This is a genomic window from Pedobacter sp. Leaf216 (assembly GCF_001421515.1).
Taxonomy (GTDB): Bacteria; Bacteroidota; Bacteroidia; order Sphingobacteriales; family Sphingobacteriaceae; genus Pedobacter.
In genome coordinates this window covers 57,672-99,308 of the sequence record NZ_LMKM01000013.1, presented here as the reverse complement: position 1 = coordinate 99,308, position 41,637 = coordinate 57,672, and the positions used below count along the sequence as shown (strand labels likewise).

At 41.8% G+C, this 41,637-nt stretch carries 43 protein-coding genes and 1 pseudogene; 27 read left to right on the top strand and 17 right to left on the bottom strand.

The annotated features are described in order from the left end of the window. On the bottom strand, positions 1–236 hold a 236-nt coding region (locus tag ASE74_RS25155), incomplete at its 3' end, for a hypothetical protein (RefSeq protein WP_055909790.1). A gap of 143 nt (positions 237–379) precedes the next feature. Next, on the bottom strand, positions 380–1,846 hold the full coding sequence (locus tag ASE74_RS13120; RefSeq protein WP_055909789.1) for a recombinase family protein: 1,467 nt from the start codon (positions 1,844–1,846) through the stop codon (positions 380–382). Between the two features lie 155 nt (positions 1,847–2,001). On the opposite strand from ASE74_RS13120, the gene ASE74_RS13115 reads away from it, so the two are divergent. The 6 genes from ASE74_RS13115 to ASE74_RS13090 all read left to right on the top strand — a co-directional run bounded on the left by ASE74_RS13115 (position 2,002) and on the right by ASE74_RS13090 (position 7,457). Beyond that, positions 2,002–2,553, top strand: coding sequence for a hypothetical protein (locus tag ASE74_RS13115; RefSeq protein ID WP_055909786.1), 552 nt, complete (start codon positions 2,002–2,004; stop codon positions 2,551–2,553). A 140-nt stretch (positions 2,554–2,693) separates the two neighbouring features. Continuing rightward, complete coding sequence (locus tag ASE74_RS13110) at positions 2,694–3,707, top strand: type IV toxin-antitoxin system AbiEi family antitoxin (RefSeq protein ID WP_162235813.1); 1,014 nt, start codon at positions 2,694–2,696, stop codon at positions 3,705–3,707. Further along, the gene (locus ASE74_RS13105) at positions 3,697–4,473 is read left to right on the top strand and encodes a nucleotidyl transferase AbiEii/AbiGii toxin family protein (protein ID WP_055909780.1); all 777 of its coding nucleotides are present in this window, start codon (positions 3,697–3,699) and stop codon (positions 4,471–4,473) included. The genes ASE74_RS13110 and ASE74_RS13105 overlap by 11 nt, the downstream gene beginning before the upstream one ends. 81 nt (positions 4,474–4,554) lie before the next feature. Then, positions 4,555–5,580: a BT4734/BF3469 family protein gene (locus ASE74_RS13100; RefSeq protein ID WP_055909777.1), complete on the top strand. Its 1,026-nt coding sequence runs from the start codon at positions 4,555–4,557 to the stop codon at positions 5,578–5,580. Positions 5,581–5,688: 108 nt separating this feature from the next. Continuing rightward, complete coding sequence (locus ASE74_RS13095; RefSeq protein WP_082458769.1) at positions 5,689–7,146, top strand: reverse transcriptase domain-containing protein; 1,458 nt, start codon at positions 5,689–5,691, stop codon at positions 7,144–7,146. Between the two features lie 44 nt (positions 7,147–7,190). Then, positions 7,191–7,457: a hypothetical protein gene (locus ASE74_RS13090; protein WP_157255422.1), complete on the top strand. Its 267-nt coding sequence runs from the start codon at positions 7,191–7,193 to the stop codon at positions 7,455–7,457. Between the two features lie 519 nt (positions 7,458–7,976). On the opposite strand, the gene ASE74_RS13085 is transcribed toward ASE74_RS13090, so the two are convergent. The 7 genes from ASE74_RS13085 to ASE74_RS13055 form a co-directional block, all read right to left on the bottom strand. Next, positions 7,977–8,165: a hypothetical protein gene (locus tag ASE74_RS13085; RefSeq protein ID WP_157255421.1), complete on the bottom strand. Its 189-nt coding sequence runs from the start codon at positions 8,163–8,165 to the stop codon at positions 7,977–7,979. 710 nt (positions 8,166–8,875) lie between these two features. Continuing rightward, complete coding sequence (locus ASE74_RS13080) at positions 8,876–9,556, bottom strand: NADPH-dependent F420 reductase (protein WP_055909765.1); 681 nt, start codon at positions 9,554–9,556, stop codon at positions 8,876–8,878. A gap of 119 nt (positions 9,557–9,675) precedes the next feature. Next, positions 9,676–10,422, bottom strand: a complete 747-nt coding sequence (locus ASE74_RS13075; RefSeq protein ID WP_055909763.1) for an NADPH-dependent F420 reductase — start codon at positions 10,420–10,422, stop codon at positions 9,676–9,678. Between the two features lie 216 nt (positions 10,423–10,638). Beyond that, positions 10,639–11,529 (bottom strand): AraC family transcriptional regulator, encoded by an 891-nt coding sequence (locus tag ASE74_RS13070; RefSeq protein WP_055909760.1) that lies wholly within the window; start codon positions 11,527–11,529, stop codon positions 10,639–10,641. A gap of 498 nt (positions 11,530–12,027) precedes the next feature. After that, positions 12,028–12,783: an NADPH-dependent F420 reductase gene (locus ASE74_RS13065; RefSeq protein WP_055909757.1), complete on the bottom strand. Its 756-nt coding sequence runs from the start codon at positions 12,781–12,783 to the stop codon at positions 12,028–12,030. Then, positions 12,780–13,625 carry an NADPH-dependent F420 reductase gene (locus ASE74_RS13060; RefSeq protein WP_055909753.1) on the bottom strand — a complete coding sequence of 282 codons (846 nt, stop codon included), beginning with the start codon at positions 13,623–13,625 and terminating at the stop codon, positions 12,780–12,782. Before ASE74_RS13060 ends, ASE74_RS13065 begins: the two co-directional genes overlap by 4 nt. A 31-nt stretch (positions 13,626–13,656) precedes the next feature. Then, on the bottom strand, positions 13,657–14,403 hold the full coding sequence (locus tag ASE74_RS13055; protein WP_055909744.1) for a glucose 1-dehydrogenase: 747 nt from the start codon (positions 14,401–14,403) through the stop codon (positions 13,657–13,659). A gap of 141 nt (positions 14,404–14,544) precedes the next feature. Between ASE74_RS13055 and ASE74_RS13050 the strand changes: the two genes are divergently transcribed. From ASE74_RS13050 to ASE74_RS13030, 5 genes and pseudogenes are all read left to right on the top strand, one after another. Further along, positions 14,545–14,907: a helix-turn-helix domain-containing protein gene (locus tag ASE74_RS13050; protein WP_055909743.1), complete on the top strand. Its 363-nt coding sequence runs from the start codon at positions 14,545–14,547 to the stop codon at positions 14,905–14,907. A gap of 97 nt (positions 14,908–15,004) precedes the next feature. Next, positions 15,005–15,754 (top strand): NADPH-dependent F420 reductase, encoded by a 750-nt coding sequence (locus tag ASE74_RS13045; protein WP_055909740.1) that lies wholly within the window; start codon positions 15,005–15,007, stop codon positions 15,752–15,754. Positions 15,755–15,806: 52 nt separating this feature from the next. Further along, a pseudogene (locus tag ASE74_RS25150) lies at positions 15,807–17,126 on the top strand (NtaA/DmoA family FMN-dependent monooxygenase). 185 nt (positions 17,127–17,311) lie between these two features. Next, positions 17,312–18,130: an SDR family NAD(P)-dependent oxidoreductase gene (locus ASE74_RS13035; protein ID WP_055909737.1), complete on the top strand. Its 819-nt coding sequence runs from the start codon at positions 17,312–17,314 to the stop codon at positions 18,128–18,130. A gap of 59 nt (positions 18,131–18,189) precedes the next feature. Beyond that, entirely contained in the window at positions 18,190–19,086 is an 897-nt protein-coding gene (locus ASE74_RS13030; protein WP_055909734.1) for an AraC family transcriptional regulator, read from the top strand. Between the two features lie 1,094 nt (positions 19,087–20,180). On the opposite strand, the gene ASE74_RS24905 is transcribed toward ASE74_RS13030, so the two are convergent. The 7 genes from ASE74_RS24905 to ASE74_RS12990 all read right to left on the bottom strand — a co-directional run bounded on the left by ASE74_RS24905 (position 20,181) and on the right by ASE74_RS12990 (position 25,136). Further along, positions 20,181–21,245, bottom strand: coding sequence for a carboxymuconolactone decarboxylase family protein (locus tag ASE74_RS24905; protein ID WP_162235811.1), 1,065 nt, complete (start codon positions 21,243–21,245; stop codon positions 20,181–20,183). Between the two features lie 4 nt (positions 21,246–21,249). Continuing rightward, positions 21,250–21,651 (bottom strand): cupin domain-containing protein, encoded by a 402-nt coding sequence (locus ASE74_RS13015; RefSeq protein WP_055909729.1) that lies wholly within the window; start codon positions 21,649–21,651, stop codon positions 21,250–21,252. 37 nt (positions 21,652–21,688) lie between these two features. After that, positions 21,689–22,030, bottom strand: a complete 342-nt coding sequence (locus tag ASE74_RS13010) for a cyclophilin-like fold protein (protein ID WP_235526084.1) — start codon at positions 22,028–22,030, stop codon at positions 21,689–21,691. 142 nt (positions 22,031–22,172) lie between these two features. Then, entirely contained in the window at positions 22,173–22,919 is a 747-nt protein-coding gene (locus ASE74_RS13005) for an SDR family oxidoreductase (RefSeq protein ID WP_055909800.1), read from the bottom strand. An 83-nt stretch (positions 22,920–23,002) separates the two neighbouring features. Next, positions 23,003–23,482 carry a cupin domain-containing protein gene (locus tag ASE74_RS13000; protein ID WP_055909723.1) on the bottom strand — a complete coding sequence of 160 codons (480 nt, stop codon included), beginning with the start codon at positions 23,480–23,482 and terminating at the stop codon, positions 23,003–23,005. A gap of 21 nt (positions 23,483–23,503) precedes the next feature. Continuing rightward, complete coding sequence (locus tag ASE74_RS12995) at positions 23,504–24,574, bottom strand: alpha/beta hydrolase (RefSeq protein ID WP_055909720.1); 1,071 nt, start codon at positions 24,572–24,574, stop codon at positions 23,504–23,506. Between the two features lies 1 nt (position 24,575). Then, positions 24,576–25,136 (bottom strand): DapH/DapD/GlmU-related protein, encoded by a 561-nt coding sequence (locus tag ASE74_RS12990; protein ID WP_055909716.1) that lies wholly within the window; start codon positions 25,134–25,136, stop codon positions 24,576–24,578. 119 nt (positions 25,137–25,255) lie between these two features. Here ASE74_RS12990 and ASE74_RS12985 point away from each other — a divergent pair, with 119 nt between their 5' ends. The 14 genes from ASE74_RS12985 (at position 25,256) to ASE74_RS12925 (ending at position 37,139) form a co-directional block, all read left to right on the top strand. Beyond that, the gene (locus tag ASE74_RS12985) at positions 25,256–26,071 is read left to right on the top strand and encodes an AraC family transcriptional regulator (RefSeq protein WP_055909713.1); all 816 of its coding nucleotides are present in this window, start codon (positions 25,256–25,258) and stop codon (positions 26,069–26,071) included. A gap of 268 nt (positions 26,072–26,339) precedes the next feature. Further along, positions 26,340–27,236, top strand: coding sequence for an AraC family transcriptional regulator (locus ASE74_RS12980; RefSeq protein ID WP_055909797.1), 897 nt, complete (start codon positions 26,340–26,342; stop codon positions 27,234–27,236). A gap of 99 nt (positions 27,237–27,335) precedes the next feature. Further along, a complete protein-coding gene (locus tag ASE74_RS12975; protein WP_055909711.1) occupies positions 27,336–27,803 on the top strand; it encodes a (2Fe-2S)-binding protein in 468 nt (155 codons plus the stop codon). Continuing rightward, positions 27,803–28,435 carry a hypothetical protein gene (locus ASE74_RS12970; RefSeq protein ID WP_055909708.1) on the top strand — a complete coding sequence of 211 codons (633 nt, stop codon included), beginning with the start codon at positions 27,803–27,805 and terminating at the stop codon, positions 28,433–28,435. Before ASE74_RS12975 ends, ASE74_RS12970 begins: the two co-directional genes overlap by 1 nt. Before the next feature lie 24 nt (positions 28,436–28,459). Then, positions 28,460–30,616, top strand: a complete 2,157-nt coding sequence (locus ASE74_RS12965) for a molybdopterin cofactor-binding domain-containing protein (protein WP_055909705.1) — start codon at positions 28,460–28,462, stop codon at positions 30,614–30,616. A 58-nt stretch (positions 30,617–30,674) separates the two neighbouring features. Next, on the top strand, positions 30,675–31,787 hold the full coding sequence (locus ASE74_RS12960) for an XdhC family protein (RefSeq protein ID WP_055909702.1): 1,113 nt from the start codon (positions 30,675–30,677) through the stop codon (positions 31,785–31,787). Beyond that, entirely contained in the window at positions 31,784–32,098 is a 315-nt protein-coding gene (locus ASE74_RS25345) for an NTP transferase domain-containing protein (RefSeq protein ID WP_055909699.1), read from the top strand. Before ASE74_RS12960 ends, ASE74_RS25345 begins: the two co-directional genes overlap by 4 nt. Further along, positions 32,049–32,369 (top strand): NTP transferase domain-containing protein, encoded by a 321-nt coding sequence (locus tag ASE74_RS25340; RefSeq protein WP_082458768.1) that lies wholly within the window; start codon positions 32,049–32,051, stop codon positions 32,367–32,369. The genes ASE74_RS25345 and ASE74_RS25340 overlap by 50 nt, the downstream gene beginning before the upstream one ends. A gap of 1 nt (position 32,370) precedes the next feature. Then, positions 32,371–33,351, top strand: coding sequence for a GTP 3',8-cyclase MoaA (moaA, locus tag ASE74_RS12945; protein ID WP_055909693.1), 981 nt, complete (start codon positions 32,371–32,373; stop codon positions 33,349–33,351). A 5-nt stretch (positions 33,352–33,356) separates the two neighbouring features. Beyond that, positions 33,357–34,205 (top strand): molybdopterin molybdotransferase MoeA, encoded by an 849-nt coding sequence (locus ASE74_RS12940; protein ID WP_235526082.1) that lies wholly within the window; start codon positions 33,357–33,359, stop codon positions 34,203–34,205. Between the two features lie 84 nt (positions 34,206–34,289). After that, the gene (locus ASE74_RS25140) at positions 34,290–34,535 is read left to right on the top strand and encodes a hypothetical protein (protein WP_235526081.1); all 246 of its coding nucleotides are present in this window, start codon (positions 34,290–34,292) and stop codon (positions 34,533–34,535) included. A 3-nt stretch (positions 34,536–34,538) separates the two neighbouring features. Further along, entirely contained in the window at positions 34,539–35,279 is a 741-nt protein-coding gene (locus ASE74_RS12935; RefSeq protein ID WP_055909689.1) for a sulfite exporter TauE/SafE family protein, read from the top strand. Between the two features lies 1 nt (position 35,280). After that, complete coding sequence (locus tag ASE74_RS12930) at positions 35,281–35,709, top strand: molybdopterin-binding protein (RefSeq protein ID WP_157255420.1); 429 nt, start codon at positions 35,281–35,283, stop codon at positions 35,707–35,709. Next, complete coding sequence (locus ASE74_RS12925) at positions 35,691–37,139, top strand: ATP-binding protein (RefSeq protein ID WP_369800167.1); 1,449 nt, start codon at positions 35,691–35,693, stop codon at positions 37,137–37,139. The genes ASE74_RS12930 and ASE74_RS12925 overlap by 19 nt, the downstream gene beginning before the upstream one ends. A 187-nt stretch (positions 37,140–37,326) precedes the next feature. Here ASE74_RS12925 and ASE74_RS12920 read toward each other — a convergent pair whose 3' ends face one another. Further along, entirely contained in the window at positions 37,327–38,661 is a 1,335-nt protein-coding gene (locus tag ASE74_RS12920; RefSeq protein WP_055909681.1) for a putative sensor domain DACNV-containing protein, read from the bottom strand. Positions 38,662–39,026: 365 nt separating this feature from the next. Between ASE74_RS12920 and ASE74_RS12915 the strand changes: the two genes are divergently transcribed. Continuing rightward, entirely contained in the window at positions 39,027–40,676 is a 1,650-nt protein-coding gene (locus tag ASE74_RS12915; protein ID WP_055909678.1) for an ATP-binding protein, read from the top strand. Between the two features lie 189 nt (positions 40,677–40,865). Further along, complete coding sequence (locus ASE74_RS12910; protein WP_055909675.1) at positions 40,866–41,585, top strand: LytTR family DNA-binding domain-containing protein; 720 nt, start codon at positions 40,866–40,868, stop codon at positions 41,583–41,585. Positions 41,586–41,637 lie beyond the last annotated feature (52 nt).

Here is a 41,637-nt window from a genome sequence, read left to right as displayed (position 1 = left end):
CTCTTGATACGTAAGGCAACTTTTTGCCCACGAATAGGAAAATCCTGAATGGAAACTTCTGGAAGAAAGCCCTTTGATTCGAGCTCAGTTATCCCGTAGCCAGAGGGAGCTATATTCTTCTCTTCAAGAAAGATCTGAAGCTCTTTCGACTCTTTTGCGACTTTGAGTATTTCGAAATAATCMAGAATGCCTTCTGGTAATAAAAAACTGACAAGGGTTTGTTCGGCTGGATTCAAGGGAATTTGTAATTACTATTAACTACAAAAGAAACAAATTATTCGATTACCCCCAACTTTTCCGCTTGATCCNAAGGGTTTGTTCGGCTGGATTCAAGGGAATTTGTAATTACTATTAACTACAAAAGAAACAAATTATTCGATTACCCCCAACTTTTCCGCTTGATCCCTAGAACGCGGACAGCCTCATTCATTCGAACAGTTCGATGTTGTGTTCCGTCAAAAGTGAGTTTTTGGGGATAGATCGAACTAATTAATCGCCTTTTTCCTTCAGAATCTGCCTCTATATATGTTTCATGTAGGTTTTTGAGCAACCCAGTCGCTTTTCCGATTAGTTCACCAATATTCTCTTTTCCCCTGGATAAATCGATGAGTCTATTTTCAAGAACAAGGATATTTCTTTCACAGTCTGATTTTATTTTCCTGTACTCAAAATCAAGAATTACATCGTTGAGCATCTTGTCCCTAGCCTTCGAAATTCTATTATTAAACTCCTCCAACTGTTTTTTTACATTTGATAATTCATTATTATCTTCACTTGCAAAAGCTTGATAAACCTGCTTCAAAATCATAACATAGGCCTCATGCAACAGTGGATCTATAGTGTATTTTTTTAACTCCTCCACAAAAAGCTTATTGACTTTTTCAGCGTTATATCTCACCCCACACTTCGAAAAGCAATGGTAATAGTGATAGTGCTTGCTGTAACCTTTTGAAGCACTACCTGAAAGCATGTAGCCACACTTTGGACATATCAGAAAGCCACGCAAGGGAAGCACATCAGGAGAAGATATATTAGTCTTTTTTGGCTTGTTTCTGCCGTTCAAAACATCCATAGCTTCATAAAAGATGCTTTCCGAAACTATCGCTTTATGTTGCCCCATAACAGTATGGGCCTCCTCCTCCTTATATTTCGCAATAGGTATCCTACCGCAGTAAATAGGATTTCTAATTATCTGCCAAAAATTTTTTCTACCTGTCTTAAGCCCTTTATCCGATGCTGCCTTCCAGATCTGATCAATGAACCACTTACCCGTAGACAATTCGTCATATACCCATTTCATTATTGACGCTTGAGGCTCTACAGGACAGATATACTTTCGCCCATCTTCGGTTACCTTGTTAGTATAACCTATGGGCGCCGGCCCCATCCATCGCCCTTCTTTCCTTGCTCTTCTCATTCCGTGAAAAGTATTGAGCGCTCTTTTATCATTCTCAACTTCGGGAGCTGCGAGATAGAAAGCCAACATCATTTTGTTTTCAGGAATGGAGATATCAAGAGGCTGCTCAATGGCCTGCGGCTCTATACCGAGATCACCCAATATTTTTATCATCTGATAGGCATCCCCCGCATTTCTACTGAATCTGTCCCACTTGGTGAAAAGTACCAAATCCGTTTGTCCTCTTTTCTTTTTTAGATCAGCCAATAATTTTTGCCAGGCAGGGCGTATAAAGCTTTTGGCGGAATGATCCTCAAAAACAACTTTCCTCACTTTGATATCTCTGGCGAAACAATATTTCTGTAAAACCTCTTCTTGGTTGCGTTGAGAATATCCCTTATCAGCCTGTTCATCAGTACTTACTCTTATATATAAATCTGCTGTAATCATCTTTTTAAAACTTGCTCAAATCAAATGGACAAACCGGAATAGATTGACCCCGTCTCACCAGCAATAGATTTGTTGCAAGTTTTTGATTATCTTCATGTTTAGAAATTGGCGAGAAGGGATCAAATTTATTGGAATGTCCAGTAAGCAATTCACGTATGGAAATCCTGATTAATAATGGAATCATCCGATTATCTGAAGCCTGGCTTAAGGATATACGTGACAACTATTCGCAATTGGAAAATAAATTCCTGGCCAATAATATAGATGCCTATTTGGCTAAACCAGAGGATTATGTTTTAACTGCAGAAAATATGCTCTCTTTACTCTACAGTAACCAGCTTAAGTTTGGCCAAAAATTGCATGTTTCAAGACTGGTTGATTCCAGCATGGTTGAGGAAGAGCCGAGGCTGGCTAAAGAACTAGCAAACTTTCAGTCCAGTCAGGACTACCGGGAAATGGATTATGGGTTATTGACAACTATATTAACTTATGCTAAAGGAGAGACGAGTAATAAATTATTCCAAATCCAACTGTCTTCACTATCTGACGAACAAGTATTAGAATGCATATATCTACTTGAACCCGCTTATCAAGCACTTTTGGAAAAAGGTAAATACCCAAAGCTCGATGCAACAGAACTTAACTGGAAAATTGTTCACGCATTTGAGCATCGTGGTCATAATTATATAGGAGATGATGTTCTTTGAGAACATTGCGTTCATAAATGAGGTTATGTTCATGTATCATGAACATAACCTCATTTATGAACATAATAAGTGTTTAAGTTGTATTTAAGATTAATGTTCATTATATTCGTCTGTTCATGTTACATGAACACGTTAAAATTATGAACATTAAGCATGAACAGATATTACAGCCCGCATTGAGCAAACTTATGGAGCTGACGGGGATGGAAATAAAGGTGCTGAACAGACCAGACAAGGAAAGAAGAGCAGATGCGATCATAGAGTTGCAACATGGCCTCCAAAGCTTTTTGTTAGAAGTCGAGGTAAAAACGGAAATCCGAACCGCCGCACTAGCCAACCTATTGGAGAAACAAAAGACAATAAATGGGAACCTGTTGATGGTATCAAGATATATACCTGCTCCGATGAAAGATGAAATGAAGGCCAACGGGATCAGCTACCTGGAAAGTTCAGGCAATTGTTATATAGCAATCAAGGGCATGTACATCTATGTGAGCGACCAAAAGAACCAGCTTTTAGCAATAGAAGAAACCAAGTTATGGGCGCCATCAGGCATGAAGTTCATTTTTGCGGTGCTGATGGACGAAGAACTATTGAATGCTCCGTACCGCAGAATTGCCTATACCGCCGGTGTTGCACTGGGAAATGTCGGAAACTTTATTTATGAAATGAAACGTGAAGGCTTCATCATAGAAGGCTCAAGGAACAAACAGGAAATGCTCCTGATTGATAACAGGCAGATACTAATTGACAAATGGGCAGACATGTACAGAGTTACGCTCAGACCAAAGCAACTAGTCGGCAAGTTCCGGTTCAATAAGAAGGAGGACAGAGAAAATTGGCATAATCATGCGGCATCTGACCTTGGGATATATTGGGGAGGAGAAACTGCCGGCGCCATTTTAACAAAATACCTATCGCCTGAAGTCTATACCATCTACTCAGACCAGGACCGGTTTGATCTGATGAAAAAAATGAAAATCGTTCCCGACCACAATGGTGAGATAGAGCTGCTCAGGCCATTCTGGAACGACGAAATATTCAACGGTGGGGATACAGTTCCACCCCTATTGGCCTACGCAGAACTAATCAGCAGCTTCGACAGCAGAAACAGAGAAACCGCGGCACGCATAAAGGAAAAATATGTTAAATAGGTATATAATAGAACCGGTCATATCGGAAATGCTCGCCGTTCTTCAGGAAGTATTTTCAAAATTCGAAATTGACTTTTACCTGGTTGGGGCAGTCGCACGCGATATCAATCTTTCTGTGAATCAGGAACTCGCTTCTACCAGAATGACTAAGGACGTTGACCTAGCCATTACGATAAATGACCAGGGACAGTACGATAAGATAAAGTCGGAATTAGTCTCTACAGGCCTCTTCGAGGTCCATGAGTCGGAAGCCATAAAGCTTTTCTACAAAGGAGCGGTAGAACTTGACCTTTTGCCATTTGGTAAAATAGAAGGACCCGACGGCAATGTAAAGCTAACTGACCCGACATTTGTACTCCATATGCCCGGCTTCACTGAGATTTATCCGTTCGTGCAGGATGTTGAGCTGACGGACGGACAAAGGATAAAAGTGTGCTCCATGGAAGGAATCATTATGCTGAAACTGCTTGCAAACGATGACAGGCCGCAACGGACGAAGGACATCAGTGATATCGAGCACATCATTCAGAGTTATTTTGATCTTTATGACGGGGACATCTATGAACATCACTTCGATGTGATGGAGATGTATGACACCAATGAACGTGACTACATACAACTGGTTTGCGCCAGGGTGATCGGCCGCAAAATGCGCCTGATACTCAAGGATTCGCCAAAGCTTATGGAACGGATATCCGGAATATTAACAAAAAGACCAACACCGAGATGGTTGGCAATGCTTGATGGACTTAATGAAAACACCTAACCATTTTTACGCGATTCATTACTCTTGAACCAGGCAAGTTCCAAACTTATTTATATTTTATCCATGAATTAATCCACCATAATGACGCTCGAAGAAATACGTTCTCAACCGGTCGCTTTCCAGTATAATTCCTGGAGCGGTATCACCAGACACCTGACTGTAGGCCAGAGCCTGGATATGATCAAAAACGGCACCTACAAAAAACAGGTGGACAGGCTTCGCGGGTATCTTGCTGCGGGAGATAGAGATACTTATGACCAGGAAAAAAGAAAACTTCCCGCTGTTACCTTTGCTGCTGATTTTACTGAAAAAAGGAAGCGCCAATCGATAGCAGTTTACAATGGCCTGTGCGTACTCGATATAGATAAACTTACAGGGGAACAGTTAGAACAGGTAAAAAAGCAGTTTTCCGAAGACCCATATGTCTTCACCTTTTGGGAGTCGCCATCTATGGCTGGAGTGAAGGGGCTCGTCCACTTTGAATTTCCTGCAGATACCCTAGCTGCCCAAATCAACTTTCGCCATACCTATGGTTTTAGGAAAATATATGATTATTTTCTTGAGAAATACGGAATATCCCTCGATACCAGCGGAAGCGATGTGACCAGGTTATGCTTCTTCTCCCATGACCCTTTACTTTTCCTTCAGGATAAAATCCTTTCCTTTCCAATCGTTTATTCACCAGAAGAAATAACCCGTACTCGGGAATCGATAAAGTCTGCAGAATATACGTATTCGGCAGAGGCTACCATGGATCAGAAATTTAATCCCAAAGACAAAAACAGCCAGTCCAGCCGGACCAGAATCCAGGCAATCATCAGATTCCTTACCAAAAGAAACCTGTCGATTACCAGCAATTTCCAAAACTGGTATGAAATCGGATATGCCATGGCCAACACTTTTACCCACGAACTTGCTTTAAAATATTACCTTGCCCTGTCAAAGATGGATGGCAGAGCCTTCGATGAAACAGCATGTAAAAATATGTTGGAATATTGTTTTGCCAATTCGATGGGAAGGTTTAGCTTTGGAACCATAATATTTTACGCCAAGAAAGTTGGCTATGGAGAAGATGTAGGGGTACCTAAGGTGGCGGAGAAATCATGAAAATGGATTCACTGTCGCAAGTATTAACGGCCGTTCTGTGCACGACAAAGTTGGGAGGCGCTCAAATAGTTCAGTATTTTCTAGTCAGGAACCCCTATCTTTTCTTTTATGCGACCACTTAGAGACTATACTACTGACCGGGTAATCTTGGAAATGCTTTGCAAAATGCGGGTCAAGTTAGCCCACAGGCGTAACAAAGAGCATTTGATCCACATCCATACGGGAAATCCGGCCCACAACTACCATAACACTAAGCCTTCGAAAAATGAAGAAGTATTATGCAGTTTTTTCCCTCCCAGAAAAAAATGGAAGACTGTGCTCAAAAGAAAAAGAATTAAAGATGGCATTCCAGTTAGCAGCAGTGAAAAGACATTGATGTCATTAAATGCCACCCTAAGGTTTTACCGAGCATGCGAACCAGATGCTCCGTTTCTTAGTAAGCTCGATGCCTTCATCAAGGAGATTCAGAATGCCGTACATGGAGGAGATTATCAGATCGGATCGCCTAAGATCATTCCCCAGCTCAAGGAGGACAAAGCTGATCCAGTTAAGGTCAATATATGTCGTCCGATTGCTTCTTTTGGACTAAAGGACAAAATCATATTAAGCATTACCAATAGATATCTTACAGCAATTTTCGACCCACTATTCATTGATAGCTCCTATGCTTTCCGATCAAAAAGGTTGATTAAGGGCAAGATGATGTGCCCTACGCACCATGAGCCAGTAGTGGAGGTAATGGAATACAGGAAGCATTATGGGGATGGCGCACTTTATGTCGCAGAATGTGACATGAAAAAATTCTTCGACACCGTCAACCATTCGGTAATAAAAAAAGTATTTAACCAGTTTTTTAACAGAAAATTGATTAGGGAACAATCAGTCGATGACCTTGCCAATGCAAAAAAAATACTTTTCGATTACTTGAAGGTATACACCTTCAATAAAATGGTGTTGCTCTTAAACAATGACCAGTCCCATTTTAAGACATTCAAGATTCCGAACGGTGAATATGGTTGGGTAAAAAACGAGCTTCTTCAAAGTGGATACTATAAGCATCTTGGCAATGCGCGCATTGGGATACCTCAAGGCGGCGCCCTCTCCGGACTGATAGCCAATGCAGTACTGAATAACGTAGACCGAAAAATCATAAAGCACCAGGATGGCGATTTGTTATATGTGAGATTTTGCGACGATATGCTGATCATCCATCCGAAAAGAGAAAAATGCCTTTCAGCGTTCGAAGCTTACATGCATGGGATAAAAGATCGAAAACTTGCCATTCACATTCCAGTAGCAGCTCCATATAGCAGCCACGCTCACTTTTGGAAGGAAAAATCAAAATATTGTTACAAATGGGGAAGCGACCGGGCTGCCGGATCTCCATGGATTGGTTTTGTTGGATACGAAGTGCACTATCAGGGACATATAAGGGTGCGCAAAAGTTCTTTGATAAAAGAAATGAAGAAACAGTATAAGGTCGTTGGAGATCTAAAATTGATTTTAAAAGACCCATTATGCAGAAGTGAGAAGAACACAATTTATGATCTGTCGCCAGCAGGCTAATTGGTATGTCAGTCGGGAGGGTTGCACTTTGGAACTACAAAACCATGAAAAACGAAATGTGTTGGGTAAGCGGCTACAAACTTTTAACAGACAATAAATATTCGAGGATTCAGCTTAAAAGATTGGACAGTAGCAGAAACCGGTTGTTATTGAAACTTAGGAAAAAGATTGCAAAGATGAAGGCTGAAGAGCAGAAGCCCGACTCGGAGGAAAATGATTCAATTAAGCAAATTGAACAGACCTACCATGGAAATCCTTACAGCTACTTTTACCAGACGCTGAAAGCAAAAAATGATGAGGCAACAAAATAATTGGCTGCCCCTTTTATGATTACGTTGTGGAATTGCGATATTATATTAGAAATTTTTTTCCGTCAGATATTTTTTTGAGATGCATTAATTTAGATTCAAGTAATATGAGAATAGGTTTCATATTAATGGCAATTGTTAAGGCAGAAGATTTGAATCGATATTGATTATTTCGGTTGAGCATTTCTCTTTTTTCTATACTGCCCCTCAATCTTGTTATTGACCACTTTTTCAAAATTTACTATTGCCTCACAATGTTCATAAAAGTTCGATTTTCCGCCGATTGACTCTACTTAAACGGCAAAAAGCCTTGAAGTTCGAACCTTTTCTTTGAAAGGCGCTCAAATTCAAGGCTTTTTCTTTTTATGATGTTTTCCCAAGAAAAGAAAAAAAACATGGATAAATGCTTTATTACCTGAAAATGAGGCAATTATTAGTTCGATCCTGCTTGGGTTAACCCAACCGGCGAAAATTACTTTAAGCACTGGTTAACAAGCACTTATGGTTCGAACTGATAAATCGCTATGGTTTCTTTTCTTGATTTTCTTTCTTAAAATGATCTTGAACGATTATCTCTGAAAACCTTTTTAATGTTCGAATTACCTCTTGAGCTTCCGCATCAGAATAATGTTTGAACATAGGTAGATCCTTAACTTCCTTAATCGTTATCTCAGTTAAGCGACTGAAATCTAGGTCATCTAGATTTTCCATAACTAAATTTAGAATTGAGTCCATAGAGAAAAGCTTAATAAATAGACAATTGAATTGTGGTTGCGGTATCGATTCAATTACATCCTTCACAAATTATAAGCTCGCAGAAGACCTCCCACAATTAAGCCTCAATCGAACATGAAATAATAACCAAATATAGAGTTATTTCATCCAAGACAACTTAACTTGCATTTAGCCCTCATTTTCAACAATTTGAATTATCAAGAACTCATTATAAAAAACTAAAATTCTTATTTGAATAAAGGAATAAGAATATGAGAATAATACCCTGAAAAACCCATGTTTTAAAGGCTATATCCAAACGATTTAAACCTTGCTGAGTATAAAATAATGAGGGAATTATAATAATACCTTTATTCATATGTGTAGGTAAGGTTGAATTTTTGAAATTTATTCTAGATACTTTGGAAATAATTAATAAAGGAGAAGTATACCTGGTTATCATACTATTAGAATCTTTTGGAAAGGGAATAATGTTATCGATTTAAGTCTGCTTATCGTTTCTGCATAATACTTATCAGTGTCCAAAATTATTTGATACTGACTTATTACTTTAGTCGATAATTATTTTTCTTTTTTTGAATATTTCTGTTTGGCTCAGCGCCGGAAAAATAATTATACATACCCGTCTTATGCAATTCAGGTATGTATAATTAAAGGAATAGTTTTACATCAGCTATGCCAAAATTCTATAAAAACGGACGAATCGCTTCGTCTGCCATTTCAAGATATTGAGCACGCTTGCTTTCGTCAGCTTCTTGCAGCGCGGCTGCTAAACTTTCCTTGTCCAGGTCCTGACAATAGGCGGGCGTACCGGGCTGCTGTCTCCAGGATTTGGAAAGCAATCCACCATCGATAGCGTCAAAACCAATTTCGTTAATAAGCGCTTGAACGGTCTGTTTATGTTCTTCCTGATCACCTGCAACAGATATAGCGATACGCTCAGGGCTTCCTTCGGGTTTTGATTTTGAAGCCAAGCTTGTCGAAAGAATATTGTTGAAAGCTTTGATTACAGCATGGCCCAACACTTTTGCAGTCCATTCACTATCCGTCAATCCCCTTTCAAGATCAATATTCTCTCCATCACGGGATGGATAATAATTACCGGCATCTACAATAATTGCCTTTGTGGCGGCCAAGATAGCAACCGGAAGCTTTTCCAATGCAGTTGGAGGTACAGCGACAATGATGATGTCCTTCACTCCTGCCGCCTGTTCTACCGTCACCGCTGTTGCACCAGTTTTGTCGGCGATCTCTCCCAAAGATTCCGGTCCGCGTGAATTCGCAATTTTCACCTTATGCCCTAAGGCAGTTAAATGTCCGGCTAATGTACTTCCAACCATACCGGATCCGATTATTCCTATTTCCATTTTAATATATATTAGTTTAAATGTTACTTGTGCTTACTGTCTTCTCAATCCTAAGGATAAGCCATTGTCACTTTATCTGCCTTAATTCAATAAGTGAATCCTGAATTTATTTGGAGTAGCTATATCAAATTTCCTGACGATCCTGAGCGCATCAGGGCAACTGTTTCCTCATGAGAAGCCGGTGGATCAGCTTTTATTAATTGGTCTATAATAAAATCCCTTCTGGCAGGGCCTTTTCCTTTTTCAGCTTTGGGAAGTGCCAGTTCGAGTTCTTCTGCATTTAGTTCCGTACAAAAAGCTGGAGTTCCAGGTTCCTGCCTCCACGACAAGGCCAGACTTCCGCCATCTACAGTATCGAAGCCCATTTGATCAACCAGTTCAGCCGCTATTTTCTTATGCTCATCGTTATCGCCGGCTACCGATACAGCTATCCTGCCTTTTTCCCCGGCAGCTTTACCGTTATGCTTGAGCGTGTATCCCAGTAACATATTAAAAACTTTCACAACCGGCCTTCCCAATAACTCGGAAATATATTCACTTTCCGTTTTTCCTGCCAAGCCCTCAAGCTCGCCATCACGTAAAGGAGAATTATTAGAGGTATCCATAATGACAACCTCTTCGGGCACATCCTGAAACAAACTTTTCGGCAGGTCTTTATAGCCGCTGAAGGGAATGGATAAAATAATGGCCTCCACATCTTTAACCACGTCTTCAAGTGTTGCAGCCTTTGCTCCCAAACTTTCTGCAATTTTGCTGAGCTCAGCGAAATCCTGGGTGTTGGTTACCTTAACCTGATTCCCTGCTTGCGACAATTTTTCTACCAGTGTGCTACCCATAACACCTGTTCCAATAATTCCTATTTTCATAATTTAAGTATTTAACGTTTTTATTTTTTTTAATTTTAAGTTTTTTGTTCTGTACTGTTAGAATTTCCTTGGTCCAGTCACAAAATTTAGCAAGCCAGAGGCCTAGGCCTCTCCATCTGTTACCTAAAGATGGAGGCCTTTATTTTGGGAGTTGATCATCTTTGAAAAGGTGTTCGACCTGTTGATACGGTTGAGCTGAACCTAGACCAGGATGTCCTAATTCAATAAGTTATCCCTGAATTTGTTGGGAGTACTGCCTACCTCTTTTTTAAACAGACGCGAGAAGTAGGTAAGATTCTCAAAACCAAGCGCCAAGGAAATCTCTGATATGTTCATATCACCCGCCGTAAGCATATTCTTTGCCTCAGCAATTAAAAAAAGGTGGATAAGTTCCAAAGTGGTTTTACCCGTTTCTTCTTTGAGCAGGTCGGTTAAATAACGGGGCGAAATATGCATCTTTTCCGCCAGTGAAGCCACACTAGGCAGCCCGGTATGCTTCAATTTTCTTTCTTCGAGATCTGCTGCGAGCAAAGCGTTGAACCTGGTAACTGTTGCCCCACTTAATGCTGTCCGGTTAATAAACTGTCGTTTATAAAAACGCTGCGCATATTTCAGTATCGAATCAATATGACTGATGATGATCATTTTGCTATGTTCGTCCGTATTATTGTTATACTCCTTTTCTATCGCGAAATACAGGTTCCAGATGATACTTTCTTCGGTTGGTGAAAGATGCAGTGCCTCATTGACCTCGTAGTCGAAATAGCCGTACTTTTTAATCTCACTATAGAGCGAAGTTCCAGGTAAGTAGTCCTCGTGGATAATGATCATAAACCCCTTTTCCTTTAGTTCGGTATTTTTGAACAGTACTCTCTGTTGCGGCTTGATGAACGACATAGCGCCAAGGTCATGGTCATACTTGGTTTTTCCGTAGCGGATTATCCCTGATTTTAGCTTTTTGAATCCAATAATATAAAATGCCGAAGTAAATTCGAGGTCGCTGATGCCGGTGCAACTATCACCGTAAGCCACACTGAAAAGAGGGTCTTCAGGCGGCTTGAACCCAAGAACTTCATACAGTTCGCTTATTTTTTTGAAATGCTTCATATTGTTACAATTTAAATCTGGATTTGGTAAATCGAGGTTCCGCTGCTGTTGTTTTTTTTAACCATGTTCCGCCACAGCAACATCCTGCCAGGCTGAATAGTATAAGACAAATTTCCGTTAATAACCGACAGCTTTTATGATACAGAAGTAGACAATTTTGAAACATTTTAACGTCTGACCATTATTATAGGAAACCGTTGTTTGTAGTAACGAGACAAATTAGTTTCAGCACCGTCATCAATCACCTGTTGGCATTTTACCTTACATCTAAGTTCCTTTCCGGAACAAAATCAACTCGAATTAAACTAAATTAAGCAGTATAGTATGAATGCTTGCTATTTTGCGCAAAAATCCACCTTATCATGGGAGAGGCCTATACGAACGTGGTCACAGCTAGAAAAGAATAATCTCAATAGTGCAAGGTGACGGCTATTGAGATTAATTCGTATTTATATCTTTTGAAAGTTCTGTCTCTAGACAATGGAAGGACAGCGGTTGTTAACTTGTTTTTGGATTTTTAGGAAATAGCGAACGATTATATTCAACTATCTCCTCATGCGAGGGCTGACTGGTGCGTTCCGAAAATAATTTAATCACCGAGTCCCTGATCTGAGGCGCTACTGCCCTTATGCCGTCCTGGAGTGCCCGTTCAAGCTCCCCTGCATTTAATTCTGTGCAATAGGCCGGAGTTCCTGGCTGATGCCTCCATGAGTTTTCCAGATCACCGGCATCAACAACATCAAAGCCTGCTTCATTTACGAGCCTGGATATAATTGCTTTGTCCTTTACCTCATCGCCTGAAATCGCCATCGCAATACGATCTGGTGCGCCTTCCGGTCTTCCTTTCGCCACCAGGGTTTCTGCCAGCAGATTATTGAACGCCTTAACTACTGGACGGCCGATTTGTTCGGCAACCCATACGCTCTCTACCTTACCTTTCTTGATTTCATCAATGTCAGCATCCCGGAAGGGATAGTAGTTGGAAGTATCCACTACAATGGTATCTTTTGGCACCTGGTCAAACAAGTTTTTTGGCAGTCTCGGAATGGCTATGGTGGGTACCGATAATATGACTACATCCACATCCTTAACTAGATCACCTACTGTTGCAGCCGATGCTCCGAGTTCACTTGCCTTCTTTTCCAGTTCATCGAATTCGCCCGAATTGCTTACCGAAACCTGATGCCCTGCTGCCACCATCTTTTTTGCTATTGTGCCTCCAATGGCACCTGTTCCTATAATTCCTATTTTCATTTTTTGATATTTAAATGTGATTTTTCTTCAATTATACTATAGATCTTATTGTAGTTTTTTCTTGGCGGAAGCTGGTTGATTGCCCGGTTAATATCAACTGCGTGGTCTACAAAGCCATCAGGATAATTGCCCAGCACTACGTTATTGAAATAGCTGTCGTCAAGTTCCTTCATCTTTCCAAAGGCCCGTTCCTGCTTTTCTCTCAGCTCCTCTTTCTTTGCCTTTTTGCGTGCATCTATAAGTTCCGTTAAGGTCAGGTCTGTACAGTACGCAGGGCCACAAGCTTGCTGACGCCAGGAATCTTCGAGTTGTCCGGCATCCAGCGCATCAAACCCGGCTTCATCCACCAATCCCCTCACCACATCAACAGCCTGTTGAACGTCGCCCGAAACAGCCAGGGCGATCCTGCCGGCAGTTCCCGAGGCCTTGCCTTCTGTAGCCATGCTATAGGCAGCGATATTACTGAATGCCTTGATAACAGGTCTTCCAAACTGTTGCTGCACCCAGACACTGTTAACCATGCCTTTATCAATAGCCTCAATATTCCCATCCCGGTGTGGCCAGTAATTAGTGGTCTCCACTATGATTGTTGAGGAAGCTATTTTCCCTTTAAGGGTTTCAACAAGGTCTGGTATATTGACCAAGGGGATTGATACGATCAGGACATCAATATCCTGCACAACTTCGCCTACCTCTACGGCCTCTGCTCCTGCTGGATCGGCCACAGCCTGAATTGCTACTTTTCCTTTACGGTCGGCTAGCTCTAGCTGGTGCCCACAGGCACTAAACTTTTTGGCCAGTGTCTGGCCAATTAGGCCAGCACCGATTATTCCTATCTTCATTTCTTATCTTTTAACTTCTCATATAATCACATTACTTGGCCGTCATGCCACCATCTACCTTATATTCGGCAGCTGTCAGGTAAGATGCCTCATCCGATGCCAGAAACAATACCAGATGGGAAATTTCTACTGGCTCGGCAAACCGCCCCATCGGTGTGGGCTCAAGCAGCTTCGGATCATCAAAAACACTTATATCAGGAACAATATTTGTCCTTACCCCGCCAGGATGCACCGAGTTAACACGAATGTTTCTGGTTGCATATTCCAGTGCAGCCATTTTTGTAAGGCCTGTTACGGCAAACTTGCTACCCACATAAGCTGCATTGGGTGAGCCGGGCGCCACCTGCAGTCCTGAGACCGAAGAGATATTTACGATCGAGCCTTTCCCAGCTTTCAGCATGGAAGGGATTACGGTTTTCATGCCCAGGAATGTCCCATCTGCATTGATGGCCATAACTTTTTTATATTCCTGATAATCCAGTTCGGCAACATTGGCAAAGGCTCCCGTAATGCCGGCATTGTTCACAAGAACGGTTACCGGTCCAAATTTTTCCTCTGCAACCTTAAGTACTTCTTCCCACTGTTCCTGGTTGGTCACATCATGCTTTAGGAATATGACGTTCTCTCCAAGCTCATCAGCGAGCAGTTTTCCTTCTTGTTCCAGTACGTCGCTCAGTATCAGCTTGGCCCCTTCCTGGGCGAACAATCGTGCATGGGCCTCGCCCATTCCCCTTGCGGCACCTGTAATGATGGCCACCTTTCCTTCGAGTCTTTTCATATGATATTTTTTGGTAGTCAATAAATAGATCGCTTCACTAACAATAGCAATCAGCCAATTAAATAACTATTGCAAAGTTATCAGATATTGCTTTCCTTTGTATACTACTTTCCCAAAGGAAAGTGAAATAATACAAAGACAATGGCTAAAAAAAAGGAACACTGTGATTGTTTGAATACAATTAAACCAGTTAGGGATGCACTCGATGTGATCAGCGGTAAATGGAAACTTCCGATCATTATCTCGGTTGGTGTGGGCAACGACCGATTTACGGACATACAGCAAAGCATCCCCGGAATAACTCCAAAGGTGTTGGCCAAGGAACTCAGGGAACTCGAACAACATAGACTTTTAAAACGCTCTGTTGTGGGCGACTACCCTGTTAAGATTCTATATACTCTGGAAAGTTATGCCGATACCTTAACCCCAATCATATATTCACTGAAAGATTGGGGAGTAAACCACAGAACATTTGTTACCGATAAATGTGGGCTTAATTCCTAGAGGCATCAATTATCTTACTTTCCTTTGGGAAAGCACTATATAAAGTATAGCCATTCGCGACTAACTTTGCATCACGACTTTATTTAAATTTAAGTGTATGAAAATTGGAATAATAGGTACAGGATACATCGGGAAGACATTGGCGCTAAAGCTGGCAAAAGCCGGACATGAGGTGACGGTAGCAAATTCCAGGTCGCCGGAGAATATGGATAAAGAAGTCCTTGCCACCGGAGCTGTGGCAGTAACGGCGCAACAGGCAGCACAGGATAAGGATGTAATCATTTTGTCTACTCCCTTAGACCAGATCACTAAGGTTGCACCGCTATTTGCAGAGGTGCAGCAAAGTGTAACAGTAATCGATACCTCTAACTACATACCTGCACGCGACAGCAGAATTGAGCGTCTAGAAGCAGGTCAAGTTGAAAGTCTATGGGTTCAAGAACAGCTCGGACGTCCCATTGCCAAAGCATGGAATGCAGTCTTGGCATATTCTCTTGCCGCAAATGGCAGACCTGCCGGAGAACCAGGCCGTATTGCCATTCCCATAGCCGCCGACCGCGAAATTGATCGGGAGATTACCAAGCGGTTGGTAGAGGATACCGGATTCGATGCCTTTTACACAGGCTCCCTAGAAAATTCCTGGAGGCAGCAACCAGGAGCACCTGCATACTGTACCGATCTTACCATAGAGGAATTATCAAAAGTGATTGATACCGCAGAAAAAGAGCGTTTGCCCAAACGCAGGGATTTTTCGGTTCAGATCATCACAGAACGGATGAATGGCATCTCCAATAAAAATGCCGACTGGGATTTCATCCTTCGTATTAACCGTACGTTGTACATGTAAGGGTCAAACGCAACTTAGGTCCCCAAAAATAAAAAACAGATAAAATTTTAATATGGAAAGACAGATGCTGATTGGCCTGCACCTGGGAAACGGATATGGTTCCCAGCCCGGCGCATGGCGTATGCCTGGAGTTGACCCCAAAAGTTATACGAGTTTTGATGCAAGGGTAAAACAAGCCCAGGCGGCAGAGCGTGGAAAGTTCCAGTTTATATTCCTGCCGGATGGTCCGGGAGCGATCATGGCCGATATTGGTACCGAATCGCCCAACTTCAACCTCGATGTAATGATGACCCTGGCCGCAGTTGCGAGGGAAACGGAATATATTGGGCTGGTTGCCACTGGCTCGACCACCTTTAATGAACCTTTCAACTTAGCAAGGCAGTTTAAGGCGCTGGATATCATGAGCCACGGCAGGGCGGGTTGGAACGCAATCACTTCAAGTGGCGATGATGTTGCGGCTAATTACGGAAAAAGTATCCCATCGAGCGAGGAACGATACGGCCGTGCCCATGAGGTCATTCAGATCATCCAGGCACTTTGGGGCAGTTGGGGAAAAGAAGCTTGGGTGCACAACCAGGAAACAGGAATATTTGCACACAAAGACCAGATTGCGCCAATTAATCTACAGGGAAAGTTTGCAGGCTCAAGGGGCCCTCTTTATATCCCACCCTCATAGCAGGGACAGCCGATTATATTCCACGCCGGCGGCAGTCCAAATGCGCATGAACTGGCCGGGCGGTTTGCTAGCGCCGTGATTGGCTCCGCTTTTACAATTGAAGACGCGAAGGCACAACGCAATGCGTTCAGGGTTGCGGCAGAACGTTATGGACGCGATGCCGACGAGATCAAATACATTCCAGGCTTGATGACCACGATTGCCAAGGATAGGCGCACAGCACTCGATCGTCGTATTCAGATGACCGAACATCTGTTTCCACAAAGGATTGCCTACCTGCAACAAATGCTGGGAATACCTCTGGCTATTAATCATATAAATGAACCAATCCCAAAGGCGAAATTAGACCTTGCACGCCCTTCACGATACGACCCGCGATCATCACATGCGCTAAAAATTGCGAAAGAAGGCTGGAGTTTACGTGATATCCTTGCCCATGGCGTGATAGACTATCATCCTGTGATCGTAGGCCCAGGCGTTGAGGCATCAGACCACATGCAGCCATGGTTTGAGGCCGGGGCAGCTGATGGATTCTGGATCTCACCCGATGTTGATTCAGATGGAATAGACGCTTTTGTAAATGAAGTGGTCCCGATCCTGCAAAAACGGGGATTATTTCATCAGGAATATGAAGGCAAAACCCTCCGAGAACATCTTGGTGCACCTGACCAATATGGAACCGATCCGCGTGTTTAAAGCTTGCAGAGTATACTCCCAATGAATGGTTCCTAAAAGGAAATATTCCGTAGAATATGAGAATAAAAAGCCTTTCATAACGTAAAGGCAACGTAAAAACGTTCCATTATTGCCTACTTTTGTATCACTATAGCACTGAATGATTGACCGAACTTTGTCATTATCAATTACTAAAATATAACATAATGGCAAAGACAATTTTTATAACAGGCGCATCCCGCGGATTTGGCAGTATCTGGACAGAAGCGTTCCTAAAACGCGGAGACAACGTAGTTGCAGCTGTCCGTAATCCCTATGCACTGGAAGACCTTATAAAGGAATTTCCATCAAATCTATTGGTCCTGGAACTTGATGTAACCGATAAAGAGATGAGCTTTGAATCGATGCAAACTGCAAAGGCACACTTTGGCCGCATAGACGTACTGATAAATAACGCTGGCTTCGGACATGTAGGAGCTGTAGAAGAGTTGAGCGAGCAGGATGTCAGGAAACAATTTGAAACAAATGTACTGGGTTCGTTATGGACCATGCAGGCGGTCTTGCCGATCATGCGGGAGCAGAAATCGGGGCACATCATTCAGCTTTCGAGTGCGCTTGGCCTTAATACGGTATCCTTGATGGGCTTGTACAGTGCATCAAAGTTCGCAATCGAAGGCCTTACAGAAACGCTGGCTGGCGAAGTGGGCGGTTTTGGCATTAAGGTAACCATACTGGAACCGGGTGGTTTCTCAACGGATTTCTTCGGCACCAATTCCCTTGCATCAAGCGAGCCAACAGCTGCTTACGATGACATCAGGATGGACTTTTATAAGCATGCCACAGAACAGGACTCGGGCAAACCTACGGCAACCGTTGGAGCGATCCTAAAACTGGTGGATACGGATAATCCCCCGTTAAGGCTGTTATTGGGCAAAACAACATTACCTTGGGTAAAATATACTTACGAAGAGCGCTTAAAGACATGGGAATCATGGCAGGATGTTTCTGTCGCAGCCCATGGCTAACAGAAGTTTAACTTTGCAGGGTTTGGATTTACCGAATCCTGCTTTTATGAAAGCTAGATATGGATCATTTCAAAAAAATTAGCGAGCTGCACGAAGCGCTTGGCGTAAAACCTCCGGAACATCCACTTTTTAGCGTGGCCTACGGTGAGCGGGAAGCTTGTGATGGCAACAGTATAATCGAATTTTCCCCGGAATTTTACGTTATAGGGTTTAAAAAGCTAAGAGCTGGCAGTATGCAGTATGGAAAAACAAAATATGACCACGACCGTGGCTCGATGTCTTTTGTAAGGCCCCGCCAGAAAGTTTCCTTTAAAAATGTCGAATTGGAAGAGAAAGGCTTTCTGATCATGATCCACGAAGACTTCCTGCCCGGAACCAGCCTTTACCATGAAATTAAAAAATACGGCTATTTCGATTATGAGGTGAATGAGGCCTTGCACCTTTCACCCGCAGAGGAAGACATCATCTGGAACCTCTACTTCAGCATAGAAAAAGAATATAACAACAATACCGACGAGCTGAGCAAGGCCATCATTATCAGCCATCTTGACGCCATGCTCAAATATGCACAGCGTTTTTATAAAAGGCAATTTATAAATCGTTCGCAACTATCAGGGTCAACACTTACAAAGTTCCAAGAGCTGCTTACGGCTAATTTCCAGGAGCGGGAAACCAAGGAAACTGGCCTTCCCACTGTTGCGCTAATGGCAGAAAAACTGCATATATCTCCCCGTTACCTAACCGATCTGTTGAAGGGAGAAACAGGTAAAACGGCACTGGAACTGATCCATCTTTTTCTGATAGGAGAAGCGAAAAACCTATTGGCTGAAGGCGATCTGAATGTCTCGGAGATCTCGCATCTACTTGGTTTTGAGAACACCACTTATTTTTCTCGCCTGTTCAAAAAAGAAGTGGGTACTTCACCGAATCAATTCAAAGACCAATTTTTGAATTAAAAGCCGTCAACATTATTTAAAACAGTTTAAAATGTCAAACATTTGATAGACTTTAAATAAGCCTTCGGCTGTAATTAATCTCCTTTTGAAAAAAAGCTAATTTTTAACATAAAACGTTATAGATCAATAAAATTCGTTAATGTTTGCAACATGAAATTCGTGGTAAACATAGTGCCATTATTTTTATTCCGAGAACCCTTGCTTTTAGTAACGATTGTTTTGGTTAGGAGATGATTACCACAGATATTTTTCCATCAGTAGAGCTAGCGCAAAATATTTTATTCTAAAAAAACATTTTTCCCTATCAACCTTAATTAGGGGAAACAGATCCCAGTTACTAGAATATAAGTATTAATAACTGGGATCTTGAGTATGGTTTAAATTTTGCGTCTTTACTCGTTATATTGATTACCCGCAGTGTCAATCTACTTAAGTCGACTGCGCTCAGGATAACAATGCGAGCAAGGAAAATTGTTTAGGTATTATACGATAATCGTTTTGGACTTGACAGAAGAACAGAATCCCTTAGCTGACCATTTTTCCCTTAGTTTACTTGTAAGTTTTTTCATAACTTTTCTTTCTTCGATACTGCCCTTCAATCTTATTTTTTAAAGTTTTTTCAAAATTAACAACTGCTTCACAATGCTCGAAGAGGGTCGAACTTCCGCGGATTGACTCTACTAAAACGGCAAAAAGCCTTGAAGTTCGAACTCTTTCCTCGAAAGAAGCTCAAATTCAAGGCTTTTTCTTTTTATGATGGTTTCCCAAGAAAAGCAAAAAAAAAACGCATAAATGCATTATTGCCTGAAAATGAAGTAATTACTAGTTCGATCCTGCTTGGTTTAACCCAACAGCCGAAAGTTATTTTAAGCCCTGGCTTACAGATATTTATGGTTCGAACTAACAAATCGTTATGTGGGTAAACCGTGGTCAATTGACCCCGTCTCGCCAATAATAGATTTATTATAACACACTATTTTAAGAGCACTTTCAAATAATTAGAAGTTGTGGCAATGGGGTCAACTGAATTGGTTTGCTCACTATATGGCAACAACCTTATGTTTAACAATCCTTATTTTATAACCCTCGCACAATTAATTTAATTTTTTGAAAATTTCCTGCATAGTTTGCTTATCCATGCTAACCATATCCACCAGTTTTAATGTTTTGACCATTTTTAGCGTTGCAGTCTTGTAATGTAGGAAGTGCTGGGTATTAAGATGCGATTGATAAGCAGCTTTGTTAGCATAAATCTCAATTATTCTAATCTCGGTGACTGTTTCTTTTTGGAACATTGGAAAAATTGCAATCACACCGGGCTCTAGCTTTACAGAAGCTGACGCCTCTTCTTTTAAGATAGCGTTATATTCCTGCAGGTACTCCGGCAGGATTTCAATTTCAGAAATACGTACCATCATATCCTCATCGTCAATTGGCGTGGTAGTAATCGATAGGACATTTCTCAGTGAATTTGCCTGTGTTCTGCTAACATGCTTCTCTATCATTTTTGCAATTTCTGCCAACTGCGTTAGCGTAATCCCGGTATTCATTCCAAATTTTACGTGGGACTGTAATTGCGACTCCACACCCTGCATCGCGGCCAGGGCAGAAATAGTTACCAGTTCTCTTTGCTGATAGGTCAGCACATCACTCTGGAAAACATCGGCAAATAAATGTTCCTTCAAAAAGGCATCAATCCTTGGAGCGAATTCACCAAATCCTCGTGCCGGCTTAGCTTGGGGCATACTTGTTAGCGTTTCCAGAACCTTTCTTCCCCGTTCATAATTGTCCCCCGAACTGCGCTCTAAACTAATTTTCTTTCCCTCTTTATCACTGATGGCTCTGGATTTCCGTTCTTCGATTACCTTCATATAAACATTAATCGCATTCAGGCTTCTGGGAAACCCGCAATAGGCATAAAGTTGTACTAAAACTTCCTTGATTTCATTGACGGTAAGCCCTGCATCAAGTGCAGTGTTTAACTGTACCTTAAGGTTTGCCATATCGCCCGTCGCGGTAAGTGATGATATAGCCACCAGACTTTTTTGTGGCTGACTTAACGGACCACTAGTGCCAGTTTCAATTTGTGCGTTCATTGTTTTACTGCTTATGATTAAGGTCAGGCAAATCACCCATTTGATAATGCTATGCTTTTCCATAATGTTATTGATTTACCTCATAAAATTCCTCGTCTGTTACTGGATTGAGCCAGGTCACATTTTCATCCCCACTGTAATTGGTAATGGTGATGTGAACCATTTTGCCAAGAGCCGATGCCCCATGCCAGTGTATCACATTTTCTGGAATATTTACTACATCACCTTTTTTTATCGGCTGTGCAATTTTGCCTTGTTCCTGATAAAAACCGTTGCCTTCAATAACAATCAGTACCTGTCCTTTTGGATGGGTATGCCAATTGGTTCTTGCCCCTGGTTCAAAGGTCACGGTACCAGCGGAAAAACAATTATTGTTGTCCCTTGCAACTAGTGGATATAAATATGCTTTTCCTATAAACCAATGCTTAGATAACGGTTCGCCCAATGGGAATATTTCTCTTGTCTCCATTATTGTAAAATTTAAAAGATTTATTCAATGATGTAAGCTATTGCAGTTCAAATTTTACTGTTACATTGCCAGAACCCAATGCTGCAGAAAGGCCAGTAGGGTTATCCACTTTTGCAATCCTTGTATAATTATAGGAAGTAGAAAACGTTTTATAAAAAAGAACCAGCGTATTGGAACCGTATAGCAACAAGTCTCCGGTTTGAATCGTTCCAGGGTTTGAGGCATTTGCCGGCAATGCTGCAGAAAGATCGAAATATTTTTCATTGTCATTCAGCTCGGTCATATTCAAGGTAAGTGGCAATTTGGCCTTGAAGGCATTTCCCGCGGTATTGGTATTCAATGTGGCTGTAAACACGGCGGTGCCTATCGTTATCTTCATTTTACTCCCTGTTATATTATTCGGGTCTCCGATATTATTTCCATTTTCTGATGTTATTTCTTGACTGTTTTCTTTCCCACAGCTTGACATACTTAAAGATAAGGAAATTAGTATCATAAGGGTTATAAACAAATGTTTCATCTTACAGTTCTTGGGATGTTGGACGGAAGATAATTTCATTGATATCTACATCTTCTGGCTGGCTGATCGCAAAGGCAACCACACGGCCAAACGAATCCGGGCTGATGCCAACTGATCCCACATAGTCTTGATTTGCCTGTTGGATATCCTCCTCGGTGATATGCTCCAACAGCTCAGTCTTTACGGCACCCGGACAAACGATCATTGTTCGGATATTATATGGCTTTAGCTCCATCCGTAATCCTTCTGTCAAGGCACGAACGGCAAATTTAGTTGCTGAATAAACAGCCGAACCAGTGAATATTTTATGCCCTGCGACAGAAGAAATATTGATAATCTGACCTGATTTTTGCTCCTTCATATAAGGGAGTACGGCGGCAACACCATTGAGCACTCCTTTGATGTTCACATCGATCATCTTATCCCATTCGTCCACATTAAGCCGGTCCATTGGGGACAACGGCATGATGCCGGCATTATTCAGGATCACATCCACCCGACTAAATTCTTTCACCGCCGAATCGACCAGTCCTTTTACCTCTTCCCGCTTGGTCACATCTACGGTCACCGCCAGCGCTTTTCCACCATTTGAGTTAATCTCCATTGCCAGATGTTTGATCCTTTCACCCCTTCTGGCGCCCAATACCACTGTTGCACCGAGCTGGGCAAGGTACTTTGAGGCAGCCTCGCCAAGCCCACTGCTTGCCCCGGTGATGACAATTACTTTATCTCTTATATTATTTTCCAAGGTTTTATAATTTTTAATAATTTTTTTTCTGACTACGATTGCGCTCAAATCGTAAGCGGCTGATAAGCAAGACTTCTATAAATTTAATTTTTCGAATATTCTTCATCTGTAACTTTCATCAGCCAGCTCACGATCCCCTTTTCAGTTTTGGGAAGTATGTACATCTGCAGCATTCCCGTATCGGGACTTGCCCCATGCCAGTGCTCTACATTGGGCGGGCATTTTACAATATCTCCTTTTTTAAGGAATTGTTTTGGCTTACCTTTAATCTGATGGTATCCAGTACCATCGGTGATGATCAGGATTTGGCCCGAGGGATGTTTGTGCCAGTTGCTTCTTGCTCCAGCCTCGAAATATACGTTACCGACAACGGTGTTATAAACCGAATCATTCTCTACCAGCCCAACATTCCAGGCCTTTCCTGTGAAATTTTCAGTTGGCCCAGGTGTGCCTTTGGGAAAAATAAAATTTGGTGTCTGATCAGCCTTTTTATTGCTTTGAGCTCTTCCAGCAATACTAAAAAGCATCAATGTAGCAATTGCGGTTATTGTTAATACTTTCATATGTTATAATATTGGGTCTGACTATTTCTGGTCTTTCAGTTGTTTGGTGAAAAAGGATTCCAACTTGTCGAACGGAATCAGGTCGGTCTTGTCATAAAGGTCAACATGGCCGGCATTTGGAACAATGACCAGTTCTTTTGGCTGCCCTGCACGTTTGTAAGCATCTTCGCTGAATTCCCTTGAGTGTGCCTTGTCTCCGGTAATGAACAACATCGGACGGGGAGAAATGGTTTCAATGTCGTTGAACGGATAAAAGTTATTGAACTTTGTATTACTGCTCAACGTAGGATGTGTGGTCGTTTTCGGCGAGCCACCTTTAGGCGTATATTCCCCTCTTGGCGTGCGATAGAACTCATAGAACTCGCGCTGTATCGGATCGGTGTTTGCATCCAGCTCGTGGGTAGTGCCTCCCGTATATTTAGTCTCGCCACCCAAAAATTCGGCATATCGTTGCTCGACTGCTTCAGCCTGATTTTTTTTTCTTTGTTCAAGGCTCAAAGAATGGTTAAGTGCATTGCGGTTGGCCGAGCCCATGTCGTACATGCTCACCGTTGCAATTGCCTTCATCCTTGGGTCGATCTTGGCCGCACTGATCACGAAGCTGCCGCTTCCGCATACACCTAGCACGCCTATCCGCTCCCTGTCAACAAATTCTCGGGTACCAAGGAAATCCACAGCAGCACTGAAATCTTCGGCATACATATCCGGAAGTACGGCATTGCGTGGTGAACCTTCACTTTCGCCCCAAAAAGAAAGATCGATTGCCAGGGCTATGAAGCCCCTGTCCGCCATATTCGAGGCATACACATCCGCACTCTGTTCCTTTACTGCGCCCATCGGGTGGCCAACGACGATTGCTGCGTTCTTTGCTTCCCTATCCATGTTCCTGGGAATGAAAAGATGTCCCGCGACCTGCAGGTTATATTGGTTTTTGAAACTAACCGCATACAGGGCGACCTTGTCACTGACCTTAAAAGTGGTATATTCTTTAGCTGATATTTCTTTCATCTGTACATTGTTTGATGTCGATTGTGCATTTGCTGTAGCATATAAAAGCACAGCCGTGAGCGTGATAAAAATTGATTTTTTCATGTTAAATGTTTTTGATGAATTTTGCCGGAACTCCTCCGACAATTGTATTCGGGGCAACGTCACTGGAAACAACTGCTCCAGCGGCAACCACGGCATTTTCTCCAATGGTCACTCCAGGAAGTATCGTTGCCCCCGCACCGATCCAAGCATTTTTTTTGATGTGGATGGCTTTTGGAACCAATGAATGGCGGTCTTCTAGTGAAGTTGGATGCCCTTCGGATAACAGGCTCACTTTCGGAGCAATAAATACATTGTCCTCAATGGTAATTCCGCCCAGGTCCAAAAAAACACAATCGAAATTGATGAAGACATTTTTACCAATTTTCGTGTGCTTTCCGTAATTGATGTGCAAAGGCGTAAATACCACAACACTTTCATCAATTTCCGTATGCGTTATTTGGCTTAAATAGTTTCTTATTTCATCTGGATCTGGGGTGCTATTCATTTGGACCAAAAGTTTCTTGGTCGCAAACGATTCTTCCCGCATTCTGTATGCTTCCGGATCGTTCGGTGAAATGGTTTCTCCATTGCGTAACCTCTCGAAAATGTTCTCTGTGCTCATTGACCTGATTTTTATTTTCAACAAAGATAAAAGGATTTCAAAGGTCTTATGTTACATTTATTTCGCAAGTAATGTCAAATATTACTTATTATTAATTAATTGTTTTACTTTTACCTAATATGGCAGCAAATCAAAAAGTTATGCTCTACAAGGTAGTATCGGGAAGTGAATTCCCAGCGGATTATAGTATCCGGTTTCATACCCATATATATTGTCAGCGCGGTAGCGTGAAATTTGTCTTTAATGACCACCAATATCAAAGTAAAAAGGGCGAATTTATTTTTTGGCTGGCGGGTATCAATGTATCAGACCTGTCTTTTTCAAAAAATTTTAAGGCCACGGTCTTGTTTGTCGACAGCGAACTGCTTACCGCAAGTTTGCCCAGTGCCACGGCGAGCATAGATAGCATTATACATTCCAAGGAATATCCGATCTTGCATCCGGATGAAAAAGATAAGGAGAAGATCCTGAAAAATTTTCAGTTGCTGTATGATATGTCGCAGGAAACAGGCCATCGGTTTTATAAGGAAGCACTTAAACTTCAAATGCAGATTTTCCTATTGGAGATGTGGCACATTTTTGAGGACGAGCTCGACAGAAAAAAACGAAGTTTGCAAAGCGGTACCTTGTATGAGCAGTTCGTACAATTGGTGCGAGAAAATTGTATGAGGGAGCGGGAGGTTCGGTTTTATAGCGAAAAGCTGAATATCACGCCCAAGTACCTCAATTACATTTGCAAGGCCAATACCCGGATTACCGCCTCAGAATGGATACAGCGTAACGCAAAGGAACGGATTATTATCCTGTTACAAAACAAGCAGCTGAATATCTCAGAAATTGCAGATCAAATGGATTTTTCGAGCCGCTCGTTCTTTAGCCGGTATGTAAAAAAATTGCTTGGCGTAACGCCTAAGGAATACCGGGAGCGAATATGAAGTTACAAATTAGGTTTCTTAGCGATTGGGTAGAGATGGGGCTATAATGTCCAGTTGTAGCAGATCAACATATTTGATGTACAACTCATTCAAATGAAAAGGATATTAATCACCGGCTCAGCAGACAGACTTTATTCCTAACTCGGGCCATTCGTGTGCGGTTTCATTTTTACACATAATACTCTTTTATTTACCATTTTTACTGATTATGGGTAAACATTCGCCAATCCAGATTCATTTCGTTAAATTCGGTATAATGTTAAAGGAAATGGAAGATGTTAAAAGATTAGACACGGTTCGCCAGTATAATGAGTATGCTGGCGTGGACACCCTTCACCCTTTGGTTAGTGTGGTAAATTTCAATGAGGTTCCTACGATTATTCATTATAAACACTACATGGGTGTGTATGCCGTATTCTTCAAGAACATAAAATGTGGTAATATGACCTATGGCTGCCAGACCTATGACTATGAGGATGGAACCATGGTGTTTATCCAGCCCGGACAGGTATATGGCATATACAGCGGAGGCGTTCCGGTAACGCCTTCCGGCTACGGTCTTGTCTTTCATCCCGATCTGTTGAAGGGAACCCATTTAGGCAGAATAATTAAAGACTACAACTTCTTTTCATATGAAGTGAACGAGGCCCTCCACCTTTCAAAAAAGGAGAAAAAAATAATCATAGAATCACTGCTAAAAATTTCCTCCGAAATAGAACAGAACATCGATAAGCACAGCAAGACGCTGATCGTTTCAAATATCGAACTGTTGTTAAACTACTGCATTCGTTTTTATGACCGTCAGTTTATTACCCGCAGCAATGAAAACAAGGATATTCTTGTTCGTTTTGAGAACCTGTTAACGGACTATTTCCGATCAGGAAAGGGCGCTCAGCTAGGACTGCCTAGTGTGGCATACTGCGCAGGCCAGTTGCACCTATCGCCCAACTATTTCGGCGACCTGATCAAAAGGGAAACGGGCAACACCGCCATGGATTACATCCAGTCAAAAATGATCGAACAGGCCAAAGCGCAACTTTTCGACAGCTCAAAAAAATTAAATCAAATAGCCTGTGAGCTCGGCTTTAGGTATCAACAGCATTTTACCAGGCTATTCAAGCAAAAAACAGGACTGACACCAAATGAGTATAGGACGTTAAATTAATCACAAGACTAAAATGACTGGAGTGATAGAGTATTTTTGGCTGTAAACATTATAAAGATCTAATAAAGCCACCGGGACATCCTAAACAAGACCAATTATATGATCAAACTTAACATTAACCAAAAAGCCCATGAAATAGATGCGGATCCCGAAATGCCGCTCTTATGGGCCATTCGTGACCTTGTTGGACTTACGGGCACCAAATATGGATGTGGGGTTGCCCAATGTGGAGCCTGTGTCGTCCATCTCGATGGTGAGGCCGTAAGATCCTGCGTCACAAAGCTTAAAAGAGCCCAGGGAAAACAGATCACAACGATCGAGGGACTGTCGGAAAATAACGATCATCCGCTTCAGCTTGCATGGAACGAGGTAAGCGTACCCCAATGTGGCTATTGCCATTCCGGTCAGATCATGTCCGCCGCCGTTCTGCTGAAAGAAAAACCAAACCCTACAGATGAAGATATAGACAATGCAATGGCAGGAAATTTATGCCGTTGTGGTACTTATCCGCGCATCCGACAGGCAATACACATGGCTGCAGAAATGCAAAAAAAAGGAGGCGTATAATGAAACGAAAAATCGTAAGTGATATTAAAGGCACTAGGATCCTAGTGGTATCATTCATTCTTGGCACACTAGTAATTTGCATGGCCTTCGGTTTTGAAAATGAACCGCAACCTGTAGCGCAACTAAAAACACCGGTGAAAAAGGACAGCATCGCATCGGTAAAGGCATTTCAGCAGGTTTACCGTGTCCTGATGAGCCCGCGTTGCATGAACTGTCACCCCTCCGGCGATATCCCACTTCAGGGTGACGATAGCCACCTCCACGACATGTTCCCCAAAAGGGGCGTTGAAGGAAAAGGCTTGCTAGCGATGAAATGTACGAACTGCCACCAGCCGGAAAATACCAAGGGACTACATGCTCCTCCCGGAAATCCTAATTGGCACCTGCCCCCTGCGAACATGAAAATGGTATTCCAAGGGAAAACCGCACGTCAATTGGCCAAGCAGCTTGTTGATCCTACACAGAACGGGAACAAAAACATGAAAATGTTGATAGCACACGCTGACGATGATTTGGTGAAATGGGGCTGGGCTCCAGGAGATGGACGAACGCTTCCTCCGTTATCTCATGCAGAATTTAAAAAACAGTGGCTGATCTGGCTCAATACTGGAGCCTACGCACCAAAGAAATAAAAGTCAACCTAAAAAACAGATAAAATGAGCAACAGCGAAGTATCAAGACGGGATTTTTTAAGGGTAGCAGGCCTTGCCGGCACGGCGCTATGTCTGGGATTTTATTTCCCGTCAAACGCTGAGGAAGCAGCAATAGTCAATACCAGTGGTTCAGCTGCCGCTGACTTCGAGATGAACCCATGGATCCATATCAATATTAACGGAAAGGTTACTCTATTCAACCATCGGGCAGAAATGGGCCAGGGCTCTTATCAGTCAGTACCCCAGATCATTGCTGAAGAACTGGAAGTGGATCTGAAAGATATAGACGTTGCTTCGGCAATAGGGCATAAAAAATATGGAAATCAGATTACCGGTGGAAGCTCAACTATTCGAAGCAGCTACAAAAACCTGCTCAAGCTTAGCGCCACGGCAAGGGTAATGCTGATTTCTGTTGCGGCAACAAAATGGGCTGTTCCACAAGCGGAATGCTATGCCCAATCCGGTCACGTTTTCCACAAACCCACAAATAGGAAATTCCACTACGGGGAACTTGTGGAAGAAGCTACAAAACTGCCGGCTCCAAAGGACGTGGTACTCAAAAAAACTTCCGAATATAAACTCATCCGTAAACCGCTCAAAAGGTTGGATACTCCAATGAAGACCAATGGAACGGCTATATTCGGAATCGATAAAACGTTGCCGGGGATGCTGTATGCAGTAGTGGAGCGTAACCCCAGACTTCGCGGAACTGTAAAAAGTTTTGATGATACCGCTGCAATGAGGGTGCCAGGCGTAAAAAAGATCTTTAAGGTAAAAATGCTGGTTTTCAAAACCTATCGCGAAGGCGTGGTCGTAGTCGCCACCTCTACCTGGGCAGCCATGCAGGGTAAAAAAGCGCTGAAGGTAGAATGGGACGATACTGGATTTGAACACATCAGCACTCCGCTAATCTACAGCAGACAAATGGAAATGCTTAAAACCAGTGAAGGACTTTTCCTTAGCAAACAGGGAAACCCGGATGAGACAATTGCACAAAGCGCAAATGCGCTTGATGTAGTTTATCAAACGCCCTATCAATCGCACACTCCAATAGAACCAGTGAATTGCGTTGCACACTATCAGGCTGACAAACTGGAAATTTGGGGGCCGATCCAGGCCCCCGATATGGTCCAGGACTACCTCAGTGCAGAACTAAAGATGCCAAGGGAAAAAATTATTGTGCACATGACCTTTCTTGGCGGTGGCTTTGGAAGGAAGGCATTCATGGACTATCCGCATGAGGCGGCGATCATTTCCAGGGAAATGGGCGTTCCGATCCAGGTAATCTGGTCCAGGGAAGACGATATCACACAAGGTCCGCATAGGCCCGGTATTTCTTACCGCTGCCAGGGGGCAGTAGAAAATGGGATGGTAACCGCGCTAAAGTTTCGCATGTGCGGACAGAATAACGACCACTGGATGAGAGGGACGAAGTCGAACAAGGCGAATGGAAGCACCTCTGAAGGATTTTTGAAGCCTTATTACGAAAGCATCAAAAATATAAGTTTTGCTGAGGTTCAATTTGAAACACCTATGCCAACGATGTGGTGGCGCTCGGTTTATGCATCCACCAATGGCTTTGCTTATGAAAGTTTTATGGATGAACTTGCTTTAAAAGCTGGTAAGGATCCACTGGCGTTAAGAAGGGAGAACCTGAAGGATGAACGCAGTCAAAAACTGATCGATAGAATGGAAGAGGTGTCCGGCTGGAAAAAAAGAAAGAAGAATGAGGGATTTGGCGTGGCCATTACCGAATGTTTTGCTAGCACTGTCGGGCAGATCGTAAAGGTATCGAAAGATGGAAATGGAAAAATCAAGATCGATCAAGTTTGGGCAGTAATGGACTGTGGCTGGTATGTAAATCCGGATATCATTAAGGCGCAAGTGGAAGGAAGCATTGTGATGGCCCTAGGAGCTGCAACCCTTCATGAGATTACGTTCAGCGATGGACTGGTACAGCAGCGAAATTTTTATGATTATAAGATGCCGCGGATCACAGACATCCCTCCGATAGACGTCTATATTATGGAAAATGAAGCCGATGCAGGTGGTGTGGGGGAACCAGGGCTTCCGGCGTTCGCTCCAGCACTTACCAATGCCATATTTGATCTTACGGGCAAACGGATCCGAAAACTTCCTTTTGACCTAAAAGCCGTGTAAAGGTTTTCTATAAATCATTGGAACAGGATTTGGCAAACTCCTGCTATGAAAAAATAGAATGAAAGAAATTAACGATATTATAGTAGCGTATCAACTAGCAAGAAAAGCGGGCCAAAGGTCTGCCTTGGCAACAGTGGTCAGGGTCGAAGGTTCGTCATATCGCAGACCGGGTGCAAGGATGCTAATTACCGAAGATGGATTACTAACCGGAGCGATAAGTGGAGGTTGTTTGGAAGGCGACGCCTTGAAAAAGGCTCTTTCGGCCATACATCAGCAAGAAAATAGACTGGTAACCTACGATACTACAGATGAGGATGATGCAAAATTTGGTGTGCAGTTAGGCTGTAACGGCATTGTGCATATTCTTTTCGAACCGATTGATGGTTTAGATGAAAATAATCCAATCAAAATATTGGAATCAATAAACGGTGAAAGGGAAAATGCGGTAATTATTACGCTGTTTTCTTTAGAATCTAAAACCCACCTTGGAACAAGATCTATCATAAAAAGTGAAAATCGATTAGGTAATCTTCCAACATCGATAACATCAGAAATTTTAGCCGATGTGCAGCAAGTATTGGATAGCGAGGAGTCTGAACTTAAGAACTATAAGTTTGAAAACGAGTTGATCGATGGTTTCATAGAGTTTATCAAACCTCCCATTGCTTTGGTTATTGCTGGAGCTGGCAACGATGCACAGCCACTGGCAACCATTGCGCATTTATTGGGCTGGCAAGTAACAATCGCGGATGGAAGGCCAACCCATGCAACGCGTCAACGTTTTCCAAATGCCAAAACTCTGGTTACAAAACCCGCTCAACTATTACCTCAGCTTAATATTGATGCTCAAACTGCTATCGTTTTGATAACACATAACTATAACTACGATACCGAGTTTTTGGGCTTACTTTTGCAAACTGATGTACCCTATATTGGCGCCTTGGGACCGAAGAAAAAACTGTTGAGAATGTTGGACAAGCTTGACATGAATACCGAAGCTAACCGCTCTCGTGTTTATGGACCAGTTGGACTGGATATTGGTGCAGAGACGGCAGAAGAAATTGCAATTTCAATTATCGCCGAAATTAAGTCTTCTTTGAGCAGAGCAACAGCATCGTCACTAAAAGAGAAAAACCAGCCTATTCATGTACATACAAAATCTATGTCATGAAAACAGGAATAATAATATTGGCAGCCGGCAATTGTAGCAGACTGGGAAAACCCAAACAACTGCTTGTGTTTAAAGAAAATACACTTTTAGAGAAAACCGTAGCAGCAGCAGAACAAACTTCATTCGCCCCTATTGTTTTGGTTTTGGGTGCCTACGCTGATGAAATTTTGGCATCAATTAAAGAAATGAACATTAATTATACCGTCAACGATAATTGGCAGGATAGCATGTCAGCCAGTATTAAGGTAGGCCTAAAAAAAAATTATTGGCCTCGAGCCAGAAATAGAAAACGTAATTGTAACTGTTACTGATCAACCATTTGTTACTGCTGATATTTTTAACTCATTGCATGAGCAGCAGCTTAAAACAGGTAAAAATATCATTGCCTGTAGTTATGCCGAAACCATAGGCAAGCCAGCATTGTTCAATACGCAGTATTTTGATGAACTGGATTTGCTAGAAGGTGGACATGGTGCGAAACACCTAATGGCCAAACATATAAACGATGTGGCAACAATTCAATTTGCATTGGGAGACATCGACATTGATACCGAAACAGATTATAAAAATTTAATTGACTAAAATGATAAAGGATTCCTTTGGACGCGTGCATGATTATCTGCGGATATCCCTTACCGATAACTGTAACTTCCGATGCTTTTATTGCATGCCCGAAGAAGAATACGATTTTACCTTAGCCTCCCGTTTAATGCAGCCTGATGAGATTTTAACCCTGGCGAAAATTTTTGTTGAACAGGGCGTAAAAAAAATTAGGCTTACCGGTGGTGAGCCTCTGGTACGAAAAGATGCGGCAGAAATTATAACAGAACTTGGTAAATTACCCGTAGAATTGGTAATTACCACCAATGGAACAAGAATTGCCGAAATGTTGCCAACGCTGGTTGCAGCTGGAATAAAGAGCATCAATATTAGTCTGGATACCCTGCAGCCAGAAAAGTTTATGCTTATTACCCGCCGCGATGTCTTCCATCAGGTTCGCAGTAATATAGAATTACTGCTTCAGGAAAAAATCATGGTTAAAATTAATATGGTGGTGATGAAGGGTATGAATGATGGCGAAATAAAAGACTTCATAAACTGGACAAAACATAACCCCATTCAGGTCAGATTTATCGAGTTTATGCCCTTTAGCGGGAATAGATGGACCAGCAATAAAATGTATTCCCTCCAGGAAATTTTATCTAGAATTGAACAGGATTTTACGGTTTTGCCCGTAGAAGGAATGCCTCATGATACGGCAAAGCATTTTATAATTCCCGGTCATGAAGGTTCATTCGCAATTATCAGCACCATGACTGCACCATTTTGCAGCACATGTAACCGAATGCGCCTGACTGCGGATGGTAAGCTAAAAAATTGCCTGTTTTCCAACGGGGAAACAGATTTGCTTTCTGCTCTTAGAAATAAAGAAGAAGTTCTGCCGCTTATCAGGGCATCTATTATGAGTAAGAAAAAAGAATTGGGTGGTCAAATGATTACTGACTTTGAGCATCTTGACCCAGAAACCATAAAAAACCGAAGTATGATTACCATTGGAGGATAAGATACATGATTACTGTACAACAAGCCCAAGAACTCATTTCCCAAAATATTAATCTGCTTACTCCTGTAAGGTTACCACTAAACCAGCGTTGCGGGCACGTACTGGCGCAAGATATTCTTGCAATTTATGACATTCCCGCTTTCCGGCAATCATCTATGGATGGCTACGCATTTAGCTATGATAAAAATTTATCCGAACTAATTTTAGTTGGTGAAATGGCAGCTGGAACAAATCAATACCTTGAAGTAAGGTATGGAGAAACCAATCGCATCTTCACCAGTGCGCCACTTGCTGATGGTGCTGATACAGTTGTGATGCAGGAGAAAATCGAAAAATCAGGAAACAAAATTATTCTGAATGATCCTAGCCTATCAACTGGAAATAATGTGAGGGAAAAGGGATCAGAAATTAAGGCAGGTGCACTGGCAATGCAAAAGGGAGAAATACTTAGTGCGGCGGCAATCGGTTTTTTAGCAGGAATCGGGATTACTGAAGCTGATGTTTTTCCGATGCCTAAACTTGCTATTATCCTTACGGGCAATGAATTGAAAGAGCTTGGTGCGGCATTGGATTTCGGTCAGGTTTATGAATCGAACTCGTATTCCTTAACCGCTGCATTGAAAATTCAGGGAATTACAAATATCGAAGTTTTTTGGGTAGTAGATGAGCTGGAAAAATTAACCACAACTTTAAAAGAAGCATTGAATAGCTGTGACTTAGTTCTATTGACCGGTGGCGTAAGCGTTGGTGATTATGATTTTGTTATCGAGGCAGCTAGAAATTGCGGAGTTAAACAAATTTTTCATAAAGTAAAACAGAAGCCCGGCAAACCACTATTTTTTGGCACGAAATAAAATAAGCTCATTTTTGGGCTTCCTGGTAATCCATCCTCGGTTTTGAGCTGCTATTACAATTATGTTTTGCCGGTTTTAAAAGGAATGTCCGCCAAAAAGAACGCTTTAAAAACTATTAAGGCACAATTGAATACCAGCTATCAAAAACCCAAAGGACTTACGCATTTTCTAAAAGGCATTTATGAAAATGGTATGGTAACGCCGTTAAATGCTCAGGAATCTTATCGTTTAAGTTCCTTTGCGCAGTCGAATTGTTTAATCTGTTTAAAGGAAGTGCAACAAACCTTTGCGCAGGGCGAAAGTGTTGATGTTCTACTTATAAGCCAATAATCAATGCAAGAAAGTTTTTTACTGTTTTATATCTTATTATTTATTGTTGCATTTCTGTACGCCTCGGTAGGGCATGGAGGAGCAAGTGGCTATTTAGCCTTAATGGCTATTTTTGCGGTTTCGCCAGCCGTTATGAAACCGACTGCTCTTTTATTAAATCTGTTTGTTTCTTCCACCTCGTTCATTCAATTTTACAGAGGAGGACATTTTAAATGGAAAATGTTCTGGCCTTTTGCCGCTGCCTCTATTCCACTCTCCTTTTTAGGTGGCACAATGGCAATTGAAAGTGCGGTTTACAAAAAAATATTGGGGGTATTGCTGCTTATACCGGTAATTCGGTTCTTCTTTTTTAAAAATACAGACCCGAAAGATTTTAATAAATCGAACATTCCACTTTCCCTCGCTATTGGTGGTATTATAGGTTTGCTCTCCGGAATGATTGGTATTGGAGGGGGAATTATACTCTCTCCCGTAATATTATTACTGAGATGGGCCGATCAAAAACAAACTGCAGCAATTAGTGCTGCCTTTATTTTTGTAAATTCATTATCCGGTTTAGGAGGCCAGCTAATCAAGGGATTCCAGTTCAATGCAGACATGCTAGCCTATGTGGGAATTGCATTTTTGGGCGGCATTTGCGGTGCATATTTTGGTGCGCTGAAGTTCCCTCAAACCGTATTAAAAAACGTATTGGCCTGCGTACTTGCTTTAGCTGCTTATAAATTATTATTTACACATGCATAAAATGAAATATATCATTCCCGTTCTTCTATTATTAGCTTTTGCTGCAAAAGCGCAGGAAAGCAAAGAGTTTGTAATAGATGGAAAAGTAAAAAACAAATTAACAATCGACTTAGCATCATTGAAGAATTACAAAATGCTAAGTCTGGATAGTTTGGTAATTTTCAACCATCTCCTAGAACGTAAAAGAAGTATCAAAAACGTTAAAGGTGTTGCTTTAAAAAATATTCTATCGAAAGTAACCATAGATGAAGCATCACCAAAAAAATTAAGTGAGTATTACCTGGTCTGTACCGCAACAGACAATTATAAAGTAGTTTTTTCATGGAATGAGGTCTTTAACGCTAAAGCTGAAAACAATATTTTAATACTGTTAAGCTTTAATGCCGAACCTAAAAAAACGGAAAGAAACAGCTGGCCAACGATAGGCTAAGCGCAAATGAGGAAAACCTTCGGAACATAGTAAAACAGGCACCAGTGGGAATGTGCATATTGCAAGGAGATCCACTGTTTGTGGTCGAAATGAACGACACTTTTCTGGAAATCATCGGAAAACCTCGGGAAGCATTTGATGTTATGCCTTACTGGGAGGTGAACGCAGAATCTAGCGCAATTTATGAACCGATTACAAAACAGGTACTTGCAATCGGCTCTACCTATTATGCAAACGAACATGAAATTATACTTATCAGAAACGGCGAGCCACAAACTGTTCATATCAACTTTGTTTATGAGCCGTTAAAAGATGCCGATGGCAAGCCATTCGCACTTATGATCGTTGCCATTGATATTACCACACAGGTGCTTGCACGCAAAAAAATAGAAGAAAGCGAAAAACACTTCCGTTCCCTGGCTGATATTGTACCGGCAAAAATAAGCAATGCACTCCCTAGCGGAGAAGTAACCTTCTTTAACCAACAATGGCTGGATTACAGTGGAATGAACTTTGAAGACTTAAGGGATTTCGGGTATCACCAGATGATGCATACTGAAGAAATTCCGGAGTTTCAGCAGCGATTGGGTGAGGCCGCTGCTAAAGGGACAGCGCTTGAAATGGAAATGCGCTTTAAAGACATTAATGGCGATTACCGATGGCACCTGAATATTGCCTCTCCTATAATGGATTCGCAAGGGCAGATTACCATGTGGGTGGGTTGTACCACTGATATAGAACGCATGAAAGAAGAAGAACTGCGCAAGAATGACTTTATCGGTATGGTTAGCCACGAGCTTAAAACGCCACTTACCTCGCTAAACGCTTTTTTACAAATCCTGCAGCGTAAAGCTCGTACTACTGATGACAGCCCATCTCTTGGTGTACTGGACCGTTCGCTTAGCCAGGTTAAAAAGATGACCACAATGATTAATGGTTTTTTAAATGTTTCCAGATTGGAAGCCGGCAAAATCCACATTGATAAAAGCCATTTCGAAATGGGTGAGCTAATGAAAGAAATTGAGGAAGAATATAGGATTATGATCAGTACCCACCAGATCAACTTCTCAATTAAGGGCGAACAGCAAATTAATGCAGACCGTGATAAAATCAGTCAGGTAATCAATAACCTGATCAGTAACGCTGTAAAATATTCTCCAAATGGAAGTACCGTAATGATCGACTCGGAAATAATTGGCAAAGAGATAATTGTACGTGTAAAAGACAGTGGAATGGGCATTAATGCGGAAGATCAGCCAAAGTTGTTTAACCGTTACTATCGCGTTGAAAGTAAACAGACCAAAACCATTGCAGGTTTCGGCATTGGCCTCTATTTGTGTGCAGAGATCATCTACCGCCACGGGGGAAAGATTGGCGTAGAAAGCCAGATTGGCCAGGGCAGCAAATTTTGGTTTAGCATTCCCTTATAAAATCATTACATAAGCGAAGTGGACGTTAATGAAAATTAGTTGAAGCAGAAAATTCGCCACCGCTTTGCGCCGTCAATATCGTTCGATATTCCGCAGATTAACGCTACATACACGATGCCAATGTTATTATGTTAGCACTTTTGAAATACAGATAAACACAGATCTATAGCTTATGTTGTACGAAAATTTAACCGTCTGCTTTCCGCTGTTTTTGGCTCCTGCCTGTTAAATACTGTTGGGTTTTAATATTCTCCCACATAATTAACTTATCTTCTACTTTCGAAAATGCCCTGATATCACCATCCTGAGATATAACCAGGCCAAGAGAAGATGGATGGTTCCAGCAATAGGCAATCATTGATCGGTGCCTTGTTCCATAATGCCTGGGATCATGTGGTTCAAGCGATTTTAGAGTTGCAGTTGCAGTAGAAGAAACATAAATCTTTCTAGGCATTTTTTTGGCCCGGAGTACTGCGCCAAAACCGTTGCTCACCATACTGCGATTGAAAAGCACCACCCCATCTACACAGGTTTGTGAGGCTATAAAGCTAATTGCTCCCTTTATCTCATCCCCTGTACCCTGCTTAGTATAAAAAGATCCTGATTCGCGCAGGTAAAGCAATTTGCTAACCGATCTTTTCCCGGCATCCAAATCTCCTTTAATGGTACTTTCGGCAACAAAGTTATCGATAGATGCTTTTGCATGTGCAACCATCGCTAGTGTAAGCCGCTCGTAATGAATTCTGTATTTTACGTCGAGGTCAGCACTGTTATCTCCAATCAGTATGGCTCCACCATGTTGGTAGTTCTGTATTTTGAGCAGCAACCTCGAAAAAGTCTGGATCCATAGCCCATCTAGAAAGTCTTCCCATTCAGCATAGCTTTCATTGGGATGAAACTGCTCTAGATATGCTTTTAAAGTAATCTTCAAAAAATCAGCATTCTTTCTTAACATTTTAGAAATGGGGCCGATTGTTAAAACATCCAGGTAACGCTTTACAAGCACATTATGCTTCAGGGTGGCGAGGAGTTCATAATCAAAAAGCACGTTCAAAGTACCAATATCGCTGATGGAAACCTGAAATAAACCAGGTTGTTCTGAACCGGTATCAGACTCATAATTTAAAAAGTTTTGATAATGCATCGCCTGATCGATCATACCCCAGATATAAATGCAGCCCTTTTCATCGTAATAAACAGCTAATGAGGAGCTGGCCGGATCTGCAGCCTTTGAAAGCTTGGCCAGGGTTTTGGTTGTCATCGCCACTTGATGGTCGAAAGCTACACAGCTCCACCTTTCCGGTACAATATAATTTGGAGGAGAAGGATCAGGGTTTTGCGGATCGAGAAAGGTGATTGTAACCCTGATCAGCTCGCTCTCCTCCTTGCACATGCTCGAATAAAAAAGGCAATCGAAGAGATCTTCCAAAACCTTTAAATCAGGAAGCGGGAGTTTGTTCCTTGTTAACTTAAGCTTATTCTGTACCAGCAAAGCCAGGTCAGCAGGGCGCGAATTTTCCAAAATACAATCGTTTAAAGCATAACAGATTAAAGTTAAAATCGTTTTACCTGAACTTACTCCTACATAAAAAATTGTTACGCAAAAAAGGTGTAACCCAGCTTAGAAGATTTTCCCTATCGAGCTATTTTATTGCTGATAATGCGGTGTATTAATCATGATCATTATAAAGGATTGAAGAAAATATTTTCCACATGTAAAACAAAAAAAATCTTTTTTCCTTTTAAGATAGATTCTGCAATAAACAAATTTAACAAGGCAGCGAACTGATGAAGTTTAAATACACTTTTTAGGTTTAAATCTCCTGGCTAAAGCCGTTTTAAGCAAAACTTGTTTTCACTAACCAACATAAGAAAATAAACCCCACGATGATTAATCGCCGCCAATCCCAACGTTTTACCGGAATTATCAGAAAACTCTTCGTTATCTTTCTCATACTTACTTTCATATTAACCGCAGGCTCTTTTATACTCCGCCACACCATAACTGCAAAACTCGACCGTTTAAGCGGCCAGCTCCGCCAACCATGGCAGCAACCGGCAATAAACAGGCTGCTCATTGATTTAAATATGACTGAGAACAGTTTCAGGCAGGCTAGCGCCAACGGACGGGCAAGTGATTTGGATGCATACAAAACAAACCTTAAACAGATTTTTGCCAAGATGGGCGGGATAATCAACCGGTATAAAACGGACGCAAATGGCCACTTACCAAAAAGCAAACAACAGATTGCACAAGCACTTCAACAAAAAATAGCGGTTTCACAGCAGCTGTTTGAGCTACAGAAACGCTTTACATCGCTCCTTGAGCAAACAACCGCAGGCTCAATTCAAGATCGCTCTGCAAAAGGTTTCGGAAAAAGGAATATGCAAACCGATACCTCTGTTTCTGTTTACCAGGAACCAACCAAAAGGAGCCTGATTAAACGATTAAAAGATGCGGTGAGCAATACCAGAACTGTTAAGGTATTAACAATTGAGCAACAAAAAAAACAGCAAAAAGCTGAATCTGAATCCGATCAGAAAGCCCTGATTAATGAACTCGGCCAACAATACGCGCTTCTGGGCCAATCGAACCAGGAAATGATTTTGGCGAATTTAAACCTGCTTACCGAACTGCGGGGGCTTTTATTGGATGTGCAGGGTATAGAGCGGGTAGCCTTTGAGAAAAGCCGTGAGGAAATACTTGCAGAGTACCGTTCAACTTCCCGCGATTTAAATACCTTTACCGGCGTAGCATCCGTTTTCATATTACTTTTTATCATCATCCTGATCATTTACATCAGGAAGGCTTCCGGTGCAGAACGGAGGTACATCATGGAAAATTCGAGGGCTGTTAGGTTGGCTGGCCAAAAGTCAGAAATACTTGCCATCATGAGTCATGAAATCCGCAATAAGTTAATGGCCATAAACGGAGCGGTATTTATGCTTAAGCGGACAACCTTATTGCCTGATCAGGAGAAGAAAGTTACCTCCATTAATCTATCTTCAACACTACTGCTCGAAACGGTTAACAACGTACTTGATGTGAGTAAAATGGAACAAAGTGCCGCAGAACTAAATATAAGTCCGTTTACCCCTTACCAGGCCATTAGCGATTCGATGGAAGCCATGCGTTTTATGGCTGAAAGAAAAGGGATTGATTTGAATCTTGAATTTGAAGGCAGTAAAGAGTTAAGCGTAAACGGAGATGATTTGCGGCTTAAACAGGTGCTCATCAATTTACTAAGCAACGCCATTAAATATACAGATAAGGGCTATGTTCATTTATCTGCTCAACTCGAGAAAAAAGAAAAAGCTTACTTGCTTACTGTAATCGTTAGAGATACAGGCTCGGGCATTCGCAAAGATAAGCAGGCCGAATTGTTTTCGCCCTATTACCAGGCCGGTGGCCAAAAGCCCGGAACAGGATTGGGTTTATATCTATGCCGCCAGCTCATAAACCTACAGGGAGGTACCATCGCGCTCGAAAGTGAAGAAGGCCAGGGTTGTACAGTGCGTTTTTCAATCCCTTATTAATTCATTTGCAGGAGGTTCTGTATAATAAACAACAGCAATTAAGTAAATTATGGCTGATGAATTGCTCTATGTAAAATAATTGCAAGGTTCATCTTTTCTTTTCTCTTATATAAAGTTACCTTTGGAACCAATAAAGCGCATCCCTGCAAATGTTGTATACCACTAATAGTAACCTTACCCGTCACCTTAATGACGAATAAACTCAATTGTATTGTTATAGACGATGATCCTGAGGTAAGTAGTTATGTCAGTGAATTTGTTCGCGAAACCTCGTTTCTTCATCTGGTTTCCGTTCATGGCAGCCCCGCACAGGCAATTGATGTTTTGGGCAATTCGGATATCGATTTAATTATACTCGACATTAACCTTCCGGGAATTGATGGAATGAGTTTTGCCAAAACACTCCATAATCAATACGGAAAAGATATGCCCCGGATTATTTTCATCAGTGGCTCTGGCGAGTATGCATCGCAAGGTTATAAAGTAGATGCAATAGATTACCTTTTGAAGCCTTTTACCTACGAAGATTTTTTTAAAGCTGCTTTTAAAGCGAAAAATTATTTACTGCCTGCAGTGCAGAAAAGCGATGCCGGAGAATTTATTTTTCTTAAAGTAGAGCATGAATTAATCCGTGTAGATGTAAACGACATTCTTTACGGAGAAAGCCAGAAAGATTATATTAATGTTTTTATCAAAGGTGGAAAGATGATTACGGCATTATCTACCATGAAAACAATGGAAAGCATCTTACCTTCCGATCGTTTTATGCGCATACACAGATCTTTCATTGTAGCCTTGGATAAAATTGATGCCATACAGCACAACACCGTCAAAATTGGAAAAGCAGTGATACCCGTAACCGAACAATATCGCCCGCAGTTTAAGTCACATTTCAAATCCTGGTTGTAATCCAATAACCACCAATAATTTCGACGATTAATTTAAGCCTTCTATCGGATAG

What these genes read in the sequence shown, in the direction of transcription:
- ASE74_RS13060 (WP_055909753.1), bottom strand. Translation starts at nt 13,625, where the DNA reads ATGAAGATAGGAATAATCGGTGCTGGCCTAATTGGCCAGACACTGGCC.
- ASE74_RS13095 (WP_082458769.1), top strand. Translation starts at nt 5,689, where the DNA reads ATGCGACCACTTAGAGACTATACTACTGACCGGGTAATCTTGGAAATG.
- ASE74_RS13000 (WP_055909723.1), bottom strand. Translation starts at nt 23,482, where the DNA reads ATGAAAGTATTAACAATAACCGCAATTGCTACATTGATGCTTTTTAGT.
- ASE74_RS13100 (WP_055909777.1), top strand. Translation starts at nt 4,555, where the DNA reads ATGACGCTCGAAGAAATACGTTCTCAACCGGTCGCTTTCCAGTATAAT.
- ASE74_RS13110 (WP_162235813.1), top strand. Translation starts at nt 2,694, where the DNA reads ATGAACATTAAGCATGAACAGATATTACAGCCCGCATTGAGCAAACTT.
- ASE74_RS12965 (WP_055909705.1), top strand. Translation starts at nt 28,460, where the DNA reads ATGAGCAACAGCGAAGTATCAAGACGGGATTTTTTAAGGGTAGCAGGC.
- ASE74_RS13075 (WP_055909763.1), bottom strand. Translation starts at nt 10,422, where the DNA reads ATGAAAATAGGAATTATTGGAACAGGTGTTATGGGTAGCACACTGGTA.
- ASE74_RS12960 (WP_055909702.1), top strand. Translation starts at nt 30,675, where the DNA reads ATGAAAGAAATTAACGATATTATAGTAGCGTATCAACTAGCAAGAAAA.
- ASE74_RS25140 (WP_235526081.1), top strand. Translation starts at nt 34,290, where the DNA reads ATGTCCGCCAAAAAGAACGCTTTAAAAACTATTAAGGCACAATTGAAT.
- ASE74_RS13105 (WP_055909780.1), top strand. Translation starts at nt 3,697, where the DNA reads ATGTTAAATAGGTATATAATAGAACCGGTCATATCGGAAATGCTCGCC.
- ASE74_RS12980 (WP_055909797.1), top strand. Translation starts at nt 26,340, where the DNA reads ATGGAAGATGTTAAAAGATTAGACACGGTTCGCCAGTATAATGAGTAT.
- ASE74_RS13030 (WP_055909734.1), top strand. Translation starts at nt 18,190, where the DNA reads ATGGATCATTTCAAAAAAATTAGCGAGCTGCACGAAGCGCTTGGCGTA.
- ASE74_RS24905 (WP_162235811.1), bottom strand. Translation starts at nt 21,245, where the DNA reads ATGGAAAAGCATAGCATTATCAAATGGGTGATTTGCCTGACCTTAATC.
- ASE74_RS13050 (WP_055909743.1), top strand. Translation starts at nt 14,545, where the DNA reads ATGGCTAAAAAAAAGGAACACTGTGATTGTTTGAATACAATTAAACCA.
- ASE74_RS13065 (WP_055909757.1), bottom strand. Translation starts at nt 12,783, where the DNA reads ATGAAAATAGGAATTATAGGAACAGGTGCCATTGGAGGCACAATAGCA.
- ASE74_RS13055 (WP_055909744.1), bottom strand. Translation starts at nt 14,403, where the DNA reads ATGAAAAGACTCGAAGGAAAGGTGGCCATCATTACAGGTGCCGCAAGG.
- ASE74_RS12990 (WP_055909716.1), bottom strand. Translation starts at nt 25,136, where the DNA reads ATGAGCACAGAGAACATTTTCGAGAGGTTACGCAATGGAGAAACCATT.
- ASE74_RS13010 (WP_235526084.1), bottom strand. Translation starts at nt 22,030, where the DNA reads ATGAAGATAACGATAGGCACCGCCGTGTTTACAGCCACATTGAATACC.
- ASE74_RS12975 (WP_055909711.1), top strand. Translation starts at nt 27,336, where the DNA reads ATGATCAAACTTAACATTAACCAAAAAGCCCATGAAATAGATGCGGAT.
- ASE74_RS12930 (WP_157255420.1), top strand. Translation starts at nt 35,281, where the DNA reads ATGAAATATATCATTCCCGTTCTTCTATTATTAGCTTTTGCTGCAAAA.
- ASE74_RS25345 (WP_055909699.1), top strand. Translation starts at nt 31,784, where the DNA reads ATGAAAACAGGAATAATAATATTGGCAGCCGGCAATTGTAGCAGACTG.
- ASE74_RS13035 (WP_055909737.1), top strand. Translation starts at nt 17,312, where the DNA reads ATGGCAAAGACAATTTTTATAACAGGCGCATCCCGCGGATTTGGCAGT.
- ASE74_RS13045 (WP_055909740.1), top strand. Translation starts at nt 15,005, where the DNA reads ATGAAAATTGGAATAATAGGTACAGGATACATCGGGAAGACATTGGCG.
- ASE74_RS13080 (WP_055909765.1), bottom strand. Translation starts at nt 9,556, where the DNA reads ATGGAAATAGGAATAATCGGATCCGGTATGGTTGGAAGTACATTAGCC.
- ASE74_RS13070 (WP_055909760.1), bottom strand. Translation starts at nt 11,529, where the DNA reads ATGAAGCATTTCAAAAAAATAAGCGAACTGTATGAAGTTCTTGGGTTC.
- ASE74_RS13085 (WP_157255421.1), bottom strand. Translation starts at nt 8,165, where the DNA reads ATGGAAAATCTAGATGACCTAGATTTCAGTCGCTTAACTGAGATAACG.
- ASE74_RS12985 (WP_055909713.1), top strand. Translation starts at nt 25,256, where the DNA reads ATGGCAGCAAATCAAAAAGTTATGCTCTACAAGGTAGTATCGGGAAGT.
- ASE74_RS13015 (WP_055909729.1), bottom strand. Translation starts at nt 21,651, where the DNA reads ATGGAGACAAGAGAAATATTCCCATTGGGCGAACCGTTATCTAAGCAT.
- ASE74_RS13115 (WP_055909786.1), top strand. Translation starts at nt 2,002, where the DNA reads ATGGAAATCCTGATTAATAATGGAATCATCCGATTATCTGAAGCCTGG.
- ASE74_RS12915 (WP_055909678.1), top strand. Translation starts at nt 39,027, where the DNA reads ATGATTAATCGCCGCCAATCCCAACGTTTTACCGGAATTATCAGAAAA.
- moaA (WP_055909693.1), top strand. Translation starts at nt 32,371, where the DNA reads ATGATAAAGGATTCCTTTGGACGCGTGCATGATTATCTGCGGATATCC.
- ASE74_RS12995 (WP_055909720.1), bottom strand. Translation starts at nt 24,574, where the DNA reads ATGAAAAAATCAATTTTTATCACGCTCACGGCTGTGCTTTTATATGCT.
- ASE74_RS12970 (WP_055909708.1), top strand. Translation starts at nt 27,803, where the DNA reads ATGAAACGAAAAATCGTAAGTGATATTAAAGGCACTAGGATCCTAGTG.
- ASE74_RS13090 (WP_157255422.1), top strand. Translation starts at nt 7,191, where the DNA reads ATGAAAAACGAAATGTGTTGGGTAAGCGGCTACAAACTTTTAACAGAC.
- ASE74_RS13120 (WP_055909789.1), bottom strand. Translation starts at nt 1,846, where the DNA reads ATGATTACAGCAGATTTATATATAAGAGTAAGTACTGATGAACAGGCT.
- ASE74_RS12910 (WP_055909675.1), top strand. Translation starts at nt 40,866, where the DNA reads ATGACGAATAAACTCAATTGTATTGTTATAGACGATGATCCTGAGGTA.
- ASE74_RS12940 (WP_235526082.1), top strand. Translation starts at nt 33,357, where the DNA reads ATGATTACTGTACAACAAGCCCAAGAACTCATTTCCCAAAATATTAAT.
- ASE74_RS12935 (WP_055909689.1), top strand. Translation starts at nt 34,539, where the DNA reads ATGCAAGAAAGTTTTTTACTGTTTTATATCTTATTATTTATTGTTGCA.